A 57,197-nucleotide genomic window follows, 5' to 3' on the forward strand; every position below is an offset into this window, starting at 1 on the left:
GCGCCTTTGGCATGGCGCGCCTGCGAGGCAAGGGCCATGCCCCGGTCAACGAGCCCGAACATGAATTGCTCGGCGACAGCCGGCCGATCCGCGAGTTGCGCAAACTATTGTCGAAGCTTGCGCCCACGGAGTCGCCGGTACTGATTCGCGGCGACAGCGGTACGGGTAAAGAACTGGTCGCCAAGACCCTGCATCGGCAATCCCAGCGCCATGCCAAGCCGTTTGTAGCGATCAACTGCGGGGCGATCCCCGAACACCTGATTCAGTCTGAGCTGTTCGGCCATGAAAAAGGCGCGTTTACCGGCGCCCATCAGCGTAAGGTCGGGCGGATCGAGGCGGCGAACGGCGGCACGCTGTTCCTCGATGAAATCGGCGATTTGCCGATGGAACTGCAAGCCAACCTGCTGCGCTTTCTCCAGGAAAAACAGATTGAACGGGTCGGCGGCAGCCAGCCCATCCCCGTGGATGTGCGTGTGCTGGCAGCGACCCACGTTGACTTGGAAGCGGCGGTGGCCAAGGGCACGTTTCGCGAAGACCTGTATTACCGCCTGAATGTGCTGCAAGTGGTCACCGCGCCCCTGCGCGAACGCCACGGTGATGTGGCGATGTTGGCCAATCACTTTTCACGCTTCTACAGCCAGGAAACCGGCCGGCGCCCGCGCAGTTTCAGCGAGGGCGCCCTGGTCGCCATGGGGCAACACCCGTGGCCGGGCAATGTACGTGAACTGGCCAACCGCGTACGGCGTGGCCTGGTGCTGGCTGAAGGGCGGCAGATCGAAGCCGTTGATCTGGGCCTGGAAGGCGAACAGGCAATTTCTTCGCCGATGGCTACACTGGAAGATTACAAGCACCGCGCCGAACGCCAGGCGCTGTGCGATGTGCTCAACCGGCACAGTGACAACCTGAGCGTCGCGGCCCGTGTGTTGGGCGTTTCCCGGCCGACGTTCTACCGGTTGCTGCACAAACACCAGATCCGCTAGGGCGGGTAAACCGAAAAGCCCCGCAACGACCCTTATCGTTGCGGGGCTTTTCCTTTGTCAAAGGTCCCCTTGCGCAGCCAAGGAACACCGGCTGGGACGCTCCGTGTCCCGATGCCGCTAGAAGTAATACGGGAATTTCAAGCTGAAGGTGAAGTCCGGCGCATCATCCGTCATGCCGATCGCCAGGTTCGGCACGATCGTCAGGTTATCCGATGCCGCAATGGTCATGCCCACGTTGAAGTAGCCCGCATTGGCGTCGCTGGAGACCACCGATTGCCAGTCGCCGCCGTCCTGCTTGACTTTGCTCTTGCGCTGTACCAGATCGGACACCGAGAACGACATACTCATCTTTTCGTTCAGGGCGAAGGCTACGCCGACACCGAACTGGAAGCTGTCCCCCAGGTGAATCTTGCCGGGTATTTTCTGGTTGACGTTGGGGCTGATATCGCTGAACGAGTCTTCGAAGTTATGGGTATAGGACAGCGATCCGAACAGCACCGCCGGGTCGAACGTCTTGACCAGGGATATCCCCGGCGTGATCGACCACACACCGTTGCCCGTAGGCAGGCTTTCCGGCACGGCAAGGTTGTCGTTGCCGGGCTGCTCGATCAGCTTGATGCCATAGGGATCCTCGCCGGTAGGGGCCTTGACCCGCAACGACACTACGGCATCCGGTAGGCTGACGCTCTCGTCGAGGAACTTGTAGGCAATGCCGAAGTTGACGTCGCCGATGGTCGGATTGCGAGTGACCGAACCTTCCGAGGTGACGTTGGAGCTGCCGCCGGCACCACCGGACTGGTAAGTCGATTCGCGGTACACCACTGGCACGTTCACATCGAATTGCCAGCGGTTGTCCACGTTGTAACGCCCGGTCATGTCCAAGGTCCAACTGTCCGACTTGATCCGGTCCAGGTTGATGTTGCCCAGGAAGATCGAATCGAGCGCCAGGAAACCATTGAGGGACAACTGGCGAGCATCGTAGCGGGCATAAGTAATGCCGGTTTCGAAGCTGAACTTGCCATTGCCGAAAAAGCCGCTGGCCTCGTTGTACAAGTTGCTCACACTTTGTGCGGGCGCCGAGTCGTCCTTCAGGCTTTGCCCGTAGGAACTGCCGCCACCTGCGCCGCCCGACGCCGTCGCTGCACCGGCCCCCGGTGTATTGCCGGCCACTGTGGTGCCGCCTTTGCGCAGATCGGCGGGAGATTTGACCAGGCGTTTAGGGGCAGGCGTTGCGGGTTGGTCTTCTACCTGCCGTACCCGTTGCTCCAGTACCGCCAGTGCTTTTTGCTGCACTTCATAGCGTTGTTTAAGTTCCAGCAGCTCCTGTTTCAGGGTTTCGATATCTGCCTCCGGTGCGGCATACAGCACGGATGCCGGCAGGAGCGTACTCAAACAAACCACGGCACGTAACGATAACGATCGATGCATGAAATAGCCGTCCCTTTTTTTAATGCGTAAGTGTCGTGGCTCAGCGTAGTTCAATAACCGGCGGGACGGAGGCCTTTAAGTTGATCCAAGTTAAGGTTTTGCGTGATGTTGTTCAAACCGTTGTTTCCCAGCACTACATTGAGGTTGGTCAAGTTGCTCACGAAGTTGCTGTTGCCTTGAATGACAGTGCCTTGCAGCACGTTGCCGCCGCCGATTTGCTGCACGACATTGCCCTGGTTGTTATTGGCCAGTAGCGCCATTTGCAGCCCGCCGTTCTTGGCGGTTACGGTGACCTGGCCAGCAGCGGTGCTACCGGTGATCGACTGGCCTGCCACCAGGGCCTGCCCTGACTGTACGTAGTTGGCGGGGGCCAAGCCGTTTTTGGTGACGTTGATGTCGACACCGTTGGTGGCCGTGTTGCCGTCACCCGCGGCCCGCACCGTCTGGACCACGCCCTGGCCTGTACCGAGCCCTGCGCCGCCGACCACCGTGCCAGTGCCTTGAGGTTGCTTGACCACTCCGGAACCATCGTTGCCGGTAATCTGTACGTAAAACTGCGGGGTGACAGTGGACGAGTTGACTTGCATGTTGGCGGTGCCGGTGACCGTTGCACCGGCAGCATTGGTCCAGGTACTGCTCATCACAATGCCAAAGCTGATAATCCGCCCCGGCATCACATAGCGGCCGCGCAGCTCGGCCATTTCCGAATCCTTGAGTTCGATCGGCTTGAACGCCGACGAGGCATACACAGGTGCTGAGGCTGCCAGGCACATGACTGTCAGCCAACGGAGAGTGTTCATCGTCTGCTCCTTCTTGCGCTTCTAGAAGAAGTCGCTCGAGATAAAACCGAAATCCATCAATTCGCTGTCGCGTACCGGGCTGAACTCGTTCAACTGTTTCTTGGCGGTCAGCGGCGTGGGCGGGTCGAGCAGGGCATTGGCTTTGTCGTAGCCTTCACCCAGTACGGCGAAGACGATGCCGTTCCAGCCTTTGATGAAATCGTCTTTGGCATAACGCTTGTGACCCAGCACGGGGTCGCCGATGTACACCCAGTCCTTATCGGCGCGCTGCAACACCACGAAATGTTTGTAGCCGCGAATGTCCAGCAGCACTACAACGGGCACTTTCACGGTAATCAGCACTTCTGGAGTGATCCGATAGCCCCTGGCACGCATGTGGATGCTTTCCAGGTAGCGCTTCATGTCGAGCATGGAGAAGCCCTGGGTACGCACCAGATCCTGGTCGGCGTTGAGCAGCATGCCCTTGATGACGTGGTCTTCGTCCACGTCCATCCAATAGGCTTGGCGCAGGATGGTGGCGAGTGCGGCGGCACCGCAGCTGAAGTCGGTTTTCTGTTCCACCAGGTTGGCGAATTTGCGCTCGCGAATGCTTTCGACCTTTTTGTAGATCAACCCACCGCCGGGCATGACCACGGCCAATTGTCCTGCCCAGGTTGGGCCGGTGAGTGCTAGCAGCAGGCAGAAGGCGACGAGGCGCATGATCGTATGACCTGTTGGACACTGGAAATAAAAAGGGCCTTGTTGCCAAGGCCCGATCTGGATCAGAAGCGAGTGGTGGATTGGACCACAACGTTGTTCTGACCTTGGTTGTTGCTGCCCGACAGAACGTTAGAGTTCGACACCCCAGAGCTGTAGTTCATCGAGTTGTTCACGCTGGCGTTGTTGACAACAGGTTTGGTGCTCCAGCTGTGGCCGCTGCTGATATTGAGGGTCAGGTTGCTGCTAACTTCCTGCACACCATTGACGGTTGCGAGGCCGCCAGAGCCATCTTTGTTCGATTGAACGACAGTGCTGTTGCTGGCTTGGTTGGACGTGCCCGCTGCGGCGTTCAACTGAATGATGCCCGAAGCGTTGTTACCGCTATCGTTGAGGGACGCATTGTTTTTGGTACCGCTGTTGATCACCAGGTTACCGGTGTTCGATTGTGCAGAGTTCACAGCGGCGAACACGAAGTCTGCATCGGCAGACTGGACGACTACATCGTTTTTGCCTTGGTTGTTGTCACCGCTGAGAACGTTGCCGTTGGCTACGCCACTGCTGTGGTTGTAGGAACTGTTGGCCGATGCGTTATTTTGGGTTTTGTCGTTGATCACCACGTTGCCATGGTTGCTTTGACCGTCATTGGCGGCCGCCGCAGCGACGGTTGGCGGTTTTGGGTGGTGGTAGGGTTGACCCGCTTGAGCAGCAACAGCCATGAGCGCAGCGAGAGCGAAAGCCAGTGGTTTGAGAGCCATTGTAGGTTTCATGGTGTATCTCCTTGCTTCTATTGGTTGGTTAAGTGTTGGTGCCTTTCTAACTAGCGACTCAGCTTCATCAGTTGAGTCGTACATTCAGGGTGTTAGCCACTCGGTTCCCCACCCCGGCGCTCTGGTTGACCTGTACCACTCCACGGCTGCCGGTGAAGGCCTGGTCGCTGGTAACGACCTGGCGGCTGCCAGTGATAGGGGTCGCCCCTGAGTCGGTTGCAAGCGCAACGGTCTGTTGCGACATGACACTGTCGTCGATGCTTTGCGGACCAGCGCTGACGCTGATTTGCACGGCATTGATCATCTGGTTCTGGGCTCCGGCCGACTGATTGACGCTCAGTACACCGTTGCCTTGGCTGAAAGAGCTGCCCTGAATCGCCGCTTTGGCATTCAGGGAGCGGTCGACGGCCACACCGTTGATTTTTTGCGTGACCGAGAGATTCGCCTGGGCGTTGTGGCCCACTGTGATGGCGACGTTATTGCTCAGTTGCTGCTGGTCGCCGGCCGCCTGGTTGAGCAGTACGATCCCATTGCCCTGGCTGCCCGAGTTATCAATGGTTGCGGTGTTGTCGGCCATTGCCGTGGAGCATCCCAGTACGAGCACAAGCATCCAGGAACGATTCATTTCATTGCCCCCCCGACCATGCCGCTGATGTTGTTCAGTGGTTGCAGGCCGCTGGACACCGCGCTGTTGACCGTACCGGCGATACCGCCGCCACTGTGACCAGGCGCTGCGCCGGCACCCAGGCCGATACCGCCGCCGTTGTTGTTCAGGCCGGCGATGTCGCCGGTCGGCATGATGCTGCGCGTGAGCCTGGCGCCACTGCTGATGCCCGCGAAGTCGTTGTCGCTGAGCTCGCTGTTGGTGGCGCGATAGACCTGTGCCGATGGATTGGTATTGGCGGTAGTGGGGTAGGGGTCGACACCGCGAGAACGGCCGATGGCGTAAGGTTGCACCTGGCGTTCAATCACGATCACACCGTCACCTGCAGCGAGCACTGGAGCGCTCACGCTGGCACCGAGTACGCAGCTGATCAGCAGAAGGCTCAATAAGCCCGAAGTGTGAGTGACCACGGCAGCATTCCTTTTTTCTGCGCGCTGACCCTAAACAGCGCTGTGAGGAATAGAGCAGAACGCGTGCCGATTTTTAATATTGTTTATTATTCAATGGGTTATGAATATTGGCGGGCAAAGTAGTGGCTGCGTTGTTTCATGGTTGAAACACCATTGCCCAGGTGCGCACTGACCCGAACCCAGCAAAAACGCTTCACCTGGTTGTATCAGTGCTGTAACACCGAACATGACAAAACGATGAAGTCGCTCAGCATGGGCAGTCCAGGGACGGGAGGTGTTTCAAAAATGGACACCGCAGGCCCAAGCGAGCCTGCCTGTGCAAACGCAGGGTTCAGCCTTTGGGGGCTTTACGCGGGATGGCGTTGAGGACGGGATTGCCGTCCTGGTTCTGGGTCAGGTAGACCGGCAGTACCTTGGGCAGGGAAGGGATGAGGCTATTGACTTCACTGGTGTTGTAGATGCCACCGATGCGGATTGCCCCGGTGTTGGCATCCGCCAGCATGACCGGCTTGTTGAGGTAGCGATTGATCAGGGGCAGGGCATCGGCCAGGGCCAGGTTGTCGAGCACCAGCTTGCCCTGGCGCCAGGCCAGGGCGGAGTCGTTGGGGTTCATCGAACTGATTCGAGGGGTGGCATCGCCCTGCTGGTAGCTGGCCTGCATGCCTGGCGTCAGTGGCACGCTGCCATGCGCCTTGTCGCTGGAAATCTGCACCGAGCCTTCGAGCAGCATCACCCGTACCTGGTCGTCATATTTCCAGACATTGAATTGCGTGCCGGTGACTCGCACCTGGCCCTCGCCGGCCCGCACGATAAAAGGATGGGCGCGGTCATGGCTGACCTTGAAAAACGCCTCGCCTTTTTTCAGCGTGACCTGGCGCTGGTCCTTGTAGTGGCTGTAGACCAGTTCGGTGCCGAGGTTGAGTTCCACCTGGCTGCCATCGCCCAATGTGACCTGGCGTAAGCCGTTGGTGGCCTCGAAGCGCTCATAGGAGCTGGGCAGCCAACCCGCTTCCCAGCCGGTAAAGGCTACCAGGGGCAGGGCCGCGAGGCTGATCGCTGCGGCAACGGCATAGGTGCGCAGCCGGCTGCGTGGTTTGAGCGGCATCCCCGCCGAGGCCGCCTCATTGCGTGGCAAATGATCGGCCACGTCCCAGATTTCCAGCATCGCTGCGTATTCGAACGCATGCAGCGGATGAGCGTCGTGCCACTGCTGAAAGGCCTGCCGTTCGCCCGACGTGCAATCACTCGCATGCATACGCATGCACCAATGCGCGGCAGCGTCGGTGATGGCGTCATATTCGGCTTCTGAAAGGGACTTTTCGCTCATTAACTCATCCTGATTTCCCGCATTCTAACCTCCACAGCCGGATAGCGAGAACAGCCATGATGGCAATTGCACTTCAATTGGAATTTATTCTCGTTTGAAAGCCGAGAAAACTGGGGGTATGAGTCCGTCACTCCTACCATCCCTGTGTTGCGAGGCACCGGAACGGCCATGGCTGATCAACCTTAACGCCCGGCAGATGGGGCTGTTGTGGCGAGCAGGCTTGTTGTGGTGAGCGAGCTTGTTGTGGCGAGCGGGCTTGCCCCGCGTTGGGCTGCGCAGCAGCCCCAACACCAGGCACCGCGGTGTGTCAGTTAAAAACACATCGCCTGTAATGGGGCCGCTTCGCGCCCCAACGCGGGGCAAGCCCGCTCGCCACAACAAGCTCGCTCGCCACAGGGCATATGGCGATAGATAACTGAAGCGCCCGTTGACAGCAGCCACAGGGGGCGTTGTTTAATCAACGGTCTGGATTCTTGTTGTCTCTTCCAATTACAAAATCGGAGCTACAGATGTCTGCCCAGTCCCCGATAGTTGACAGTCCTTCAGTGTTCATTGGTTTCAATGACCTGGTGGGGTTGCTGCATGCCATCTTCGTGAAGCACGGCACCTCGCCTGAGGTTGCCTCGATCCTGGCGCGCAATTGCGCCAGCGCCGAGCGCGACGGCGCGCACAGTCACGGAATCTTCCGCATTCCCGGCTACCTGAGCACGCTGGCCAGCGGTTGGGTCGATGGCAAAGCCACGCCCGTGGTCACGGATGTCGCCTCCGGCTTCGTGCGGGTGGACGCCTGCAACGGCTTCGCCCAGCCGGCCCTTGAAGCGGCCCGTGCACTGCTGGTGGACAAGGCCCGCAGCGCCGGCATTGCGCTGCTGGCCATCCATAACTCCCATCACTTCGCGGCACTGTGGCCGGACGTCGAGCCCTTTGCCGAGGAAGGGTTGGTGGCGTTGAGCGTGGTCAACAGCATGACCTGCGTGGTGCCCCATGGCGCCGATCGGCCACTGTTCGGCACCAATCCCATCGCCTTTGCCGCCCCCCGTGCCGATGGCTTGCCCATCGTGTTCGACCTGGCCACCAGTGCTATCGCCCATGGCGACGTACAGATTGCCGCGCGCAAGGGCGAGCGATTGCCGCCGGGCATGGGCGTCGATAGCCTCGGTCAGCCGACCCAGGACCCCAAGGCCATATTGGAAGGCGGCGCGCTGTTGCCCTTCGGCGGGCACAAGGGCTCGGCGTTGTCGATGATGGTCGAATTGCTGGCCGCCGCCCTGACCGGGGGCAACTTCTCCTTCGAGTTCAACTGGGCCGATCACCCAGGCGCGCGTACCCCCTGGACCGGGCAATTGCTGATTGTCATCGACCCGAGCAAAACAGCTGGGCAAAGCTTTGCCGAGCGCAGCCAGGAACTGGTGCGGCAGATGCATGCGGTGGGGTTGCGTCGTTTACCGGGGGATCGACGTCATCGCACGCGGGCGAAGTCGCAACAGCAGGGGATTGAACTGCAAGCGCAGGACCTGGCGCAGTTGCAGGCGCTGCTCGAAGACTGAAAGGGGCGGCGCCATGGGCGCAGCCCCTGGCGCATCAGTTACGGCGGCCGAGCAACAGGCCGACGACCAGGCCGAAGCCCGCCGAGATAGCCACGGTCTGCCATGGGTGGCCACCGATGTAGGTCTCGGTGGCATCGACCACCGGCTTACTGCGCTCGCGCACGTTGGACACCGAGTCCAGCGCTTGCTTGAGTTTGATGGCGACCTGCTCGCGCAGGGTTTCACCTTCTTCGCCCACCAGCGAGGCGCTGCTCTTGAGCAGTTTGTCCGATTCTTCGATCAGCGCCGTGAGTTCGCTGAAGGCTTGATCCTTGATTTGATCTTCAACAGCTTGGGCAGCGGTTTTGCGGGCCATTGTGTGACTCCTTGCAGGTAAATGTGACAGTGAACAATGGAGTGCCGGGCGATGGCAAAAGTTGCAGTTTTTTTGCCAGGCACGGGTTCTGGGCAAAATCTGAATCAGGAAATTTCCACCTACAGTGTAAGATGTCACCTATTTGTGCAGCAGGTAATTCAACATGAGCTTCAATCTCGCCAACAAGACCCTCGCCGAACGCGCCGAGCTGGAAGATGAAAAGTCCCGTCTCTACGACCTGTGGCAAAGTAACCTGGGCAAGGCCAAGGGCGAAGCCGCCCGGTTGTTCGGCGAACGTGCCAAGCGCAAGGGCAAGTGGGCTGAATGGGTACGCGCGGAACTTGACGGCATGTCGCCGCCGGAGTTCTCGAACATGGTGCGCAGTGAAGTCAACAAGCTGATGGCGGCCAAGTAAAACTGGCGCTGATCGCTTCGCGCACCTTGAGCAGCAGCGGGTCTAACTGGGCCTGTGTACGCCAGCCCAGTTCCACCGGGTAGCGGGGCAGCGCCAGCGGGCAGGGCAGTACGCAAAGCCCGGTGAGGCCGGCGATGGCCTCGGCCGCATGCCCGGGAATGGTTGCCACTGCCTGGCTGCCCTTGAGCAGGAATGGCAGTGCGGCAAAATGGCTGGTCGAGGCGCACACCTGGCGGCTCAACCCCTGTGCCGCCAGCCCCTCATCGGTGATCCCGATAAACCCGCCCGACGACACCAGGATGTGCTCACGCGCCACGAACTCCGCCAGGCTGATGCCGTGCTGGCCCGGCGCCAGGCTGTGGGCGTCCACCAGGCAGCGATAATCACCTTCCCCCAGTACTAGCCGGCTCAGCCTGCGTTCGGCAAACCCGCCGGCGGTGATCGCCAGGTCCAGGGTGCGATCGAGCAGGGCGCCGGCGACGATCTGGCTGTGGGTCTGACGGAAGATCACCCTGAGTTTCGGCAGACGCTGTGCGATGACGTCCATCAGCCGACGGCCATAGGCGATCTCGAAGTCGTCGGACAGTCCCACCACGATCGATCGCCCTTGATAGTTCGGGTTATCCGGATGGGTCATCGCCAGGCTTTGTCGGCAACGGTCCAGTGCCTCACTGATCACCGGCTTGAGTTGATTGGCGCGCAAGGTCGGCGCCAGGCCCCGGCCGGTACGCACGAACAACTGATCACCATACAGTTCGCGCAAGCGGCGCAACCCCGCGCTGATGGCCGATTGCGTCACACCCAGGCGCAACGCCGCGCGGCTGGCGCTGGACTCATCGTGCAGGGCTTCGAAGGTTTTCAGCAGGTTCAGGTCGACCTGGGCGATATTCATTTGGCTCATATCATTTAGCACTGAAGTGGGCTTTATTCATGATCGAGCCTGGCCCGAGAATGGGCAACCCCCCACTACTTGGAATGATCGTGATGCCTGTTTCTATTGTGGCTGCATTGCAAATCGGTGCCTTGCCGGGCGGCAAGGCCGAGACCCTCGCGCAAATCCTGGCTTATGAAGACGAAATCCTGCGCAGCGGCGCGCAACTGGTGGTGATGCCGGAGGCGCTCCTGGGCGGTTACCCCAAAGGTGAAGGTTTTGGCACGCAACTGGGTTATCGCCTGCCCGAGGGGCGCGAAGCCTTTGCGCGTTATTTCGCCAATGCCATCGATGTGCCGGGCACCGAGACCGAGGCGCTGGCGGGGTTGTCGGCCCGTACCGGCGCGAGCCTGGTCCTGGGTGTGATCGAGCGCAGTGGCAGCACCCTGTATTGCACCGTGCTGTATTTCGAACCGTCTGGCGGTCTGGTGGCCAAGCACCGCAAGCTGATGCCCACTGGTACCGAACGATTGATCTGGGGCAAGGGCGATGGCTCCACCTTGCCGGTGATCGACACGGCGGTAGGGCGGGTCGGCGGCGCGGTGTGCTGGGAAAACATGATGCCGCTGCTGCGTACGGCGATGTACGCCAAGGGCGTGCAAGTGTGGTGCGCGCCGACGGTGGACGAGCGTGAGATGTGGCAGGTGAGCATGCGTCATGTGGCGCACGAAGGGCGTTGCTTTGTGGTCAGTGCGTGCCAGGTGCAGGCTTCGCCTCAGGCGCTGGGCATCGAGGTTGCCAACTGGCCTTCAGAGCGCCCGTTGATCGCAGGTGGCAGCGTGATTATCGGCCCCATGGGCGACATCCTGGCTGGGCCGTTGCTGGGGGAGGCGGGGCTGCTGACCGCGCAGATCGACACTGACGATTTGGTGCGCGCGCGGTATGACTACGACGTGGTAGGGCATTACGCCCGGCCGGATGTTTTCGAGCTGGTGGTGGATGAGCGCGCCAAGCCAGGCGTGCGCTTTATCACCGACTGAAGCCTGATGCCCGTCAGCTAAGGCTTTTTTGTAGGAGCGAGGGGGACGCCTGGTTCTTGCTCGCGAAAAACTCACAGGCGCCGCGTTCATTCAGGAAGCACGCGTTATCGTTGACGTTTTTCGCGAGCAAGAACCAGGCGTCCCCCTCGCTCCTACAGAAGGGCGAGCCCCGTCCCACCTTTGGCCCTCAGCGTTTGGGCGATTGGGTTTTCAGCCATTCCTCGCGGGTCATTTCCCAGATATGCCGTGGGAAAGTACCTTCCACAAACTCAGCTTCATCCGTACGGATCAAACGCATGCCCGTACGCTCGGAAATACGCCGCGAGCCCAGGTTGGGTGCCGCCTTGGGCACCCGCAGCAGCGGGCGCTTGAGCACGCCGAACCAATAGTCGGTCACCGCCGCGCTGGCCTCGGACATCAGTCCTTGCCCTTGCCATTGCGGCCCTAGCCAGAACCCCCGGTTGTTATCCTGCTCGTCCATCAAGCTGATGTTGCCGATCAATTGTTCAGGCGCGCTTTTCAGGCGTAGCGACCAGTGCCATTCCTCGCCACGGGCCATGGCGGGGAGGGCGTTCTGTTCCAGATAGGTGCGCGCGCCGTCGGCCGGGTAGGGCCAGGGCACCAGGGCGTTGAGGTAACGCACGACCTCCCAATGCGGGAATTGCTGCTGGATCCCTTCGGCATCGTCCAGGGTCAGTGGGCACAGGATCAGGCGTTCGGTGAAGAGTGTCGGTTGCATGGTGTCATTACCAGGTCGCGGTATTCGGCAGGTCCAGGGTGCCACGGTCCACAAAACGCATGGTGCCGAACAGCCCGCCCGCTAACTTGCCGCGCAGTACATAGGGCAGGTTGTTCAAGCTCTGGGTCTGGCTCAGGCCCAGGGTCTGGCGCAATACGGAAAACGCTGAAACGCTGACCGGCACCATCAGCACCGTCTCGGAAAAACGTGGGATGGATCCGCGTTGATCACTCACCCCCGACGCCAGCGGCCGGCCATTGACCTCCAGGTCCAAGGCCACGCCGTTGTAGTCGATCGGAGTTTCATTGGGGTTCTGTACCCGCAGTTTCACGGCGAAGCGTACTTCCAGGTCCTGGCTTTGCAGGGGTTCGATGCCCACCACATTGATCGTCACCGGGTCGCGGTTGGGGAACAGGGCGCAGGCGCTCAGGGTGAGCAGCAGTAGCGATAGAACCATGAGCTTGCGCATACAAAGGTGCTCCTAGTGCGTGACGTCCGGGTCCTGCATTACTTTGAGGGTTGAGGACTCCGGATCAAATTCATCTTCTTCCAGCTCTATGAACGCTTCGGGCAGGAAAATGTTCAGCAGGATTGCACAGAACGCGCCCACGGTGATCGGCGATTCAAAGATGTTGTGCAGTGCCTTGGGCAGGTCACGCAACACTTCCGGGACCGCCGCGACGCCCAGGCCCATGCCCAGCGAGATCGCCACGATCAACACATTGCGCCGGTGCAGCCCGGCTTCGGCGAGGATCTTGATGCCGGCCACCGCGACGGTGCCGAACATGATCAGCGTCGCGCCACCGAGAACGGGTTTAGGCATCAGTTGCAGCACCGCGCCGATCATCGGGAACAGCCCCAGCAGCACCAGCAGGCCGGCGATGAAATACGCCACATAACGGCTGGCCACGCCGGTGAGCTGGATCACGCCGTTGTTCTGGGCGAAGGTCACCATCGGCAGGCTGTTGAAAGTGGCCGCCATCGCCGAGTTGAGGCCGTCGGCCAACAGACCGGACTTGATACGCTTGATATACAGCGGGCCCTTGACCGGCTGCTGGGAGATCATCGAGTTGGCTGTCAGGTCGCCAGCGGCTTCCAGGGGCGAAATCAGGAAGATCACCGCCACCGGGATAAACGCCACCCAGTCGAATGAGAAACCGTACTTGAACGGCACCGGCACGCTGATCAGCGGCACCTGGGGCAGGGCTGCCAAGTCGACGCGGCCCAGCCACCAGGCCACCACGAAGCCCAGGGTCAGGCCGATCACGATCGAGCCCAGGCGCAGGAACGGATTATTGAAGCGGTTGAGTACCACGATGGTCAGCAGCACCAGCGCCGCCAAGCCCATGTTGCTTGCCGCGCCCAGGTCGCTGGCGCCAAAACCACCCGCCATGTCGGTGACTGCCACCTTGATCAGTGACAGGCCCATCAAGGTAATGATGGTGCCGGTCACCACCGGGGTGATCAGCTTGCGCAGCTTGCCGATGAACTGGCTGAGCACCACTTCAATAAATGCTGCGAAAAAACAGATGCCAAAGATCGTCGAGAGGATCTCATCGGTGCCGCCGCCCCGCGCCTTGACCATGAACCCTGCACTGAGGATCACGCTGATAAAGGAAAAGCTGGTGCCCTGCAGGCACAGCAGCCCTGAACCGATCGGGCCAAACTTGCGCGCCTGCACAAAGGTGCCCAGGCCCGAGACGAACAACGCCATGCTGACCAGGTACGGCACTTCGCTTTCCAGGCCCAGCACACCGCCGACGATCAGGGTGGGGGTGATGATGCCGACAAAACTGGCCAGTACATGCTGCAACGCGGCAAAGATCGCGGCGGTGAAGTGCGGGCGGTCTTCCAGGCCGTAGATCAGGTCGGATTTATAGCGCGGGCGGGGGGCTTGAGCGTCAGACAAAATACAGGCTCGGGTCGAAAAGGGAGGCGCAGGATGCCAGAAACAGCCGGTTGTCAGAAGTGTGAAAAAATATTTCGGATTTTTTCAATTAATTTCTCAACCCTGCCGATAGCCTGGATAGGCCCACACTCCAATTAGAACGGTGGCGCCAAAGGTCCAGGCTGCGCGTTGACGCCCACGGATCGTGTCGCGGCAAGGATGCTCGCCCACACTACTTCTCGAGAGTACCCCTATGTCCCTTCGTAATTTGAACATTGCCCCCCGTGCTTTTCTCGGTTTTGCGTTCATTGCGCTACTTGTCATTATTCTCGGGGTGTTCGCGGTCAACCGCATGACGACCATCCGCCAGGCATCGTTGGACATGTCGGCCAACCAACTGCCCAGTGTGAAGTACCTTGGCAATCTGACCGAGAACGTGTTGCGCCTGCGCATCTTGTCCTTCCGGATTCTGATCAACCGCGAACCCGCCGCCCTGGAAGAGGCCAAGACACGTGTGGGCGTGCTGGTGGACAAGGTCAAGGTGGCTCAGAAGGCTTACGCGTTAACGCCCGCCGGTCCGGAGGAGGCGGCCCTGTATAAAACCTTCGCCACGACCCTCGACAACTACCTTACTGCCCAGGCCGAGATGTTGTCGTTGTCCCAGCAGAACAAAGTCGAGGAAATGCGCACGCTCATCAACACCCGCATCAAGGACGGCACGGACCAGATGGGTGAGCAGTTGAACAAGCTGATCGCAATCAATAGCGCCGGCGCCGACCAGGCCGCCCGTAACGCCGAAGGTAGCTATCAGCAAGCCGTCAGCGGGATCGTGATCGTGTCGGTGGTGGCTGCGTTGATGACGGTGCTGCTGGCCTGGTTGCTGACTCGCAGCATTGTTACGCCGCTGCGCAAGGCCGTGGAAGTGGCTGAGACCATCGCCGGCGGCAACCTGACCAAAGTCATTGAAGACGCTGGCAAGGACGAGCCGGCACGCCTGATCAGTGCCCTGTCGCGCATGCAAGCCAACCTGCGCCAGACCATCCAGCATATTGCCGGCTCGGCCACGCAGTTGGCGTCCGCCGCCGAAGAACTGAGCGCCGTGACCGAGGAAGCCTCCAAAGGCTTGCAACAACAGAACAACGAAATCGACCAGGCGGCCACCGCCGTCAACGAAATGACCGCTGCGGTCGAGGAAGTGGCGCGCAATGCGGTGTCCACCTCCGAGGCTTCCAACCAGTCCAACCAGGCCGCACGCGAAGGCCGCGACCGGGTGGTGGAAACCGTCGGCGCGATCCAGACCATGACCCAGGACGTACAAAACACCGCAGCGATGATCGAAGGCCTGGCGACCCAGGGCCGTGACATCGGCAAGGTACTGGATGTGATCCGCGCCATCGCCGAGCAGACCAACCTGCTGGCGCTCAACGCGGCGATCGAGGCAGCCCGTGCCGGTGAAGCCGGGCGTGGTTTCGCGGTGGTGGCCGACGAGGTGCGGGCCCTGGCCCATCGCACCGCGCAGTCGACCCAGGAGATCGAGAAAATGGTCGCCGGCATCCAGAACGGCACCGGCGAAGCCGTGCAATCCATGCAGCAAAGCAACCAGCGCACCCAGGACACCTTGGAAATGGCCCGGGCTGCCGGTGTGGCGCTGGAGCAGATCACCCAATCCTTCAGCCTGATCAACGAACGCAACCTGGTGATCGCCAGCGCCTCGGAAGAACAGGCCCAGGTGTCTCGCGAAGTGGACCGCAACCTGGTGAACATCCGCGACCTGGCGACTCAGTCGGCGGCGGGGGCCAACCAGACCAGCGCGGCCAGCCATGAGCTGTCGCGCCTGGCGGTGGATTTGAATGGGATGGTCGCCAGGTTCGTTATCTGACCCACTTTGCAATGCCATCCAAATGTGGGAGGGAGCCTGCTCCCGATGGCGGCGGGGCAGTCAACTCATCTACTGACTGATCCGCCACCCTTCATGCCAGTCAGTTAAGGCGAAACACTTTAACTGTGGCGAGCGGGCTTGCCCTAATGCCGTTCAGTTAAGGCTTTTTTGTAGGAGCGAGCTTGCTCGCGAAGAACTCACAGGCGCCGCGTTCACTCAGGAAACACGCGTTATCGTTGACGTTTTTCGCGAGCAAGAACTAGGCGTCCCCCTCGCTCCTACAGAAGGCGATGTACGCTTAACTGAACGGCATTAGGGCTTGCCCCGCGTTGGGCTGCGCAGCAGCCCCAAAACACAGCCCCGGAGCGGCCTGGCACACTGCAGCGTTGTTATTGGGGCTGCTTCGCAGCCCAACGCGGGGCAAGCCCGCTCGCCACAGGGGCGGCGCTGCCTCCTACGATTGCTTCCAGGCCCCTGGGTTCACCAGGTTTTTCGGCTTCTGGCCCGCCAGCGCCGCCAACAGATTATCCACCGCACACTGGGCCATCGCTTCGCGCGTCTCATGGGTCGCAGAGCCGATATGCGGCGTTGCCACTACGTTGTTCAAGCGCAGCAACGGCGAGTCGTGAGGCAGCGGTTCGCGCTCGAACACATCCAGCCCCGCCGCGCGAATCGTGCGCTGCTGCAAGGCCTCGACCAGCGCGGCTTCATCCACCACCTTGCCGCGGGAGATATTGATAAAGATCGTCTCCGGGCCCATCAGTGCGAATTCCTGGGCGCCGATCAACCGCTCCGTTTCTGCGGTGAGCGGCAGTGTCAGGCAGACGAAGTCCGCTTGTCGCAGCAAGTCGTCCAGGCTGCGGTACTGCGCGCCGAACCGTTCTTCCACCAAGGGCTTGGGCGAGTGGCTGTGGTAGATCACCGGCATGCCAAAGCCGAAATGCCCGCGCTGGGCCAGGGCTTCGCCAATGCGGCCCATACCGATGATGCCCAGGGTCTTGCCATGCACATCGCTGCCGAAGTGCGCCGGGCCGATGTTTTTGTTCCATTGGCCGGCACGCACCATGTCGGCCAACTCGACCACGCGCCGAGCGGTCGCCAGGATCAGGGCGAACCCAGTGTCGGCGGTGGTTTCGGTGAGCACGTCGGGCGTGTTGCTGAGCAGGACGCCGCGCTGGGTCAGGTAATCGATATCGTAGTTGTCGACCCCCACTGAGACACTGGCCACCGCCTCCAGGTGGGGCGCCAGGTCCAGCAGCTTGGCATCCAGGCGCAGGCTCGCACCGAGCAAACCGTGGGCGCCGGGGAGGGCATCGCGCAGTTTGGCCAGGCCGCTGTCATCCAGCGCCTCGATCAAGGTGACCTCGGCCTGCTCATGCAGGCGGGCCATCAGCGGGGCAGAGAGTTTCTTGTACAGCACGATGGATTTTTTCATCAGGTCTTGGCCTTCAATTCGAGGGTATGCAAAGGCGCGCGCACGCGGTCGCTGGCGCCAGGCTTGAGGAAAATCGTCAGCACCACCGAGAGCATCAACGCGCCGCTCATCAGCAGGTATGACGCGCCGGGCGAGCCGGTGCTGCTATTGAGGTAACCCACCAGGTACGAACCGCCGAACGAACCGAGCGCGCCCATGCTGTTGATCAGGGCCATGGCGCCACCGGCGACGTTGGCGGGCAGGATTTCCGGGACGATGGCGAAGAACGGGCCATAGGGCGCATACATGCACGCACCGGCGATGACCAGCAGGGTGTAGGACCACCAGAAGTGTTCGGCACCCAGCACGTAGGACGCGTAGAAGGCGATCGAGGCGATCAGCAACGGTGGCCACACAAAGCGTTTACGTTTTTGCAGTTTGTCCGAGCCCCAGGACACCGCCAGCATGCCGATCACCGCCGCTAGGTAAGGCAGGGCTGACAGCCAGCCGGCCTCGACCATGTCCATTTTCAAACCCGCCTTGAGGATCGACGGCAGCCACAGCACAAAGCCATACACGCCGATGCTCCAGCAGAAGAACTGCAGCGCGAGGATGATCACCTTGGGTGAGCGGAACGCCTCGGCGTAATTCTTCACGGCCTTGATGCCCACCTGTTCGGCGGCCAACGCAATTTCCAGGTCTTTTTTATGCTGTTCGCTCAGCCACTGGGCGTCTGCAGGCCTTTCATCCGCCAGTTTCCACCAGATAAACGCCCACAGCACCGCCGGCAAGCCTTCGATGATGAACATCCAGCGCCAGCTGAAATGCTGCACCAGGTAACCCGACACCACCGACATCCACAGCATGGTCACCGGGTTGCCGAGGATCAGGAAGGTGTTGGCCCGCGAACGTTCGGCACGGGTGAACCAGTGGCACAGGTACACCAGCATGGCGGGCATCACCGCCGCTTCGACCACGCCGAGCATGAAGCGGATCGCGATCAGCATATAGGCGTTGGACACCACGCCGGTCAGGGTGGCCAGGCCGCCCCAGAGGATCAGGCTGACAAAGATCAGTTTCTTGACGCTGCGCTTCTGCGCATAGATCGCCCCCGGCACCTGGAAGAAAAAGTAACCGAGGAAAAACAGTGCCCCCAGCAACGACGACATGCCGGGGGTGATCATCAGGTCCTCGGCCATCCCGGAGGCGGCGGCGAAACCGTAGTTGGCGCGGTCCAGGTACGCCAGGCTATAGGTGATAAAGACGATGGGCATGATGTACCACCAACGGCGGGTGGCGAGTTTCACGGTTTCCATGGGGTTGCTCCTGAGCTTGTTGTAGTTGTGGCAACAGGTAGTCGGTCAAGCGACGGATCGGGTGGGTAACGCTTCGCGCCTGGGCAGGCCTTCCATGTCGCCGCGACTTTGTACTGCGCGGCTGCCGATCCAATTGCCGCGCTGCACGGCCTCGGGGAAGCTGAGGTTTTCCAGCAGGGCACTGATCATGCCGACGGCAAAACCATCACCGGCCCCTACGGTGTCGACCACCTTGTCGACGCTGACGGCGGCGACAAAACCCTGGTCCATCTGGGTGCGGTAGTAGGCGCCGTCCGGGCCGAGCTTGATGGCCACGGCTTCGGCACCCTGGTCCAGGTAGAACGCGGCGATATCGGCCGGGTCCTCGAAACCGGTGAGCAGGCGACCTTCGCTCAAGCCCGGCAGGACCCAGTCCGCCAACCCGGCGAGGGCGTTGATTTCGCGGATCATCTGCGCCTGGCTGGCCCACAGCGAGGGGCGCAGGTTGGGGTCGAACGACACGCTGCGGCCGGCGGTGCGCATCTGCGTCATCAGTTCAAAGGACAGCTCGCGGGTGGCGTCGGACAAGGCCGGCGGAATACCGGTGGCATGCAGGTGCCGTGCTTGCAGCAGTACGGGGTTGATGGCGGCGATCGACAAATGGCTGGCCGCCGAGCCCTTGCGGAAGTATTCGACTTGAGGGTCGGCGCCAGCCTCTTCACGGGACTTGAGTTGAAAACCGGTGGGGTGCAGCGGGTCGACCGCCACATGGCGGCAATCCAACCCCTCCTGTTTCAACGTGTCGACCACAAAACGCCCGAGGGAGTCATTGCCCACCCGGCTCAGCCAGGCAACGTTGAACCCCAGGCGCGACAGGCCGATGGCGACATTGCTGTCGGCCCCGGCGATGCGTTTGTGGAAGTGGCCAACCTGGGCCAGCTCGCCGGTCTGTTCGGCGACAAACATCGCCATGGTTTCACCAAACGACAGGATATCGATCTCAGACATGGGCGTTCTCCGCATGGGGTTGGCCAAGCAGGGCGAGGGTGGCGACCTGCCGGGCGGTGACGTCGAGCAGGTCTTCGCCTTGCAGCGGGAATTCCACGGCACGGGTAATACCTTGAGTCATATGCTTGAGCAGTTGTTCCCACAGATGCAGGTCGGTGGCGCCGGGCGGCAGGGCGACCAACTTGCCGTCCGGGCGACGGGCCACGGCCTTGCAGTGCAGGTAATCCACATGCCGGCCCAGCAGGCGCGCGGCGGTGAGGGCGGATTGGTCCTGCCAGTGCCAGTTGCCGATATCGAAGGTCATCTTGATCGGCAGGCCCAGGCGCTCCACTTCAGTGAAGAAGCGCTGCATCGGCTCGATGCGCCCGCCGTGCAGGGTCTGGTCGTTTTCCACCAGCAGGTGGACCGGATGGCGGTTGAGCAGGGCGTGCAGGCTTTCCAGGTCGTTGGTGTCGGTGAAATAACCCAGGGAGACTTTGAGCCAGCGCGCGCCAAAGGCCTGGGCACGGTCCAGGGTGGCGCTCAGCTCGGCATTCGGTTGGGCGCGGCCGGCGACCCACAGCTCAAGGGGCGATGAGAACACCGATTCGAGGCCCTGCTCGGCGGCGGCCCGGGCCAGTTCGACGGGTTGTTCGCGGGTCAGCAGCTCCTCACGCCACTCGATACGCTGGGCGCCGGCAGCCGCCAACAGCTCGACAAAACTCAGTTGGCCCTGCTGGCGTACGAGGTCGGCGCCGTAGCTGGAAAGGCTGATGGAAACGGGGTATTTATGCATTGTTGTGTCCCTCTGAAACCGGTTTCATTTTTTCTGAAAAAAACACTTTCCTGTCGGAGCGAACTTGCTCGCGAAAAACCTGAGCGCGCCGCGTTAAACCAGGATCGCTGCGTTATCGTTGGCGTTTTTCGCGAGCAAGCTCGCTCCTACAAGGGGTTGTGGAGCCTCGGAGAATCAGTTGGGGCAGGAAGTCCAGGGTGCGTGTCGGCTCGGTATCGCCGCGCAAGCGCTTGAGCAAGCAGTCGAACGCACTGGCGCCAATCGCCTGGGTCGGCTGGGCGAGGGCCGTGATGCCATTGCCCACCAGTGGGTACCAGTCCAGGTCATCCAGAGCGATCAGGCCGACGTCTTCAAACAGGTGGCAACCCAATGCCTTGAGCGCTTGGGTGCAAGCGAGCGCGGCGATGCCGTTGGCGCAGAACAACGCCTTGGGGCCGGCCTTGGCTAGAAAGGTGTGCAAGTGCTTTTGCAGCGCGCCATCCAGCTCCAATACCGCGCCGGTCAACGCCGGGCGCCGGGCAATCTCGGCCTTGAAACTCTCCAGGCGTTCCAACCGCGAACTGGTGCCGTCGGTGGCTTCGCTCACCAGCAACACATCGCGATAGCCCTGCTGCTCGAGGTGTTCCACCGCCATGCGTACCGCCGCCGGGTTGTCCAGGCCCACCAGGTCGATGTGCAGCGGTTCGACCTTGCGGTCCACCAGCACCAGGGGCATTTCCCGTTGCAGTTCCAGCAGTTGGTCAAGGTGATGGCCAAGGGTGTTCACGATCAGCCCTTCGATGTTGTACGAACGCAGCGCCGCCAGGTGCTGGCGCTCCTGCTCGTCATCACGGTCGGTATTGCACACCACCAGGCTGTAGCCGTGCTGGCGGCAGGCGGTCTCGACGCCGTGCATCACGGCAATGGAATAGGGGTTGCGGATATCGGCCACCAGCATGCCGATCAGGCGCGTGCGGCCGCGCTTCAAGCCACGGGCCATCTGGTTGGGGCGGTAGCCGAGTTCATTGATGGCGTGCTCGATGCGCAGGGCAATGGCATCGGAGAGCAGGGCGCGGTCGTCGCCGATGAAGCGTGACACGCTGGCCTTTGAGACCCCTGCGTGCAGGGCGACGTCGAGCATGGTCACGCGGCTGCGTTGAGCGGCGGAAAAAGAGGTCACGGTCGCGGGCCTTTCTTATTGGGGGTGGGTCATGGTTGATTTGAAACCGGTTTCAGGAAACACCAGATTCGGGTGAATGGTCAAGCGTCAACTACAGGGATGGGACCGGTCTGGCCGACAAACGGTAGGGGGACCTGTGAGTTCTGACAGTATTCAGGGCTTGTGAAGTGGCGCTTAATTTGAGCGTGCAAGAGGTAGTGATACCGCCATAACACGTGTTTTTTCTAAACGATGCATCGGTTCGCTGGCTGAATAAGGAGAGTCGCATGACGCTTTCATCCAACCGTTTCCCCCCCTCCAGCCGCAGCGCAACGGCGCAAGTTTCAGAGCTAAAAAAGGCTGTTGTGGTCAAGGCCTTTGAAGATGACCCTGACGGGCTGATTCCCACTAAATATCTTTATGACCCCATTGAAGTCCAATTGACCCAGATCTGGGCCTTTCCCGCTGATACCGGGGAAGTCGATTACGTTCATTTCTCGATCAAGCCTCATACACCCGAGTCTCCGTATCCGCTTCCTCCGATCCCTCTGCCGGGCCCATTGACTCAGGAAAAAGACTTCCCCGTATCGCTGTTTATTAAGGGCAATTGGTTGAATATCAGTGGGTCTTACGACATTAGTTATTACATTGATGGGCCCGGCGGGATAGAACACAGCCCTTACACCACGACATTCACCATTGATCGGATAGCTCCAGGGGGTAACCAACCCCTGGGGCCTGGTGAGTTTGTTGATCCGGACGTCCGCACCTATGGAATTACCGAAGAGTATTTGAGCGATCCAGATCACCTGACGGTGGATTTTAAAATTCCTTCATATCTGGATCGAAAAGCCTTCGATGCCGTTCTGATTTTTTTATTGAACGATGAATCGGCCAATCCTTATGAGGCGGCTTATGAGCACACGTTCCCTTCTGCGGTATCCGATTTGGTTGTGCCTATTCCGGGGGATAAATTCCGTACGTTGTTGAACGGTCCCCGGATCGTACGGTATACCCTACGGGACCGAGCAGGTAACCAACGCGTCGATGCCTCCGGGCCCACCCCTGTTTATATCAACCTCAAACCATCGCCCAGTGGCCTGAAGCCGCCGCGGGTGCTTGCCTTTGATTTCGACGGTTTGATTGATCGCAAGGATGCGCGGGCAGGCGTAACGGTGCGATTCGAGGCGTATTTTGATTGGGATCCTACTGATGAGGTTGTGACTCTTTGGAATGGTATCCCTCTGTCAAGAGAACCGGTTGAGGGATTTCCGAAAATCGTCTCAATCAGTTGGCCGGTATTGATCCAGAAAGGCTACGTGCAGACCAGAATGCCAGTGCAGTATGAGATTTACCGTGCTGGCAAGCCCGATGGAGTTCTATCGCCAATACAACATGTGGATTGCGACTTTCGCGTGGCCGGGCAAGATCATGACCAGGCACCCGCTGAATATAACCGACACCTTGAACGAGTCGAGATCCGCGGGCAGGGGAGCAATACGCCGAATCACTTGGATATCCGGGATGCCGATCAACCTGTCACGGCTTCGGTTCTTCTATTTGATGATCCGCATGCAGGCGAGCAAATGTTCCTTTACTGGGGGGATAGAGAGGACCCCATTGCTTCTTATACGGTACAGCCCACGGATTTCGCTGGCAGGCGGGTGACTTTTTCGCCTATCGCCTGGTCGGTGGTTGAGCAGACGCCAAACAATCCGGCGTTCCCTGTGCGTTATCGCACCAGCAATGGTGTGAATGAACAACTGGCCCCTGATCAGGCAGTAAATATCAATGTGACAGCACCGGTAAACTTTCCTCAAGCTGAGTTTGTTCACGTTAACTCATTTGGTTGGCTCAACTGTCAGACCGTCCCGCCGCTCTGGGACGGTGTGCATGTTCGTGTTTTTAAACATGCGGCCATTGAGATCAATGATGAAATACGCATGCATTGGCAGGGTACGTCGGGTTTTGCAGGCAGCGGTCCTATTAAAGAAACCGAAGGATTGTTCTCACAGTCGTGGAATGGGGATGATGAGCGCCTCGGTTACCACGACTTTGTAGTGGATTACCGTCCTTACGTTGAGCCGATCAAGAACCCCACGGGAGAGGGGGCGGGCGCTTACGCCGAGTTCACGGTATGGCGCCTTGGTATGCGTGTGGGGACTTCACGCATTCGTTACGTGAAGATCGACCGATTGTTTGCCCATACACCACCGATTTATTGTGGGCCGAATGGTAATGGTCCGGAATCTGATCATTGATAGTAAGTGGTCAGTTATAAAGTTGCATAAAAGTTAATTAATCATCTTCCGCTGTGCTTGATCGGAGAGGGACTCTGTGCCGCCTGCTGTTTAATAAAAAGTTGTCAGCAGTCCATTCACCGCAAGCTATTAACATAGGCAAGGAGAGACTGAAATGACCGTTAAAAGTGTTAAGCAAGTGATAGTAAGTGGTTGGGAGAATCCTAATCTGGAAGCACCGAATTTTCCCCAGGCGCTAGAGGATGGTAAAGGTTTGGTCTGGCGTCCTTTTCTGGATCGTGATGGCGGCCTTGTTCTGGAATGCCCCATTTGGCGGTTTCCCGACGATGGGGATGAAATGCAAGTTGAATTCAGCCCTGCCGGGGTTTCATCCTGGACACCATTGGACCCGATTTTTTTTCCAACCGAGCCTTCTGGTCCGCATGTTGAGGTCACGGTTTCAGTCAATCTATTAGGCCATGGTGAGTTTGATCTCAGGTTCAAGGTAAAACCTGGATCAGGTGGGGATTATTCAGACTTTTCCAAAGCTCAACGAGTGAAGATCGATCTGTATGGTCCCTATAAGTCCCCAGGTAAAAGTGAGGCGCCTGCTAGGGGCGTTTATCCTGCCTCATTGCCTCAAGGCGCAGATATCACCCAAGAAACATTGGACTTGAATCCCAGTGGATTCGAGTTAGGGATTCCTTCCTATGGGGATTGGGACGTAGGGGATATGGTGTCGGACGTCTGGTTCACATCGGAATTGCCTCCGGATGACTCGCCCTCGCTGGGCAGTTTTCCAATGCCTTCGGGGGGAGCGGATTTCAATTTGCCCATTACGTTCTTCGACACTGCTGTAGATGGGATTTTCTTCTGGTTTTATCGACTGCGAGATGCGGCCGGCAATTACAGTGAAATCTCGAAAGTTCCCACTGGGCGTCGTTTGAGACGCAGTGCGAATCTGGTACTGGCACCTCTGAAGGTGGTCAGTCCTGCGGGTAGCACGCTGATCGATATCGACGCTTGGACGGCGGGGGTCCAGTTGGCGATTCCCCTTTATGCATGGGATCCTGGCGACCAATACATTCTGAAATGGGGAAGCCAGGAAACCACGCCCGCGCCGTTGAACGGTGTTTTCGATTTTGTATTCACCGCGCCTCCTCAACTGATCATTGATGAGTATGGCTCGCAGGAAGGTCCTATAGAGACAGCTCTGAGCTACATCATTCTGAGGACGGGTTCAAAAAACCGTCCGGATGATGAAACATTGGTGGATGTCGACCTGAGCAAAGCGGGTCCAGTGACTCCCCTGCCGGGTGATCCGAGTCCTGACCTGGATCAGGTCACCATACAGGGGCCTGCATCTTTCCCTCCTAGAGAGAACTATCTGAATTCCGCTGACATCGATCACGTAGATGACATTCTGGCGGTCTTCGATCTTTGGAGCGTTACTCCAGCACCGGCCGAAGGTGATGTCATTACGTTGTATTGGGGAAGCCGGCTGAACATAGCAGGTACTCATACTATTGCTTTTGGCGAGGGCGCAGGTGCTCCAATCACTATCGTGGTCGACAAGGCAGCGATTGCCGCAGCGGGTAATGGTCCAGCGATCGATGTTTTTTATGGGGTGCGCAATCCCGCATCGACGAACAGCAATTTCTCAGAAAGTACGCCCGTTGAAGTCGACGATGCGATCACTCACACACTGGATGCGGCTGAGTTCCTCAATACCCTGCCTTGGACCGGCGACCCACGGGGAAGGATTAGCTGTGCATCTCTGCGACCAACAAGCGACCCGGAATACCTTGAAGTGAAAATTCCTCCAAACGCTGAATTTTTTGCGGATCAAGTAGTGGTAACGATCGAGTATGTGGCCTCAACGGGGCTTGCGGGTGACCAACCTATCGAGCCAACACGGGGTACTAGCTCGGTGACGCTGGATCCAACCACCGCAGCCAACGGCTTCATCTTCCACCTGCAACCCTTCGACCCTCACCTTAAAGTAGCCGGCGCGAAGCCGCCCTATAACTCGCTCTGGTTGCAATATTCTCTGGACGTGAGCGGAACGCCTGCTAGGTCAGTACCAGCAGTCATTCCTGCGAGGATGGTGACCGCCAACAACTACTGCGACGGTAGTAGTGACTCTGCTCCATAGCGCTGTACGCAAGGCATCGAGGGATAACCTTCTTCGGTGCCTTTTCTAATAAGTCGGCTGAATGGCGTCCTCTTGTTATCTTCAGATTTATCCTACTTACCGTTACGCCCTCCAACTATAACCTCGCGGCCTCTACAGGTCTGGCTCCACTCCATCGGAACGAGCCATGCCATTTGGTCAGGCATATTGTCAGAGCGAGTGTTACAGCATGTTCATCAAACATATTTTCAAACTTTCACCTTTAAGTGCGGCAGTCAAAGTGTCGTCGTTCGGATTACTTCTGGGTGTTGCGGCGCAGGCTCATTCAGAACAGGGAGTGGTAGCGCCTGGTGAGTCGAAGGTCATTGAATCCGGTGAAACCGTAAAAAACTGGGCGCTGCAGAATGGCTCCAGCCTGACCGTCAATGGGGCAACCACAGCGGCTATTCGGAGCCTGGGTGCGCAGCTCACTGTGAACAGTGGGAGTACTATCGAGCGTATCGTTGCTCAGGAAGGTTCCACGGTTGCTATCCAGAATTCCACGGTCATGTCCACGGCGCCAGGCGCCTCGGCAATGGAACTTACCAATGGTACTGCAACCATTTCCGGCAGCCATTTGGAGAGCGCCCAATCCGTTGGTTTAGTGCTGAACCGGTACAGTTCTACACCTGGCGGTTCTACCGCCCATGTTAGTAACAGCACAATAAAGGGCGCTCAGGCGGGTGCCTCAGCCACTCAATTGAGCGAACTGCATTTTTTTGACTCGCTGGTACAAGGGACGGCTGTCGGCAGTACCGGTGTCCTGTTGATCGGCGGTTCGGCCTCTGCTCAGAACAGCATGCTAGTGGGTGAGCGCAATGGTGTACGTTTCACCCGTGCGGCAGGTATTACCGATGACGGCACATTGGTACTCGATCAGTCGACCGTTGAGGGCAAGACGGGGGCGGCCATTTTGGTCGCCGGCCAGACCGGGCGCACTCCCACAGCCACCATCGAAGTGAGTAACGGCTCGCAGTTGATCGGCGGCAACGGTAACCTGCTGGAAGTGACCGGTGGCGCAACTGCCAACATGAATGTCAACAACAGCCATTTGAACGGCAATGTGTTCGTCGAGGCCGGTAGCAGTGCCAATCTGAGCTTGCAAAACCACTCATCGTTGACCGGCAGCTTGTTGAATGTCGATAGCCTTGCCATAGGTGATGGTTCGTTCTGGAACCTGACGGGTAACAGCCTGGTGGGTGCGCTTGATCTCGCGGGCGGTACGGTGAAGTTTGGCGAAACGGATGCGTTTTATCAGTTGGACCTGGAGACACTGAGTGGTAACGGTACATTCGTCATGGGCGCTGATTTTGCCCAGGGCCTGAATGATTTTCTGAATATATCTGGCGATGCAACCGGTCAGCACAGTTTGTTGGTGGCGAGCAGCGGCCTGGAGCCTGTGTCGCCCGGTGACGTACATATCGTGCACACCGGCGGCGGCGATGCCGAGTTTTCGCTGGTGGGCGGCGCGGTGGATGTCGGTGCATGGTCCTATGGGCTGAAGCAGGATGGTAACGATTGGTTCCTCGACCCCAGCGCACGGACTATCAGCCCAGGTACTCGCTCGGTGCTGGCGTTGTTTAACACCGCGCCGACCGTATGGTATGGCGAGATGACTTCGTTGCGCAGCCGCATGGGCGAGTTACGCCACCATGACGCTGAAGGTGGTGGCTGGATTCGTAGCTACGGCAACAAGTACTCGGTGTCGGGCGCTAATGGCGTGGGTTATAAGCAGAGCCAACGCGGTTTCTCTCTCGGCGCCGATGCACCCCTGAGTGAAGACAGCCAATGGCTGGTTGGGGTCATGGCAGGGCATAGCAACTCCGATCTGGACCTGAGCCGTGGTACTTCCGGCACGGTGAAAAGCTACTACGTGGGCGGCTATGCCACTTGGATGGATGCAGACAGCGGCTACTACTTCGACGGTGTTATCAAAGCCAACCGCTTTGAGAATGAGTCCAAGGTCGGCCTCAGCGATGGTGCCAAGGCTAAGGGTAAATACGGCACCAACGGCATTGGTGCTTCGGTAGAAGTGGGTCGCAACATCAAGCTGGAGAATGATTTCTTTGTCGAACCGTTTGCTCAGGCATCCACTATTGTGGTCAAGGGCAAGAACTATGGGTTGGACAATGGCCTGCAAGCCAAAGGCCAGAACACCCATTCGGCACTCGGTAAGCTGGGGGTAACGGTAGGTCGCGATTTTATAATGGATGACGGCAGCATCGTTCAGCCTTACCTGCGTACAGCGGTAGCGCATGAGTTTGCGAAAGACAATAAAGCATCGGTCAACGGCCATGTGTTCAACAATGACGTCTCAGGTTCTCGTGCTGAGTTCGGTGCTGGTGTAGCGGTCTCACTGTCGAAAAACCTGCAGCTGCATGCTGACTTCGAGCACAGCAAAGGTAAACATGTCGATCAACCATGGGGTGCTAACGTGGGTGTGCGTTATAGCTGGTAACTCATACGTATGTATCCAAAAAGGAAGCTTCGGCTTCCTTTTTGGTATGTGCAGTTTAACGACCTTCGGGCGTCAGCCCAGGCTGAACAGCGCAGAGATGGTAGAGACTGGGTTGCCGTCGTCACGGGTTTGGATATCGCTGAGTCCACCCGTGGCGTGGGTATTTGAAGGGTCAATGGCCCTGAATTCGACTAATCCGGAGAAACCGTATCGCAGTACAGGCTCTAAAAGGTCATCAGTGCTATAGGTAAACCGAATGTCCGGATGGTCCTCCAGTCGATAGATGCCTATGCCATAAGTTGAAGGTAGCGACAACTGCAACTTGTGGGTCACGCCGTTGCTATCGACTCTACTGCCGGTGATCGTCCATTTTCCTGCCGTGCAGGTGATTGAAAATATATTGGCGGTGAAATCTTCGCCGTCGATAATGCCTTTAAAATACTGGGCGGCCAGATGCAGTTTTGGTGGACGGTGACGGTGGATGGCGGTCATGAGCGTTTCTCCTTGGGGGCTGGGAGCGTGTCGAGTGCCTGGCGATTACGTCTCCACCTGGACTGCCACATCAACGCGCAACGTGTTGGGTTATCGACTTCACACAAATACTTTCAATCAAGTCGGCAGTGCCTTCAGGCGAGCTTGAAGGACACGCTGTCTAGTCTCAAAAAGGTAATTCCCACCATCAGTACACGCAGTTGGTGCGTACCGGCTGGAACTTGGAAGTTACGTTGATAGGGCTGGAACGTTTCCGGCCCTCTTAATTCAATATCCAGCAAGATAACGCCGGTATTGGCCACGTCGTACAACCGGGCCGCGCCGTCCCCGCTTGTGGGGTTCGCGGCCATCAGGTTAAAACTGTAGGTTTTGCCGGGCTCTACTGCTATGTCCTGATAGATCAAGCCCCCCAGGTTCGCACTGCAGACACCGGCGGTGAAGTTGACGCTTGACGCTGGCCCAGGCCTTTCTACGGTCCAATCAGCGTTATTTTGGATGAAATCGCCATTTCTGATCAGCTCCGGTCGAACTGGAGTGGTGGTGTCCACGAGCAGTTCAATCTCGTCGACACAAACCTCGCCTGTCGTGCCCGTGACGGTGACGGTAGCGGAGGTTGTACCGGCGGGAGGGGAATAGTTGAACTCTCGTTTGGTCCACAGATGAAAAGCATCGAGCTCAATACGATCGGCTGTACCCGAGGGCTCAGAGGTGATCACCACCGCGCCAGCACCCTTGAAGATCACTTGACTCCACATGCGCAGTAAGTAACTGGCACCAGGGTTGATATTGACCTGCTGGGAGGCCTGACCGGTAAGTGCTCTACAGTATTGTCGGGAGTAATCGACAGTGCCTGTTGTATTCCAGTGCATTGCGTATTGACTGAAATTACCGTTGAGGAGGAGGTTGCTGGTTGAGGCCGTTCGCCTTGGCATTATTTTTTCTCCCGCCGGAAAGTGGTTGCAGCCGGTGATTTTCAGTTGCACATCAGCGCTTCTACGGCACGCAGTGCGGCTGCATACGTGAGGCTATTCGGCGCCATATTGACGTTGCACACAACTGTCAGAACTAACAGGTCAGGGAGCCACTCGTCGGATAGAAGAGCGATTGAGCCTCAACCAAACAGGCCCGCGGCGATATTGATCGAGAAGCCCAGGATCGCCGTGTTGAACAGGAACCCGATCAACGATTGCCCCAGCACCACTTTGCGCATGGCGCGGGTCGCCACCCCCACGTCCGCCGTTTGCACGGCCACGCCGATGGTGAAGGAGAAATACAGGAAGTCCCAGTAGTTGGGGGTGCGCAGGTCTTCGGCAAAGCGCAGTGCCGGCTCCTTGCCTTCCCAGGTGTAATACAGGCGCGCGTAATGCACGCTGAAAATCACCCCGATCAGCAGCCATGAGCCGATCACGGTCAGCCCGGTAAAGCCGTAGTGCAGCAGGCGCGCGGTGGTCGGCAGGTCTTTGCTGCCCACCAGTTCGAAGGTGATGGTCGCCAAACTCGCAATGGCGGCGATGCACACGATGAACAGCACCAGGCCGGCGTTTTCGTCTTCGATCTCGGCGATGCGTTTGACGTCCGGGGCCTTGGCGCGGATGGTCAGCCACAGCATCAGCACCAGGTAGGTCCAGACCCCGGTGTTCCAGCCAATGAGGATCTTGCTGACGACGCTGTCGGCCGGCACCAGGATGCCAGCGGCAAGGCCCAGGGCGGCGGCAGCGGAGAGGCGAGGGTGGGTGCGGGCGAGGAAGGGCATGGGGGCTCACAAATGGCTATTTGTGAGCACCTTAGCGCATTTTTTGTGGCGAGCGGGCTTGTCCCGCGTTGGGCTGCGAAGCAGCCCCAAAACATAACCCCGGACCTGCCTGGCACACTGCAGCGCTCTTATTGGGGCTGCTGCGCAGCCCAACGCGGGACAAGCCCGCTCGCGACAGTTACCGTGTCCCCCAAAAAGCCTTAGCTCTTTTTGCGCACCAGCTTCATGACCACCACAAAGAACACCGGCACAAACACCACCGCCAGTGTCGCCGTGATCATCCCGCCAATCACCCCCGTACCAATCGCCTGCTGGCTGGCGGAACTGGCGCCGGTGGCAATGGCCAATGGCACCACGCCGAGGATGAACGCCAGCGACGTCATGATGATCGGGCGCAGGCGCAAGCGCGCGGCCTTCAGGGTGGCGCTCATCAGGTCTTCGCCCTGGTCGTACAGGTCCTTGGCGAACTCGATGATCAGGATCGCGTTTTTCGCCGACAGGCCGATGATGGTGATCAAGCCGACCTTGAAGAACACATCGTTGGGCATGCCGCGCAAGGAAACGGCCACGACCGCGCCGAGTACGCCGAGCGGCACCACCAGCAATACCGACGTGGGGATCGACCAGCTTTCATACAGCGCTGCCAGGCACAGGAACACGATCAGCAGTGACAGACCCAATAGCAACGGCGCCTGGGAGCCGGACAAGCGTTCCTGCAGTGACAACCCGGTCCACTCCTGGCCCAGCCCCGCCGGCAACTGGCTGACCAGGCGCTGGATTTCTTCCATCGCCTCGCCGGTGCTGTGCCCCGGTGCCGCTTCGCCGCTGATGGCGATGGCCGGGTAGCCGTTGTAGCGCGTCAACTGCGCCGGGCCCTGGGTCCATTTGGCTTCGACAAAGGCCGACAGCGGCACCATCTTGCCGGCTTTGTTGCGCACATTGATCTTCATCAAATCCGCCACTTGGCTGCGCTGGTCGCCTTCGGCCTGCACCACCACGCGTTGCATGCGGCCCTGGTTGGGGAAGTCGTTGACGTAGGCCGAGCCGATGGCCGACGACAACACGCTGCCCACATCGGCAAAGGCCACGCCCAATGCGTTGGCCTGCTTGCGGTCCACCTCCAGTTGTACCTGCGGGGCTTCGGCCAGGGCGGTTTCGCGCACGTTGGCCAGGATCGGGCTTTTGCCGGCGGCGTTGAGCAATTCGGTACGTGCCGCCATCAACGCCGCATGACCAACACCGCCGCGGTCCTGCAAGCGGAACTCGAAACCACTGGAGGTGCCCAGGCCGTCCACGGGGGGCGGCAGGATCGCATAGGCAATCGCGTCCTTGAGCTCGCTGAAGGCCATGTTGGCGCGGTCGGCAATCGACGCGGCGGAATCGTCGCTGCTGCGTTGCGACCAATCCTTTAGCGTCGTAAACGCCAGCGCCGCGTTCTGCCCCGAGCCGGAGAAACTGAAACCCATGATCATGGTGGTATCACCCACGCCGGGTTCCCCGGCGTTGTGCGCTTCGATCTGCTCGGCCACCTGCACCGTGCGGTTCTTGCTCGCACCAGGCGGCAACTGGATATCGGTGATGGTGTAGCCCTGGTCTTCCACGGGCAGGAACGAGGAGGGCAGGCGGCTGAACATCCACCCCAGGCCCACCAGCAGCACCAGGTAAATCAACAGGTAACGGCCGCTGCGCTTGAGGGCATAGGCCACCCAGCCTTCGTAGCGATTGGTGAGGCTTTCAAAACGCTGGTTGAACCAGCCGAAGAAGCCGCCCTTGGCGTGGTGATCACCCTTGGCGATCGGTTTGAGCAGCGTTGCGCACAAGGCTGGGGTCAAGGTCAGGGCGAGGAACGCCGAGAACAGGATCGAGGTGGCCATCGACAGCGAGAACTGCTGGTAAATCACCCCCACCGACCCCGGCATGAATGCCATCGGCAGGAATACCGCGACCAGCACCAGGGTGATGCCGATGATGGCGCCGGTGATCTGGCCCATGGCTTTCTTGGTCGCGTCTTTGGGCGACAGGCCCTCGGTGGCCATGATCCGCTCGACGTTCTCCACCACGACGATCGCATCGTCCACCAGGATGCCGATGGCCAGCACCATGCCGAACATGGTCAACACGTTGATCGAGAAGCCCAGCAACAGCATGGTGGCGAAGGTGCCCATCAGCGCGATCGGCACCACCAGCGTCGGGATCAGCGTGTAGCGCACGTTCTGCAGGAACAGGAACATCACCGCGAATACCAGCGCCATGGCTTCGAGCAGGGTGTAGACCACCTTGGTGATCGAGACCTTGACGAACGGCGAGGTGTCGTACGGAATCTTGTATTCCACATTGGCCGGGAAGTAACGCGACAGCTCGTCCATCTTCGCCCGCACCAGGGTCGCGGTACTCAGGGCGTTGGCGCCTGGCGACAGTTGCACGCTGACGGCGGTCGAGGGCTTGCCGTTCAGGCGTGTGGAGAACTGGTATTCCTGGCTGCCCACTTCCACACGCGCCACATCGCCGATGCGCACGGTGGACCCGTCCGGGTTGGCCTTGAGCACAATGTCGGTGAACTCCGCGGGCGTGGACAGCTGGCCCTTGACCAGGATCGCCGCCGTGATCTCCTGGGTATTGGTGCCCGGCAAATCACCGATGCTGCCGGCGGAAACCTGTGCGTTCTGTGCGCTGATCGCGGCATTCACGTCGGCCGGCGTGAGGTTGAAGCCGATCAGCTTCTGTGGGTCGATCCAGATGCGCATGGCGCGTTCGGCACCATACAACTGGGCCTTGCCCACCCCGTCCAGGCGCTTGAGCTCGTTCATCACGTTGCGCGCCAGGTAATCGCTGAGCGCCACGTCGTCGAGCTTGCCGTCGTTGGAGGTGAGCGTGACCAGCAGCAGGAAGCCGGCAGACACTTTCTCCACCCGCAAACCTTGCTGGGTCACGGCTTGGGGCAGGCGCGGCTCCACCGCCTTGAGGCGGTTCTGCACATCGACCTGGGCCATTTCCGGGTTGGTGCCCGGCTGGAAGGTCGCGGTAATGGTTGCCGAACCCAGGCTGCTCTGGGATTCGAAATACAGCAGGTGATCGGCACCGTTGAGCTCCTGCTCGATCAGGCTGACCACACTTTCATCCAGGGTCTGGGCCGAAGCGCCCGGGTACACCGCGTAGATTTCCACTTTCGGTGGTGCGACGTCGGGGTACTGGGCCACCGGCAACTGCGGGATGGCCAGCGCACCGGCCAGCAGGATGAACATGGCCACCACCCAGGCGAACACCGGGCGGTCAATAAAAAACTGCGGCATGGCGGGTTATTCCTTTACGAGCGGGCTGTCGTCCACTTCAACTTTTTCACCGGGCCGCGCGTGTTGCAGGCCCTCGACGACGATACGGTCGCCGGCCTTGAGGCCGCTGCTGACGATCCAGCGGTCTTCGATGACCGCGCCCAGTTCCACCGGTTGCAGGCTCACGGTTTGTTCGGCGTCCAGCAACAGCACCATGGGGATACCGGCGCTATCACGGGTGATGGCGCGTTGCGGCACGCTGATGCCTTGTTTGTCGACGGCCTGTTCCAGGCGCACGCGCACGAAGCTGCCGGGCAACAGGTCGAGGTCGGGGTTGGGGAACTCGCTGCGCAGGATGATTTGACCGGTGCCCGGGTCGACGCTGATTTCGGCGAACAGCAACTTGCCTGGCAGCGGATACAGGCTGCCGTCGTCCTGGATCAACGTGGCCTTGGCCTGGTCCTGGCCGACTTGCTTCAAGCTGCCCGCGCGGAAGGCGCGGCGCAGGTCGTTCAGCTCGCGGGTGGACTGGGTCAGGTCGGCGTGAATCGGGTCCAGTTGCTGGATAAGCGCCAGTGGCGTGGCCTCGTTCTGGCCGACCAGCGCACCCTCGGTTACCAGTGCGCGGCCGATGCGCCCGGAAATCGGCGCGGTCACGGTGGCATAGCCCAGGTTCAGCCTGGCGCGCTCGACGGCGGCCTTGTTGGCGGCGACTTCGGCGTTGGTCTGGCGCACGGCGGCGCGGGCGTTGTCGTAGTCCTGGCCGCTGATGGCATTGCCTTCCACCAACTGGCTGTAGCGCTGCTCCTGTAGGCGCGCCTGGAACGCATTGGCCTCGGCTTTGCTCAGGTTGGCCTGGGCACTGTCCAGGTCGGCCTTGAACGGTGCTGGGTCGATGCGAAACAGCACGTCGCCCTGTTTGACGTCATGGCCTTCCTTGAACACCTGTTGCATCACCACCCCGGCGACCCGCGCACGCACTTCGGCAATGCGCGGCGCGGCGATACGCCCGCTCAATTCGCTGGTGATGGACAGGGGCTTGGCTGCAAGGGTTTCGATCCTCACTTTGACCGGGGGCGTTGCCGGTGCCTCACCGGCCGACTTGTCACAGGCGCTGAGTGCCAGCGTCAGGGCCAACAGGCAAAACGGCGCAAACAGATTCTTCGACATGCTCTTATCCCAATATTGACTGGCACATCCTAAGGTCACCTGCGCCGTGGTGCTGTGAAGCTGTGTAGGTCGTCTGTGAAGAAATGTAAGGTGCAGCCCGCAGGGCACCGGGGGCGTATATCCTTGCACAACCTTGCTTACAATGAGGATCAAATGTGGGAGGGGGCTTGCCCCCGATCGCGGTGAATCAGTCAACGACTCTGTATCTGAAGCACCGCCATAGCAGGCAAGCCTGCTCCCACATGGGATTTGTGAACGACACATCACTGTATTTCTGGAAACATCATGCCCAACATCCTCCTGGTCGAAGACGACGCCGCTCTCTCCGAGCTGATTGCCAGCTACCTGGAACGCAACGGTTACCACGTCAGTGTGCTCAGCCGGGGCGATCATGTGCGCGAACGCGCGCGCCTCAACCCGCCCGACCTGGTGATCCTCGACCTGATGCTGCCCGGTCTCGACGGCTTGCAAGTGTGCCGCTTACTGCGCGCCGACTCGGCGGGCCTGCCGATCCTGATGCTGACCGCCCGTGATGACAGCCATGACCAGGTGCTGGGCCTGGAAATGGGCGCCGATGACTATGTGACCAAACCCTGCGAACCGCGCGTGTTGCTAGCCCGTGTCCGCACATTGCTGCGCCGCAGCAGTCTGTCGGAGCCCCAGGTGGCCAACGACCAGATCGTCATGGGCAACCTATGCATCGACCTGTCGGAACGCACCGTGAGTTGGCGTGAGCAGGCGGTGGAGTTGTCCAGCGGTGAATACAACCTGTTGGTGGTGCTGGCACGGCATGCCGGCGAGGTGCTCAGCCGCGACCAGATCCTGCAACGCCTGCGCGGCATCGAGTTCAATGGCACCGACCGCTCGGTGGACGTGGCGATTTCCAAGCTGCGCCGCAAATTCGACGACCATGCTGGCGAGGCGCGCAAGATCAAGACCGTGTGGGGCAAGGGCTACCTGTTCAGTCGTTCCGAGTGGGAATGCTGATCCATGTTTCGTGTGCTGCTACGCCTCTACCTGATCACCATCGTCACCTTCAGCGCGGCGATCTACCTGATTCCCAAGCTGGTGGTCCAGGTCTTCGAACACCGTTACCTGGCCTACAACGTCGAGCAGTCCCGGGGCATGCAAACCCTGATCGTCAAACAGTACCAGCGGGCGCCAGTGGAGCGCTGGTCCCAGGTCACCGAGCAACTGGGCCGCGATTTCGCACCGCTGAAAGTCGAACTGCTGCTGCGCCAGGACGCGCGCTACACCCCTGAAGAAGAGGCGCTGCTGGCACAAGGCAAACCGGTGATTCACCTGGGCGAGTGGGGCTGGATGGAAGAAATCAGTTCGCCGATCAATGCGCAGTTCGCGGTCAAGCTGACCGTGCCGCCGGACCCGCTGGACATGAACCTGCTGTACTGGTCGATGAACGTGCTGATCGGCGCCGCGTTACTGGCCTGCCTGTTGGTGTGGCTGCGCCCCCATTGGCGCGACCTGGAGCGCCTCAAAAGCACCGCAGCGCAATTGGGCAAGGGCAACCTGGGTGCACGCACGCATATCCCACCCAGCTCCAATATCGGCAGCCTGGCGGCGGTGTTCGACACCATGGCCGACGATATCGAGCACCTGCTGAACCAGCAGCGAGACTTGCTCAACGCCGTGTCCCACGAGCTGCGCACGCCGTTGACGCGCCTGGACTTCGGCCTGGCCCTGGCGCTGTCCGAAGACTTGCCGCAGGCCAGCCGTGAGCGCCTGCAAAGCCTGGTGGCCCATATTCGTGAGCTGGATGAGCTGGTGTTGGAATTGCTTTCCTACAGTCGCCTGCAAAACCCCGCGCAACTGCCGGAGCGGGTCGACGTGGTGCTCGACGAGTTTATCGACAGCGTATTGGGCAGCGTCGATGACGAACTGGAAAACCCCGAGATTGTCATCGACGTAGTCCTCGACTGCAGCGTCGAGCGCTTCAGTCTTGACCCGCGCTTGACCGCGCGTGCCCTGCAAAACCTGTTGCGCAACGCGACGCGCTACTGTGACAAGCGCATCCAGTTAGGCGTCAAGGTCTGCCCCAAGGGCTGTGAAATCTGGGTCGATGACGACGGTATCGGCATCCCGCTGGATCAGCGCGAACGCATCTTCGAACCGTTCTATCGCCTTGACCGCAGCCGCGACCGCGCCACCGGTGGCTTCGGCCTGGGCCTGGCGATCAGCCGGCGCGCCCTCGAAGCCCAGGGCGGCACCTTGACCGCCCAGGCTTCGCCGCTGGGCGGCGCCCGGTTTCGTGTGTGGTTGCCCAGTCAGGCCGATTAGAAAGTTGGCCGGGAAGGGCGCACACTGTGCCCCCGTTTTACCCGAGGAGAGATTGGCAATGACTGGTGTCCACACGTCTGCTCAGCAGGGTTTCTCGTCCCAGGCCGTCACTTATGCCCAGGGCCGCCCGAATTATCCCCGGCAACTCACCGGTTGGCTCAGCGACACGCTGCAGATCAATGCGCACTCTACGGTGATCGACCTGGGGGCGGGCACTGGCAAATTCACGCGCTTGCTCAACACCCTGGCACCGACGCTGATCGCCGTCGAGCCGGTGGACGCCATGGCCGCGCAGTTGCATAAACTGCTGCCCGACGTACGCCTGGTCAACGGCACAGCTGAATCCATCCCCCTGCCAAGCGCGACGGCCGATGCGGTGGTGTGTGCCCAGGCTTTCCATTGGTTTTCCACCGAGGCCGCGCTGGCGGAAATCCACCGTGTGCTTAAACCCGACGGGCGCCTGGGGTTGGTGTGGAATGTGCGCGATGAATCGGTGGATTGGGTGGCCGCCATCACTGCGATCATCACGCCATACGAAGGCGACACCCCGCGCTTTCACACCGGGCGTTGGCGCGAAGCGTTCACCGGCGAGTACTTTTCCGATCCTCAGGTGACGTGTTTCCCCTACAACCATGTCGGCAGCCCGCAGGAAGTGATCATGGACCGCTTCCTCTCCGTGAGCTTTATCGCTGCCTTGCCCGCTGCTGAAAAAGCCCTGGTAACCGAACAATTGCGCACCCTGATCGCGACCCACCCGGCGCTGAAGGGCCGCGACACCGTGGCATTCCCCTATCAGACCCAAGCCTACGTCAGCCACAAACTGACCAAAAAGGCATAAAGTCAGATCACATTGATATAAGTCGTTATAAGAAAAATCGCTATCCTGCGGCCAGAAATTTATAAGGCCGCAGGTAGCAGTGATGGAAGTGGGTAATTTTGGTTTTGTGATTGCTGGCCTGATCGTTGGTTTTATCGTTGGCATGACCGGTGTCGGCGGGGGCTCCTTGATGACACCGATCCTGTTGTGGTTCGGTATCAACCCGGCCACCGCGGTGGGCACCGACCTGCTGTACGCCGCCATCACCAAGTCCGGTGGGGTGCTGGTGCACAGCCAGAACAAGAACATCGACTGGTCCATCACCGGGTGGCTGACCCTGGGCAGCGTGCCCGCCGTGTTGCTGACCCTGTGGTTCCTCGCCAGCCTGCACACCGACCCCAGCGCCATGAACGCTGTGATCAAGCAGGCTCTCGGCGTGGTGCTGCTGCTGACGGCCCTGGCGATCCTGTTCAAGCAACGGCTGTTGGCCTTCGCCCAACGCCATGCCGGCGATGATTACCATATGCACCCGCGTAACCTGAACACGCTGACGGTGGTGACGGGGGCCGTGCTGGGCACCATGGTCGCCCTGACCTCCATCGGCGCTGGCGCCCTCGGTACGGTGGCGCTGTTTATCCTGTACCCGTTCCTCGCCACGCGGCGCCTGGTGGGGACCGAAATCGCCCACGCCGTGCCCCTGACCCTGGTGGCGGGCCTGGGCCACGCCGGCATGGGCAATATGGACTGGCACCTGTTGGGTTTCTTGCTGATGGGGTCGCTGCCGGGGATCTACCTCGGCAGCCACATGACCGGCAAAGTGCCGGACGCGGTATTGCGCCCGTGCCTGGCGATCATGTTGATGAGCATTGGCTACAAACTGGCCTTTTGAGGTGTACGCCGTTGTGGCGAGCGGGCTGTCGCGGCGAGCGGGCTTGCTGTGGCGAGTGGGCTTGCCCTAATGCCGTTCAGTTAAGGCTTTTTTGTAGGAGCGAGCTTGCTCGCGAAGAACTCACAGGCGCCGCGTTCACTCAGGAAACACGCGTTATCGTTGACGTTTTTCGCGAGCAAGCTCGCTCCTACAGAAGGCGATGTACGCTTAACTGAACGGCATTAGGGCTTGCCCCGCGTTGGGCTGCGAAGCAGCCCCAGAGCCAGCCGCTGAGGAGTGCCTGATACTCCGCATTCCGATTGATTGGGGCTGCTTCGCAGCCCAACGCGGGGCAAGCCCGCTCGCCACAACAAGTCCGCTTGCCACAGTCGCCCGCCCGCCATGAAAAATGGTGAAGCCCCATGGTTGATAAGAGGGGGCAGTTTCAAACTTTCGCCGGGCCATTGCCGATTTGCCACACAAACGGCGGCTCGGTGCCATTGATCACCCAATCCCCTACAATTCGCGCCTTGTAGATCACCGGGTTGTGTGACGACACGGTCCGCGCATTGCGCCAATGCCGGTCGAGGGCTTTGCCCTGGCGCACATCCGAGGCCCCCAGCGCGTTGAACAACTCACTGGTGGCACGCTGGATCAACTCCGACACCACCACCTGCGCGGTGGCCGACTCGATTTCGGCGGCCACATTGGCCTCGCGCTCGGCAACATCATCCCCGGCGAACCGTGCCAGGTACGCCCGTTGCGCCGGCACTGCGGCTTTCAACGCAGTGGCTTGAGCGGCATATACCAGCGCCGCGACTTCGCCCACCACTTGCTGAATCTGCGCATCCTGGCTGACATGGGGGGCATTGCCATGGCTGTAGATGCGCTTGCGGTTGCGCACCTGCTGCGCCACATCGTTAAGCGCCGCGCGGCCGATCCCGGCCAGGCTGGCCAGCAGCACGAGCTGGTAAAACGCGGTCTGGTATTTGAAGCGGGTAGCAAAATCGATCACGTTTTCCGCTTCGACCACCGCGTCAGTAAAGCGCGAGGTGCCGCTGCCGGTGGTGCGTTGGCCGAAGCCGTCCCAGTCATCGCTGTGGGCCACGCCAGGCTGGCGCGCGCGGGTGGCGGCGATCACATCGCCACCGGTGTCACTGCGCTGGGCATAGACATCGATCCAGTCGGCGAAAATGCTGCCAGTGCTGTAGAACTTCTCGCCGTTGAGCTTCCACTGGTCGCCATCCGGGGTGACCTGGGTGACCACATCACCGATGGCCACGTTGCCGATTTCGGTCCAGGCGCAGCCAACGATATCGCCGTCGACAAAGCGCTTGAACCACAGGTCGCGACCGGCACTGGGCGGCGCATTCAAGCGGTCTTCGGCAAAGGCGAAGTGCCCGCGCAGGGCCTGGGGCACATTGGAGTCGGCGGCGGCCAGCTCGATCAGCAGTTCAAACAATTGCGGCAGGGACGCGCCACCGCCACCGTATTCCACGGGCACTCGCACTGCGCCAAAGCCGGCGTCCTTCAGCCACTGGATTGGCTCATAGGGCAGGGCGCGGGTTTGCTCGCGCTGCACCGCGCCTTCGGCGATGCGCTGGAAGATCGGCCGGAAGCGTGCGGCCAGGGTGGGGTAGTCGACGCCAATGGACAGCGGGTTGATGACGTGTTGTTCGGTCATGGGAAAGGCTCCGGGGCAGTGATCGATGCCAGGAGTGATTGCACACTCCGTGCCGGGTGCCGGAGCCCCTGTTTACGGGGGACTTGCCGCGTTCGCTGTTGCTCCAGCAACAGCAAACCGACAAATCGTCGCAAACCCTGACATCGGCATTCACCGCCGCTGGGTGCCGCAGGTTTGCCGCAGCACCCATGGCATGGGCGTTTGCCGCTGGCTGGCACGCTTGCTGCTCAAGCCCTGGGTACATCCCTGTGTGCGAGGTATCGTCAGATGAGTCAACAAGCCGTGAAATTTGCCTATTGGGTGCCCAACGTCAGTGGTGGGCTGGTGGTCAGCAAAATCGAGCAACGCACCCATTGGGGCATCGACTACAACCGCAAACTGGCGCAATTGGCCGAAGAGGCCGGCTTCGAATATGGCCTGACGCAGATTCGCTTTACCGCCGGCTACGGCGCGGAGAACCAGCATGAATCCGTGGCGTTCAGCCATGCCCTGCTGGCAGCGACCACCAAGCTCAAGGTGATTGCGGCGATTTTGCCCGGCCCCTGGCAACCGGCGCTGGCGGCCAAGCAATTGGCGACCATCGATCAACTGACCAATGGCCGTATCGCGGTGAACATCGTCAGTGGCTGGTTCAAGGGCGAGTTCCAGGCCATCGGCGAACATTGGTTGGAACACGACGAGCGCTACCGCCGCTCCGAAGAATTCATCCGTGCCTTGAAAGGCATCTGGAGCCAGGACGACTTCACCTTCAAGGGCGACTTCTATCGCTTCAACAACTACACCCTCAAGCCCAAGCCCCTGGGCCAACCGGAAGTGTTCCAGGGCGGCAGCTCGCGGGCGGCGCGGGATATGGCGGCGCGGGTGTCCGACTGGTACTTCACCAACGGCAACACCCCGGAAGGCATCAAGGCCCAGGTCGACGATATCCGCGCCAAGGCCGCCGCCAACAACCATTCGGTGAAAGTCGGCGTCAACGCCTTCGTGATCGCCCGCGATACCGAGGAAGAAGCCCGCGCCGTGCTCGCGGAAATCATCGACAAGGCCGACCCCGAGGCGGTCAACGCCTTTGGTGATGCGGCCAAACAAGCGGGCAAGGCTTCGCCGGAAGGCGAGGGCAACTGGGCCAAGTCCAGCTTCGAAGACCTGGTGCAATACAACGACGGCTTCAAGACCAACCTGATCGGCACCCCGCAGCAGATTGCCGAGCGCATCGTCGCGCTCAAGGCGGTGGGCGTCGACCTGGTGCTGGCCGGCTTCCTGCACTTCCAGGAAGAAGTGGAGTACTTCGGCAAGCGCGTATTGCCGCTGGTGCGCGAGCTGGAAGCCAAGGCCGGGATCAAGCAGGTGGCCTGAGCGTTTACCGCGTAAACACGAGCACCGCCGCGCGCAATTTGTTGTTGCCGAAGCGGCACATGCGTTCGAAATCGCCATGGCTGACCGGCAAATGCTGGCAGTCCAGGGGCTGGCGGTGCTGGCTGTGGTCCACGTCCGGGTCGTGCAGGTAGACGAAGTCATCGTCGCAGTCGGTGACCATCACCCAGTGGGGCGACTTGGAGCGCGTGAGGCGGTAGCTGCTGATCAACACCAGCGGCTGCCCGCCCTCGCGTAATACCCGAGGCAAGTCCAGCGTGCCGCCGAGTACCTGCTCGACGTCGCTGCTGGCCAATTCTTCCTCGAAGGCTTCGTGCACCACGCGCATCACGTCCTTTTTATGTTGATCGCGCACGCCATCGAGAAACAGCGGCCCGCTGACATTCACCTGCATGCGCACCCGAAAACCGCGACGCCAGGCGGCCAGCGCCAGGCCCTGGGGGCTGCAGCCGCCATGGCCGGCGGTCATGAACACGGTGGTCGCTTCCCGCCAGATTTGCAGCTCTTCGCGGCGCAACGCCACGCGCGCAGGCACCAGCGCGCCCATGGCCATCAACAGGCACGCGGCGCCACAGGTGAAATCGGTGGTTTGCGGGTAATACGGCACGCTCTGCGGACGCGCGTCGTGGTGCTGGACGATGCGCTTCTCCAGGCGCAAGGCGGGGGCATGGTCTTCGTAGTAATCGTTGATCAGGGCAAAGCGTCGGTAGCCCGTGCGTTCATACAGGGCGAGGGCGCCGGGGTTGTCGGTGCGCACTTCCAGGCGCAGGTAGGCGCAGTCGTGCTCTACGGCACAGGCCTCGGCGCGGGCCAGCAGTTGTTTGCCCAGGCCCAGGCCGCGTGCGTGCGCGGCGATGGCGATGGAGTACAAACGTGCCAGCGAGGTGCCGCGATGGAACAGCAGCAGCGCATAGCCCAGTAATTGCCCGTCCTGTTCGGCCACCAGCAGTTGGCCGTGGGCGCGGCTGATCATCCACTGGAAACTGCGCGGTGACAGCCGATCGGTGGTGAAACAATGCTGTTCCAGTACGACTAATGCCGGCACATCGCCGGGGGTTGCAACGCGAAAGAAAAGAGCCATATGACCGCCGTAAAAGTTGCGTAACGAAACGGGACTTCTCTAAAAGATCGTGCTTAATAGAAAAGGTCGAGTTCTCTAAAGCGGATCAAATATTATGTCAGCGGTACAAGGTCATTGGCGTGAAGTATCCGAGCAAACTGTCGCGGCGACAATAACTTCCAAAGGTTATTTTTCTGTTTTGCCCAGAGGCGCAAGTCAAGTCGTGATCATTGTCGAGCGCAAGGAAGATTGGGCCTCTTATTTCCCCAGCGAAGACATCGTCACCGCCCAGGAATACCTGGAACACACCCGGGAAAACGAGACGGGCAAGCGCGTGCAGGTAATCAACCTGTGCCGCAGCTACAAGTACCTGGGCCACGGCTACTACTGCTCGCTGCTGGCCGAGGCGCGCGGTCACAAGGTAATTCCGTCGGTGCGTACCATCAGTGAACTGACCCGAAAGTCATTGTATGGCCTGGCGTTGGATGACCTGGATAAAACCCTCGATAAAGCCTTGAGTCATCATCTCTACAGTAATACCGAAGGCTTTACCCTGACCCTTTACTTTGGTCGAACCAATATAGAACCGTTGCAGGAATTGGCCCGTCAATTGTTTGAGGCCTTTCCGTGCCCAATCCTCTTAGTTGAATTCAGAAAGAATAACGGCTGGCACATAGAGGGGGTCAAGTCCGGTGTATTGCACAAGTTGCGCGATGACCAGGAAGATCAATTCGCCCACGCCCTCGACAACTTCAGTCGCAAGATCTGGCGCCAGCCACGCTCACGACGCATGGCCCGCTATGACCTGGCGATTCTTCACGATCCCCAGGAGCAATTGCCGCCGTCCAACGCCCGCGCCCTGGACAATTTCGTGCGGGTCGGCAAGGGGCTGGGTATCGATGTGGAGCTGATCGAGCGCAAAGACTACGCGCGCCTGGCCGAATACGACGCTTTGCTGATCCGTGAGACCACCAGTGTCGACAACCATACCTACCGCTTTGCCAAGAAAGCCGAAAGCGAAGGGTTAGTGGTGATGGATGACCCAGCGTCGATCCTGCGCTGTACGAACAAGGTCTACCTCACCGATTTGCTCAATAGCCATCAACTGGGCATGCCGGCCACCGAAATTCTGTACAAGGAGCGACCGGAGGACTTCGAACGGGTGGGCGAGCGCCTCGGCTTCCCCCTGGTGCTGAAAATCCCCGATGGGTGTTTCTCCCGAGGCGTGATCAAGGTGGAAAGCCAGGAAGCCTTGCTCAAGGCCACCGCCGAACTGTTCGAACATTCGGTCCTGCTGCTGGCCCAGGAGTTTTTCTATACCGAGTACGACTGGCGTATTGGCGTGCTCAACCGCAAGCCGATTTTTGCCTGCCAGTACTTTATGTCCAAGGGCCATTGGCAGATCTACAACCACAAGGCCATCGGCCAGGACATCAACGGCGAATGCCGTACCCTGGCGGTCCATGAGGCGCCCAAGGCGGTGGTGGAACTGGCGGTGAAGACCGCCAACCTGATCGGCGACGGCCTCTACGGCGTAGACCTCAAGCAGTCCGGCGACAAGGTGGTGGTGATCGAAGTCAACGACAACCCCAACCTGGACGCGGGTATCGAAGATGCCTACTTGCAGGACGACCTGTACAGCCTGGTGCTGGAAGAGTTTGTGCGGCGCCTGGAGTTGAAGCGTCAGGGCCAGGCCTGGTGAGTCGGGATGATCCAGCGCTTTGAACTGACCGATGGAAAACTGCGCCGCGGGGACAATGACGATGCCCCGATCCTGCTGTTCAACAACCCTGACCTGGTCGAGCGTGAATGGCTGCGCGACCACCACAAGCTGGATGAACATGCCCTGGCCTCGGCGCTCGATCCCGACGAAGTGTCACGTATCGAATTCCACCCCGACAACCTGTTCCTGATCTGGAAGCGCCCGGAAAACTACTCCGGTGGCGGCAACCTGGTGTTCGAAGTGTCATCCTGCGGCTTGTTGTTTTCGCCTGGCCGCCTGCTGGTGATCGCCCCCGACGAAACCCCGCTGACCGGCCTGGGCAAGCGCCGGCCGCTGCATACGCCGCTCGACGTGTTGCTTGACCTGCTGCTGAACAACATCCACCACTACCTCGGCCACCTCAAGGTGATCAAGCTGGTCGCGCGGGAGTTGCAGCAACAGTTCAACGCGTCCATGAGCAACCATCACCTGATGCAGATGTTCAACCTCAGTGAAAGCCTGATCTATTACATCAACGCGCTGCACAGCAACGGCGCGGTGCTCTCGCGCCTGCGCAACCATGCCGGGAAGGAACAGTTCAGCAGCGAGATTCTGGGTTTGATCGACGACCTGATCATCGAGAACCACCAATGCTACAAACAGGCCGAGATCTATTCCAACGTGTTTTCCGGGTTGATCGACGCGCGCGGCAACCTGATGAACAACAGCATGAACAACCTACTGCGCAAGCTGACCCTGATCAACGTGGTGTTCCTGCCGCTTAACCTGATCGCCAGCATTGGCGGCATGTCGGAGTTCAGCATGATGACGGCGGGGACGCCGTGGTGGGTGTCATACCCGTTGTTTTTGGCGGCGATGGGGTTGGGGGCCGGGTTGATGGTGATGGGGTTGAAGCGCATAGCGGGTGCGGCGATGTGAAGGGGGACGCTGATTCGATGGGCTTATCCGTGGTTGCGCCCTTACGGTGGACACGAGCCGGAGGCGGGCTTGAATCCGTGGGCCACGGATTCAAGCCGTCTCCGGCCAGCGCGGTTTAACGGGGGCCGAAGCAGAGCAACTGCCGTTCACGCTGTTACTGATTGCGCGTCACCCGCCAGATGGTATTGGCCAAGTCGTCCGCAATGATCAGGGCGCCTTTCGGGTCGACCGTGACGCCTACCGGGCGTCCACGGGTCTTGCCGTCGTCGCCGCGGAAGCCGGTGGCGAAGTCGATGGGCTGGCCGGCTGGCTTGCCATGGCTGAACGGCACGAAGATGACTTTGTAGCCCACCGGGTTGTCGCGGTTCCAACTGCCGTGTTCGCCCACAAATACACCCTCGGCGAATTGTTCACCCATGGCTGGGATGGAAAAGTCGACGCCCAGTGCCGCTACGTGGGAGCCGAGGCTGTAATCGGGCTTGATCGCGGCGGCCACCTTGGCCGGGTTTTGCGGTTGTGCACGCGGGTCGACGTTTTGCCCCCAGTAGCTGTAGGGCCAGCCGTAGAAGGCACCTTCGCGCACCGAGGTCAGGTAGTCGGGCACCAGGTCGGGGCCGAGTTCATCGCGTTCGTTGACCACTGTCCACAGTTGCCCGGAGTCGGGTTGGATCGTCAGGGCCGTCGGGTTGCGCAAGCCGGTGGCGTAGGGTCTGTGCGCGCCGGTGGTGGCATCGACCTGCCAGACCATTGCGCGGTCGATCTCCACTTCCATGCCGCGTTCAGTGATGTTGCTGTTGGAGCCGATGCCCACATACAGGTGGCGCCCATCGTCACTCACGGCCAGGGATTTGGTCCAGTGGTGGTTGATCTGCGCCGGCAGGTCGGTGACTTTGACCGGGGCGCCGCTGGCTTTGGTCTGGCCGTCGGTGTAGTCGAAGCGCACCAGCGCGTCCTGGTTGGCGACGTAGAGTTTACCGTCGGCAAAGGCCAGGCCGTAGGGGGCGTTGAGGTTGTCGGCGAACACGGTTTTCAGTTCATAGGTGCCGTCGCCGTCCGCATCGCGCAGCAGGGTAATGCGGTTGCCGCTCTTGACCTTGGTATTGCCCTGGGCCTTGATCACGCTGGCGATTACATCCTTGGGCTTGAGCTTGGCCGCGCTGCCGCCACGACCTTCGGCAACGAGGATGTCGCCATTGGGCAATACCAGGGTCTGGCGCGGGATGGCCAGGTCGGTGGCGATGGCGGTGACGCTGTAGCCGTCGGGCACCTTGGGCTTCTCGTTGCCCCAGGGCGTGGGTTCGGCAATCTTCATGCTGGGCAGCAGGCTGCTTTGCTGCTCCGGCAGTTTTGGGTCGGGGCCACGGGCCTGGGTGTTGTCGCCTTCGCCGCCGCAGGCACTGAGCAGCAGCGCGGCGCTTAACAGGGTGAGTGTATTGGACGCTTTCATTGGGCAGCTCCCGAGCGCAGGTTAGTCAGGCCGACCCAGGTCGCAACCACGCTCAGCACTGTCACGACCACCGACAGCACCAGGCCGGTCGGCATCATGGCGTAGGCGTCCTTGGCATGCTGGAAAGCGTTGACCAGCCCGAGTACCCAGGTCGCCAACAGCAACAGGCAATACACGGCGGGTCGGCCGACCTTGTGTTCGGCGCGCAGCAGGTTGACCAAGGCGAACAACAGGGCGAATCCACAGAACACCAACGCGCCGGCAATCAGCCAGGAGGCGAAATTGGCCCATTGAATCTGGTAGGTCTGGCCGTAGGCAATGTCACTGATCAGGGCACCGAGAAACAGCGGCACGGTACCCGCCAGCAAGGTGGCATGCAGCGGTCCGGGTGTGTGGCGATAGGCGGGGAGGGTAGTCATGTGGGAACGGCTCCTTGTAAACCAACGCCCCTGGGCGGGGCAGCGCATAGGAAATGAACGCGGTGCCTGTCAGAAAGTTCAGGGTAATTCGTGTCTAAATATGATGATTCAGCCGGAAAGCTGGCATGCTTCATGGCCTCACAAAAGGAGCCGTGCCATGCCCACCCTGCATCTGCTGTGCGGCAAGATTGCCGCCGGCAAATCTACCCTCGCCAAAGAACTGGTCGCCGAACACGCAGCGATCCTGCTCAGTGAAGACACTTGGCTGGCGCAGCTCTACCCTGGGGAGGTTCTCTCGGTGGCCGATTACCTGCGCTGTGCCCAACGCATTCGTGGCGTATTGACGCCGCTGGTGGTTGACCTGTTGAAGTCAGGGCTCAATGTCGTGCTGGATTTTCCGGCCAACACCCTGGCCAATCGAGAGTGGCTGCGTGGCCTGGCGCAGGTGGCACAGGTGCCGCATTGCCTGCATTACCTTGAGTTGGACGACGACACCTGCCGCGCTCGCCTGCACGCACGCAACGCGCGAGGCGAACATGATTTTGCGGCGACCGATGCCGAGTTTGACCTGATCACGCGGCACTTCAGCGTGCCGCGGGTGGAGGAGGGGTTGGTGATCGAGGTGCATCGCCCTTGAGTTCAGGTCTCTTGTGGCGAGCGGGCTTGCCCCGCGTTGGGCTGCGTAGCAGCCCCAAAACCAGCCTCTACAGAGTGTGTCTGATACACCGCGTTCTTCTTGACTGGGGCTGCTGCGCAGCCCAACGCGGGGCAAGCCCTAATGCCGTTCAGTTAAGGTTTTTTTGTAGGAGCGAGGGGGACGCCTAGTTCTTGCTCGCGAAGAACTCACAGACGCCGCGTTCATTCAGGAAACACGCGTTATCGTTGACGTTTTTCGCGAGCAAGAACTAGGCGTCCCCCTCGCTCCTACAGAAGGCGATGTCCGCTTAACTGAACGGCATTAGGGCAAGCCCGCTCGCCACAGGGAGATTGGTCGGGGGATGAGCACATCAAGGCGTCGTCCCCACCCAACGTCCGCGGCGCCCTAGGACTTGAACCGGCCCACCAGCCCATTCAACTCTGCCGACAAGCCGGCCAACCGCCCCGAGTCATCCTGCGCAGAATTGGCCAGGCTCTCCACCAGCCGTGCCTCGTCGTAGATCTGCTGGATATGCCGGTTGATCTCTTCGGCCACGCTGTGCTGTTCCTCGGCGGCGGCCGATATCTGCAGGTTCTGGTCGCGAATCTCGTTGACCGACAACTGGATGCCTTCAAAACTGTCCCGCGCGCTTTCGATGGACGACACACTGGCGCGGGACAGGTCCAGGCAACTGCTCATCTTCTGCGTCACTTCCTCGGTCTTGCTGCCGAGGGTACCGAGCAGTTGTTCGATCTCGCCGGTGGAGTCGGAAGTGCGCTTGGCCAGCGCCCGCACTTCGTCCGCCACCACCGCAAAGCCGCGGCCTTGATCACCCGCCCGGGCGGCTTCGATGGCCGCGTTGAGCGCCAGCAGGTTGGTCTGTTCGGCAATCGCACGGATAGTGCCAATGATCTGGTTGATGCTGCGGCTGCCGGCCTCCAGCTCGACCATGGCTTCGGACGACTCGGTCAAGCGGCGGCCGAGCCGGTTGACGTTGTCCGTGGTCATTTCGATCTGCTGCTTGCCCTCGGCCACGCGGCGATGGCCGTTCTCTGCGGACTCCGCTGCGCCGCTGCACGACCGCGCCACTTCATTGGCGGTGGCCACCATTTCATTGAATGCCGTGGACACCAGTTCGACCGCTTCCCGCTGGCGCCCGGCGGCTTCGTTCATGTTGTGCGCCACTTCGCTGTTGACCCGTGAAGCGTCCTGCAAGTTGGTCGACGCCGCGCCAATATGCTGGATCAGCTGGCGGATCGCAGCAAGGAACTTGTTGAACCAACCGGCCAGTTCAGCGGTTTCATCCTTGCCCTGCACCCGCAGTTCGTGGCGCAGGTCTCCTTCGCCCTGGGCGATGGATTGCAAGCCGGTGCTGACCTGACCGATCGGCTTGACCATCACCTTGGAGAACGCCGCGGCGATCAGGCCAAAGATCAGGACCAGCACCGCCACGATGATTGTGGTCAGGTAGGTCATGCGCGTGGCGGCGGCCATCACTTCGTTGTATTCGATCAACCCCACATAACGCCAGCCCAGGCCGGGGGAGGTCCAGATATTGGCCATGTAGCGCACGCCATCGATCACCACTTCGGTCGATCCCTGGGCGGTCTCGGCCAAATGTGCGTACGGCGCGCCAAGGTCCTTGAGCGGCTTGAAACTGTGCTTGGCATCGCGAGGGTCAACCAGGACCACGCCGTCTTCGATCAGCATCACATAGCCGCTTTCGCCCAGCTTGATACTCTTGACCAGCTCGGTGAGGTTCTTCAGCGACACACTCACCACGAATACGCCCTTGGCCTTGCCGGCGTTATCCAGTAGCGCCCGCGCGGTGCCGACCAGCGCGACGTCATCCTTGTCGTAATAGTAAGCCGGGGTGCGCACGGTCTTGCCGGGGCTGGCCATCGCCGCCTTGTACCAGGGGCGCGTGCGCGGGTCGTACTTGGCCAGTTGCGGGTCGTCGGGCCATTTGACGTAAGTGCCGTCTTCCAGGCCGATGGACAGGATCGCCGCAGAAGGATGGGTCGCGCCAAAACGCGCGAACCGTTCGATCACCTGCTGGGCCTGCGCCGGCATGGGCTGGCTGGCGGCGTTGTCGGGTCGATAATCCTTGAGGGTGTTCACGGACGTGTATACAGGATCTGCCGCCATTTGATCGACGTTCTGCAGCGTACCCTCGAAGAATTGCCGGATATTGCCATCGATCTGGCGTATCTCACGGGTACTGCCATCGATGAACTGATCGACTGCCTGGGTTCGCGTATTCATCACGGAGATCACCGCGACCAGGCTAACCGGGATAAACGCGACAGATACAAACGCAAGGACCAGCTTATTCTTTATTTTCATCGAGACGACCATCAGCGGAGAGGGCGGCCAAATCGCCGAGACACTGCGATTTGCTTTCACCGATGTTTCGGCTCGCTTGGGTTAAAGCTTTAGGGTTTTTTGTACACAATACAATTCGAGATTGTTCTGTATCCAATTGGCAGGCGATGCGCCGAACAACGCTGCGCATCACCTGGAATATCCACGCATAAGGGACCGCTTCAGTCCGCGATGGCGTTCAACGCAGCCAGCGCCTCGTCCGGCACAGCCCATTCGCCCACCGCAAGGTTTTCATGCAAATGGGCCACCGAGGAGGTGCCCGGAATCAACAGGATATTGGGCGAGCGCCGCAACAACCACGCCAGCGCCAATTGCTTCGGTGTTACGCCCAGCCCCTGCGCAACGCTGGATAAGGTCGAAGACTGAACCGGAGTAAATCCACCCAGCGGGAAGAACGGCACATAGGCAATGCCTTCCTCAGCCAGGGTGTCGATCAAGGCGTTGTCGTGTTGATGGGCGATGTTGTACAGGTTCTGCACGCAAACGAACTTGACGATGCGGCGTGCCTCGGCCACTTGGGTCGGCGTGACATTGCTGATGCCAATATGGCGTATCAACCCCTGGTGTTGCAGTTCAGCGAGGGTGTCCAACGCGGCGGCGTTCGAGCCTTCGCACGGGCCCATTGTGGAATGCATCGAACGGAAGTTGACCACGTCCAGCACCTCCAGCCCCAGGTTGCGCAAGTTGTCATGCACCGCCTGCGTCAGTTCTTCCGGGGTGGACGCCGCCAGCCATCCACCTTCAGCGTCACGACGGGCGCCGATCTTGGTGACTATCGTGAGGTCGTCCCGATAGGGATGCAGGGCCTCGTGAATCAGTTGGTTGGTGATATGCGGCCCATAAAAATCGCTGGTATCGATATGGTTGACGCCGCAGGCGACCGCCTCACGCAGCACGGCCAACGCGGCGTCGCGGTCCTTGGGAGGGCCAAATACGCCAGGGCCTGCCAATTGCATCGCGCCGTAACCCATGCGGTTGACCTCGCGGTCGCCCAGTATGAATGTCTTGCTGTTTTTCAAACCTGTCATCGGGGACGCCCTTGCTTCAGCGGAGTAAGGCTCTAATATGAAGGATCCTTCAGATATTGGAATTCGCATTCCGTGAGCACCCTCAAAGCGTCCTTGAAGCCAAGAAAAACAGCGGTTCAGGCGCGCTCAGCCGCGACTGTCGAGGCCTTGCACACGGCAACCCTTCAGGTTTTGACCCAGCAGGGCCTGATCCGCTGCACAACCACCCGAGTGGCCGAGCGTGCCGGCATGTCGGTGGGCAGCCTCTACCAGTACTACCCGAATCGCGACGCGCTGCTCGCCGCCGTGCTGGCAAAACACCTGGAGTGGGTGGCCGAGGCGGTGGAGCAGGCATGCGCTCGCCATCGGCAGGTGCCGGTGGCTGAGATGGCCGCCGGCCTGGTCACGGCATTGGTGGCCGCCAAGTTACGCGACCAGGGCGTGTCCAAGGCGTTGTATGCCATCGCGGGCGAGCGGGGTGGTGCGGAGCTGGTCGCCCGCATCAATACGCGCATGGTGGCGGCCATCGCCGCGATGCTGGAGACCGCCCCCGATGCGCATTTCCAAGACCCGATCCTGACCGCCGGGATTTCGCTCAGCGCGATCGTCGGCCCGGTCAGGACGTTGCTCGAAGGCAATGCCTCGCCTACGTTTGAAGCCGGTCTTGAACAGCAGACCACGCTGCTGTTGCGGGCTTATCTGCAAGCTCATGGGCGGCCCGCTGCACTTAAGGCGTAGGGCAAGCGTGAACGTGATTACGCACGGTCAGTCCGTTTGCAGCGGGGCGGCCGCGGCCAGGATTTCCGCTGTCTCGATCACCCTGGCGTAGTCCATCGCTAGATTGCTCAGCGACAATGCATGCACGTCCTCCGCCGGCCACAGGCGCCCGGCCAAGTCGGTTTGATCGAACGTGTAGCAGGCGTCCGCCGCCACGATTACCTCGAAGCAGAGGTTGCCGCCGGATCGCGCCGTGGCTTCAACCGAGTTGTTGGTGATCACCCCAACGATCACCAACTGCTTGATCGAGCGCACATGCAGCCAACGCTCCAGGCCCGTGGCGGTGAACGCATCCGGGACGTTCTTTTCCAGTACCTGCTCATGCGCCAACGGGCACAAGGCCGGCTGGAATTCACAGCCAGGCTGACCCGGCCAAAAGACCGAGTCGGGAGAGCGAGACATATGTCGGACATGAACAATGGGCCGCTGGGATCGCCGCCACGCGTTGAGCAGGTGCTGCATCTGCAACTCGGCGTGCGGGTTGTTGCGTCGCCCAAGCCTGGGATGGTTCATGCCCTGCTGCATGTCGATGATCAACAAGGCGGCGTTTGTCGCTAACGGTTCCATGGCAGCTCCTTTGACTGGCGAGAAGCGCAACATATCAGTCGATACATGGGCCATGGCAGGGATTTATTCGAAGCCCGCAGCATTTCCCATTACACTGCGGCGCAAAATTTCAGCAAGGATGCTTTGGATGCGTGTGTTATTGAGCGGTGCGTTCCTTTCCATGACCCTCACGGCTCCTGTGATGGCCGAGCCGCGCTCGTTCTCGGTCAATGACCCCAGCGGTCAATACCTGGTGGAGGTGTTGTTTCCAGAGGTGCCGCAAGACCTCCGCCAGCCGGCCCGCGCCCTGGTTACCGTGCGTGACCGGGCCACCCTCCAAACCCTGCAACAGCTGCAAACCCCTGCCGCCAATGTGCCGCTGGATCGCAATGGCAAGACAGACAGCGACCATCTGGTGGGGGCGTATGGCGTGTTGTATTTCGCCGATATCAACGCCGACGGCCGCCAGGACCTGGCTATCCGCAATGGCGAGGACGCCGAGGAGAGCCTGCAGTACCACTACGATGTGTACCTGCAAGACCCGCACAAGCCCCAATGGGTGCTGAACCGGCCATTGACGGAGCTGGCGAACGAAACCTTCGGCGGCATGTTTTCGGTGGACAAGGACGGCATCATCCATTCGCAAACCGACCGTGGCTGCTGCTGGACGCGCTCCAGCCGCCTGCAAATGCGCGAGGGTGAGTTGGTGCGACTGGATGCCTATACCCAGGAACAAGTGCCGCCCACCGAATACGGTGAAAACTCCAGCATGCCCAGCGGCTACATGCTGCGCACCACCGGTGTATTGAAGGACGGCAAGTGGCAGGAAACACCGCGCCTGGAAGGCCCCGTCAACGAAGATCCGCAGTATCTGGCCGGCACCCTCGACGGCAAGATCCCGGTGGCGCTCTGGTACCAGCAACAGGGCGCCGTGTTGATCGGTGAGCTGCGCTACACCAAGAGTGGCAGCGGCAAGCCGATCAAGTTGGTTGGCGACCAAAGCGACTATGACGACAAGCCTTTCGTCTACCTGCACGAATATACCGATGATGGTCATCAGACCGGCATTTGGCGGATCACCCGGGAAACCGTCGAGCCCTATCACTACAGCGGCACCTGGGTCAGTTCCGCCAAGGGGCAGCCGCGTGAACTGGCCATCCAGTTGCGCCCGGAAGACCGTGAACCCGAGTACGAAAAACTCAGTGACGTCGCCCGTGACCAGCGCAGCGGCCACTACCAGATGCGCGATGACTTCCTGGGCCGCGACGGTGATCTGGACCTGGAGATCCTGCCCGAGCGTGATGCCCAGGGCCGGGAGCTTGCACGATTGACCCTGACACTCAACGCCGCTGGAACCTCAAAAACCATCGCCAGCGCGCATCACACGGTTGCGATGGAAACCGAAAACCTGATTATCGTGCCGGAACCCCTGGCGTCTCGGCGCGTTGGCCCGTACCACATCCAACTGGTGAAAAACTTCGCGGTGATCGAACACAACTCGGCGCCGGACAGCCAGGATTACTTCACCGGGATGTACCGCAAGCAGCCTTGACCCGCGCGTCTTCCACCTTTTGAGGCTCAGTGACACCCAATGCCACTACACATTCGCCTGGCGCGACTGGATGACGCGCCGTTATTGCCCGCCATCGAGCATTCTGCCGCCCAAGCCTTTCAACTGATCGATGGCTTGGGCTGGCTGGCCAGCGCAGGCACCTTGACCGTCGAGCGTCATCGGCAGTGGATCGCGCTGTCGACCTGTTGGGTGGCGGTCGATGCCAACGATCAACCTCAAGGATTTCTGTGCGCAGAACGCCAGGGCGACGACCTGCATATCCATGAGGTGTCGGTCGCTCGGTCGCTGCACGGCCAGGGCTGGGGGCGCAAGCTGGTGGAGGCGGCGATGGACGCTGCGCGCTCACAGGCACTGCGCGCAGTGACCCTGACGACGTTCAGGCAGGTGCCGTGGAATGCACCGTTCTACCGCCGCCTGGGGTTTGAGCTGCAAGCCGAGGCGTCATTGGATCAGCGCTTGGCCGGGATGTTGGCAGACGAGTATGCACACGGCTTTGAGCCCGGCAGCCGCTGCGCCATGGTGTGGCGGGTGGCCAGAGCTTGACCACCCGACGACCTTTCAGCCCGGCCCCCGACTTTGCTGGATGCGGTGGGTCGCCTGTCAGCGATTGAAACGTTCAACCAATGCATATTGGGTGGACGCGGTGCGGGTCAGCTCCTTGCTCAGGTCGGTGGATTGATGCGCCTGGACCGAGGTCTGGTCGGCCAGTGTGGCAATGGTTGTGATGTTGCGGCTGATCTCCTCGGCCACGGCGCTCTGTTCCTCGGTGGCGGCGGCGATCTGGGTGGTCATGTCGGTGATGTGGGACACCGCTTCGCTGATGCCCACCAATGCCTGGTCGGCCTCAAGCACCCAAGCCACGCCTTCCTGGGCCTGGCGATGGCCGTTCTCCATGCTTTGCACGGCATTGTTGGACGACGCCTGGAGCTTGGTGATCAGCCCGTGGATCTGGGTGGTGGATTGCGAGGTGCGTTGTGCCAGCTGTCGGACTTCGTCGGCGACCACGGCAAATCCGCGCCCCATCTCGCCGGCACGGGCCGCTTCGATGGCCGCGTTGAGGGCCAGCAGGTTGGTCTGGTCGGCGATGCCTTTGATCACATCGACGACGGTGCCGATTTCATCGCTGTCCCTGGCCAGCTGCGCCACGGTGACACCCGTTTCGCCGACCACCGCGGAAAGCCGCTCGATGGCTTCGCGGGTATCCCGCGCCACCTCACGGCCGCGCCCGGTCAGCAAGTTGGCTTGCTGGGTGGCATCGGCGGTGCGCTGCACATGGCTGGCGACTTCCTGGGTGGTCGCGGCCATCTGGTTGACGGCGGCCGAGACCTGCTCGGTTTCGACGCGCTGGCGGTCCAGGCCGGTGGAGCTGGCCGTGGCCAGTCGGTCGGATTGCCCGGCCAGCGCACTGAGTTGCTCGGCGCTGTCCTGCAAACGGGTCAGGCAAGTCTTCAGGCGCGCGTTCTGGCTGAGGAACGCGGTTTCCAGGCGTGCCTGGGGACCGGCTTCATCGCTGTACATCTGTGCGATCAAGGCATCGGAGGTGGATGGCTCGACGCCGACCAGCAAGCGCAGGGTCGCGCGCTGGCGCCACTGTGAGCAGAGCAGCGCCACCGGAACCGCGACGCCCACCGCCACGGCAATGGCCAGCGGCGCGCTGAGGAACAGCCCACCCACCGCGCCGGCAAGGCCGGTGGCGATATACGGCACGCAGCTCATCAAGGCCGGCGCCCAGGTGTCCAGGGCGGCCACGGCGGCTTTACCCTGGCTCAGACGCCGATACAGCGCCTGGGCACGCCGGATCTCATCGGCGGTCGGCTTGACCCTGACCGACTCGAAACCCACCACGCGGTTGCCCTCGAAAATCGGCGTGACATAGGCGTTGACCCAATAATGATCGCCGTTTTTCGAGCGATTCTTGACGATGCCCATCCACGGCAGCCCCTGCTTGAGCGCACGCCACATATGGGCAAACACGGCGGGAGGCACGTCGGGATGGCGCACGATATTCTGCGGCGCCCCGATCAGGTCGGCGCGTTCAAAACCGCTGATATCGACAAAAGCATCGTTGCAGTAAGTGATCATCCCATCCACATCGGTGGCGGAAATGAGCTTCTGCGAAGGCGCGAGGGAAATCTCGCGTTGTGTCACTGGCTGGTTATTGCGCATTCGACTACTCCCTGAATTGCTAGCAGGTCATCGGCAACCGTACAGATAAGTTGATGGTATTTCGTCTGACAAGTGCTCTGGCGTGGCTTTATACCGGCGTCGATAGCGAATCAGCCTTGCCTGTCGGCGGCCGAATGGCGAAAGCACAAGACTTAAAACGCAAATCCCGGATAATGGCGGCCAATTTGAAGTTCGCTATTTTGGTAATCCCGCATGGAAATTAAGGTCAACTTTCTCGACAACCTTCGACTTGAAGCCAAGTTCGATGACTTCACGGTGATCGCCGATCAACCGATTCGCTATAAAGGCGACGGGTCGGCGCCGGGGCCATTCGATTACTTCCTGGCCTCGTCAGCGTTGTGTGCGGCGTATTTTGTGAAGCTGTACTGCCAGACGCGCAATATCCCCACGGAAAATATCCGCCTGTCGCAGAACAACATCGTTGATCCGGAAAACCGCTACAACCAGATCTTCAAGATCCAGGTCGAGCTGCCTGCGGACATTTCCGAG

The 57,197-nt window shown here is 60.3% G+C and carries 51 protein-coding genes (2 of these 51 only partly in view); 20 read left to right on the plus strand and 31 right to left on the minus strand.

Annotated elements, in window-relative coordinates:
• On the plus strand, positions 1-980 hold the 3' portion of the coding sequence (locus P2T68_RS16220; RefSeq protein WP_024075832.1) for a sigma-54 dependent transcriptional regulator. 346 nt of this gene lie to the left of the window's left edge; the window shows 980 of its 1,326 coding nt (coding positions 347-1,326); the start codon falls outside the window, past its left edge; the stop codon is at positions 978-980.
• A gap of 117 nt (positions 981-1,097) precedes the next feature.
• Here P2T68_RS16220 and P2T68_RS16225 read toward each other — a convergent pair whose 3' ends face one another.
• The 7 genes from P2T68_RS16225 to P2T68_RS16255 all read right to left on the minus strand — a co-directional run bounded on the left by P2T68_RS16225 (position 1,098) and on the right by P2T68_RS16255 (position 7,075).
• Positions 1,098-2,408, minus strand: coding sequence for a transporter (locus P2T68_RS16225; protein ID WP_024075831.1), 1,311 nt, complete (start codon positions 2,406-2,408; stop codon positions 1,098-1,100).
• Between the two features lie 50 nt (positions 2,409-2,458).
• A complete protein-coding gene (locus P2T68_RS16230) occupies positions 2,459-3,208 on the minus strand; it encodes a hypothetical protein (RefSeq protein ID WP_024075830.1) in 750 nt (249 codons plus the stop codon).
• 21 nt (positions 3,209-3,229) lie between these two features.
• Complete coding sequence (locus P2T68_RS16235) at positions 3,230-3,907, minus strand: C39 family peptidase (protein ID WP_024075829.1); 678 nt, start codon at positions 3,905-3,907, stop codon at positions 3,230-3,232.
• Positions 3,908-3,969: 62 nt separating this feature from the next.
• Positions 3,970-4,674: a hypothetical protein gene (locus P2T68_RS16240; protein ID WP_024075828.1), complete on the minus strand. Its 705-nt coding sequence runs from the start codon at positions 4,672-4,674 to the stop codon at positions 3,970-3,972.
• A gap of 67 nt (positions 4,675-4,741) precedes the next feature.
• Positions 4,742-5,299, minus strand: coding sequence for a hypothetical protein (locus P2T68_RS16245; RefSeq protein WP_024075827.1), 558 nt, complete (start codon positions 5,297-5,299; stop codon positions 4,742-4,744).
• Positions 5,296-5,748 carry a hypothetical protein gene (locus P2T68_RS16250; protein WP_024075826.1) on the minus strand — a complete coding sequence of 151 codons (453 nt, stop codon included), beginning with the start codon at positions 5,746-5,748 and terminating at the stop codon, positions 5,296-5,298. The genes P2T68_RS16245 and P2T68_RS16250 overlap by 4 nt, the downstream gene beginning before the upstream one ends.
• Before the next feature lie 331 nt (positions 5,749-6,079).
• Complete coding sequence (locus tag P2T68_RS16255; RefSeq protein WP_102625361.1) at positions 6,080-7,075, minus strand: FecR family protein; 996 nt, start codon at positions 7,073-7,075, stop codon at positions 6,080-6,082.
• Positions 7,076-7,584: 509 nt separating this feature from the next.
• On the opposite strand from P2T68_RS16255, the gene P2T68_RS16260 reads away from it, so the two are divergent.
• Complete coding sequence (locus tag P2T68_RS16260; protein WP_024075824.1) at positions 7,585-8,622, plus strand: Ldh family oxidoreductase; 1,038 nt, start codon at positions 7,585-7,587, stop codon at positions 8,620-8,622.
• A 34-nt stretch (positions 8,623-8,656) separates the two neighbouring features.
• Here P2T68_RS16260 and P2T68_RS16265 read toward each other — a convergent pair whose 3' ends face one another.
• Complete coding sequence (locus tag P2T68_RS16265) at positions 8,657-8,977, minus strand: DUF883 family protein (RefSeq protein ID WP_016979401.1); 321 nt, start codon at positions 8,975-8,977, stop codon at positions 8,657-8,659.
• A 163-nt stretch (positions 8,978-9,140) separates the two neighbouring features.
• Here P2T68_RS16265 and P2T68_RS16270 point away from each other — a divergent pair, with 163 nt between their 5' ends.
• Positions 9,141-9,392 carry a hypothetical protein gene (locus P2T68_RS16270; RefSeq protein WP_024075823.1) on the plus strand — a complete coding sequence of 84 codons (252 nt, stop codon included), beginning with the start codon at positions 9,141-9,143 and terminating at the stop codon, positions 9,390-9,392.
• On the opposite strand, the gene P2T68_RS16275 is transcribed toward P2T68_RS16270, so the two are convergent.
• The gene (locus P2T68_RS16275; RefSeq protein WP_102624564.1) at positions 9,367-10,284 is read right to left on the minus strand and encodes a LysR substrate-binding domain-containing protein; all 918 of its coding nucleotides are present in this window, start codon (positions 10,282-10,284) and stop codon (positions 9,367-9,369) included. The two genes, P2T68_RS16270 and P2T68_RS16275, sit on opposite strands and share 26 nt — an antisense overlap.
• A 92-nt stretch (positions 10,285-10,376) precedes the next feature.
• Here P2T68_RS16275 and P2T68_RS16280 point away from each other — a divergent pair, with 92 nt between their 5' ends.
• Complete coding sequence (locus P2T68_RS16280; protein ID WP_024075821.1) at positions 10,377-11,303, plus strand: carbon-nitrogen hydrolase family protein; 927 nt, start codon at positions 10,377-10,379, stop codon at positions 11,301-11,303.
• 187 nt (positions 11,304-11,490) lie between these two features.
• Here P2T68_RS16280 and P2T68_RS16285 read toward each other — a convergent pair whose 3' ends face one another.
• From P2T68_RS16285 to P2T68_RS16295, 3 genes are read right to left on the minus strand one after another with little or no spacing between them, the layout of a single operon-like run.
• Complete coding sequence (locus P2T68_RS16285; protein WP_193689417.1) at positions 11,491-12,042, minus strand: GNAT family N-acetyltransferase; 552 nt, start codon at positions 12,040-12,042, stop codon at positions 11,491-11,493.
• Positions 12,043-12,049: 7 nt separating this feature from the next.
• Complete coding sequence (locus tag P2T68_RS16290; RefSeq protein WP_024075819.1) at positions 12,050-12,511, minus strand: LEA type 2 family protein; 462 nt, start codon at positions 12,509-12,511, stop codon at positions 12,050-12,052.
• Positions 12,512-12,523: 12 nt separating this feature from the next.
• A complete protein-coding gene (locus tag P2T68_RS16295; RefSeq protein WP_102624562.1) occupies positions 12,524-13,951 on the minus strand; it encodes a nucleobase:cation symporter-2 family protein in 1,428 nt (475 codons plus the stop codon).
• Between the two features lie 232 nt (positions 13,952-14,183).
• Between P2T68_RS16295 and P2T68_RS16300 the strand changes: the two genes are divergently transcribed.
• A complete protein-coding gene (locus P2T68_RS16300; protein WP_277379591.1) occupies positions 14,184-15,809 on the plus strand; it encodes a methyl-accepting chemotaxis protein in 1,626 nt (541 codons plus the stop codon).
• 454 nt (positions 15,810-16,263) lie between these two features.
• Here the strand turns inward: P2T68_RS16300 and P2T68_RS16305 are convergent, their stop codons facing one another.
• The 5 genes from P2T68_RS16305 to P2T68_RS16325 form a co-directional block, all read right to left on the minus strand.
• Positions 16,264-17,244 (minus strand): D-glycerate dehydrogenase, encoded by a 981-nt coding sequence (locus tag P2T68_RS16305; RefSeq protein WP_277379592.1) that lies wholly within the window; start codon positions 17,242-17,244, stop codon positions 16,264-16,266.
• Positions 17,244-18,539, minus strand: a complete 1,296-nt coding sequence (locus P2T68_RS16310) for an MFS transporter (protein WP_069075849.1) — start codon at positions 18,537-18,539, stop codon at positions 17,244-17,246. The genes P2T68_RS16305 and P2T68_RS16310 overlap by 1 nt, the downstream gene beginning before the upstream one ends.
• Before the next feature lie 45 nt (positions 18,540-18,584).
• A complete protein-coding gene (locus P2T68_RS16315; RefSeq protein ID WP_277379593.1) occupies positions 18,585-19,526 on the minus strand; it encodes a sugar kinase in 942 nt (313 codons plus the stop codon).
• Entirely contained in the window at positions 19,519-20,301 is a 783-nt protein-coding gene (locus P2T68_RS16320) for a TIM barrel protein (protein WP_069075848.1), read from the minus strand. The genes P2T68_RS16315 and P2T68_RS16320 overlap by 8 nt, the downstream gene beginning before the upstream one ends.
• A 112-nt stretch (positions 20,302-20,413) precedes the next feature.
• Positions 20,414-21,460: a LacI family DNA-binding transcriptional regulator gene (locus tag P2T68_RS16325; protein ID WP_277379594.1), complete on the minus strand. Its 1,047-nt coding sequence runs from the start codon at positions 21,458-21,460 to the stop codon at positions 20,414-20,416.
• 266 nt (positions 21,461-21,726) lie between these two features.
• Here P2T68_RS16325 and P2T68_RS16330 point away from each other — a divergent pair, with 266 nt between their 5' ends.
• The 3 genes from P2T68_RS16330 (at position 21,727) to P2T68_RS16340 (ending at position 28,310) form a co-directional block, all read left to right on the plus strand.
• Complete coding sequence (locus P2T68_RS16330; RefSeq protein ID WP_277379595.1) at positions 21,727-23,700, plus strand: hypothetical protein; 1,974 nt, start codon at positions 21,727-21,729, stop codon at positions 23,698-23,700.
• A 154-nt stretch (positions 23,701-23,854) separates the two neighbouring features.
• Positions 23,855-25,834, plus strand: coding sequence for a hypothetical protein (locus tag P2T68_RS16335; protein WP_069075846.1), 1,980 nt, complete (start codon positions 23,855-23,857; stop codon positions 25,832-25,834).
• Positions 25,835-26,042: 208 nt separating this feature from the next.
• Positions 26,043-28,310 (plus strand): autotransporter outer membrane beta-barrel domain-containing protein, encoded by a 2,268-nt coding sequence (locus P2T68_RS16340; RefSeq protein WP_168232921.1) that lies wholly within the window; start codon positions 26,043-26,045, stop codon positions 28,308-28,310.
• Positions 28,311-28,382: 72 nt separating this feature from the next.
• Here P2T68_RS16340 and P2T68_RS16345 read toward each other — a convergent pair whose 3' ends face one another.
• From P2T68_RS16345 to P2T68_RS16365, 5 genes are all read right to left on the minus strand, one after another.
• A complete protein-coding gene (locus P2T68_RS16345; protein ID WP_024075808.1) occupies positions 28,383-28,802 on the minus strand; it encodes a hypothetical protein in 420 nt (139 codons plus the stop codon).
• A 134-nt stretch (positions 28,803-28,936) separates the two neighbouring features.
• On the minus strand, positions 28,937-29,785 hold the full coding sequence (locus tag P2T68_RS16350; RefSeq protein WP_143036940.1) for a hypothetical protein: 849 nt from the start codon (positions 29,783-29,785) through the stop codon (positions 28,937-28,939).
• A 128-nt stretch (positions 29,786-29,913) separates the two neighbouring features.
• Entirely contained in the window at positions 29,914-30,555 is a 642-nt protein-coding gene (locus P2T68_RS16355) for a DUF1345 domain-containing protein (protein WP_024075806.1), read from the minus strand.
• Between the two features lie 200 nt (positions 30,556-30,755).
• The gene (locus tag P2T68_RS16360; RefSeq protein WP_277379596.1) at positions 30,756-33,845 is read right to left on the minus strand and encodes an efflux RND transporter permease subunit; all 3,090 of its coding nucleotides are present in this window, start codon (positions 33,843-33,845) and stop codon (positions 30,756-30,758) included.
• Positions 33,846-33,851: 6 nt separating this feature from the next.
• Positions 33,852-35,387, minus strand: a complete 1,536-nt coding sequence (locus tag P2T68_RS16365; RefSeq protein ID WP_342307777.1) for an efflux RND transporter periplasmic adaptor subunit — start codon at positions 35,385-35,387, stop codon at positions 33,852-33,854.
• Here P2T68_RS16365 and P2T68_RS16370 point away from each other — a divergent pair.
• From P2T68_RS16370 to P2T68_RS16385, 4 genes are all read left to right on the plus strand, one after another.
• The gene (locus P2T68_RS16370; protein ID WP_024075804.1) at positions 35,280-35,981 is read left to right on the plus strand and encodes a response regulator transcription factor; all 702 of its coding nucleotides are present in this window, start codon (positions 35,280-35,282) and stop codon (positions 35,979-35,981) included. The two genes, P2T68_RS16365 and P2T68_RS16370, sit on opposite strands and share 108 nt — an antisense overlap.
• Positions 35,982-35,984: 3 nt before the next feature.
• Positions 35,985-37,289: an ATP-binding protein gene (locus P2T68_RS16375; RefSeq protein WP_024075803.1), complete on the plus strand. Its 1,305-nt coding sequence runs from the start codon at positions 35,985-35,987 to the stop codon at positions 37,287-37,289.
• A 58-nt stretch (positions 37,290-37,347) separates the two neighbouring features.
• A complete protein-coding gene (locus P2T68_RS16380) occupies positions 37,348-38,127 on the plus strand; it encodes a class I SAM-dependent methyltransferase (RefSeq protein ID WP_024075802.1) in 780 nt (259 codons plus the stop codon).
• A gap of 82 nt (positions 38,128-38,209) precedes the next feature.
• The gene (locus P2T68_RS16385) at positions 38,210-38,995 is read left to right on the plus strand and encodes a sulfite exporter TauE/SafE family protein (RefSeq protein WP_277379597.1); all 786 of its coding nucleotides are present in this window, start codon (positions 38,210-38,212) and stop codon (positions 38,993-38,995) included.
• Between the two features lie 424 nt (positions 38,996-39,419).
• Here the strand turns inward: P2T68_RS16385 and P2T68_RS16390 are convergent, their stop codons facing one another.
• Positions 39,420-40,658 (minus strand): acyl-CoA dehydrogenase family protein, encoded by a 1,239-nt coding sequence (locus P2T68_RS16390; protein WP_024075800.1) that lies wholly within the window; start codon positions 40,656-40,658, stop codon positions 39,420-39,422.
• Positions 40,659-40,925: 267 nt separating this feature from the next.
• Between P2T68_RS16390 and sfnG the strand changes: the two genes are divergently transcribed.
• Complete coding sequence (gene sfnG / locus P2T68_RS16395; RefSeq protein ID WP_024075799.1) at positions 40,926-42,011, plus strand: dimethylsulfone monooxygenase SfnG; 1,086 nt, start codon at positions 40,926-40,928, stop codon at positions 42,009-42,011.
• A 4-nt stretch (positions 42,012-42,015) separates the two neighbouring features.
• Here the strand turns inward: sfnG and P2T68_RS16400 are convergent, their stop codons facing one another.
• Positions 42,016-43,110, minus strand: a complete 1,095-nt coding sequence (locus P2T68_RS16400) for a peptidase C39 family protein (RefSeq protein WP_277379598.1) — start codon at positions 43,108-43,110, stop codon at positions 42,016-42,018.
• A 94-nt stretch (positions 43,111-43,204) separates the two neighbouring features.
• On the opposite strand from P2T68_RS16400, the gene P2T68_RS16405 reads away from it, so the two are divergent.
• Complete coding sequence (locus P2T68_RS16405; RefSeq protein ID WP_024075797.1) at positions 43,205-44,791, plus strand: RimK family protein; 1,587 nt, start codon at positions 43,205-43,207, stop codon at positions 44,789-44,791.
• 6 nt (positions 44,792-44,797) lie between these two features.
• Positions 44,798-45,730: a magnesium transporter CorA family protein gene (locus P2T68_RS16410; RefSeq protein ID WP_069075852.1), complete on the plus strand. Its 933-nt coding sequence runs from the start codon at positions 44,798-44,800 to the stop codon at positions 45,728-45,730.
• Positions 45,731-45,884: 154 nt separating this feature from the next.
• On the opposite strand, the gene P2T68_RS16415 is transcribed toward P2T68_RS16410, so the two are convergent.
• Together P2T68_RS16415 and P2T68_RS16420 are read right to left on the minus strand one after the other, a co-directional pair.
• Positions 45,885-47,177, minus strand: a complete 1,293-nt coding sequence (locus tag P2T68_RS16415) for a sorbosone dehydrogenase family protein (RefSeq protein ID WP_024075795.1) — start codon at positions 47,175-47,177, stop codon at positions 45,885-45,887.
• Entirely contained in the window at positions 47,174-47,596 is a 423-nt protein-coding gene (locus tag P2T68_RS16420; protein ID WP_024075794.1) for a DUF2231 domain-containing protein, read from the minus strand. The genes P2T68_RS16415 and P2T68_RS16420 overlap by 4 nt, the downstream gene beginning before the upstream one ends.
• A gap of 157 nt (positions 47,597-47,753) precedes the next feature.
• Between P2T68_RS16420 and P2T68_RS16425 the strand changes: the two genes are divergently transcribed.
• Positions 47,754-48,233, plus strand: a complete 480-nt coding sequence (locus P2T68_RS16425; protein WP_024075793.1) for an ATP-binding protein — start codon at positions 47,754-47,756, stop codon at positions 48,231-48,233.
• A gap of 405 nt (positions 48,234-48,638) precedes the next feature.
• Here the strand turns inward: P2T68_RS16425 and P2T68_RS16430 are convergent, their stop codons facing one another.
• From P2T68_RS16430 to P2T68_RS16440, 3 genes are read right to left on the minus strand one after another with little or no spacing between them, the layout of a single operon-like run.
• Positions 48,639-50,579 carry a methyl-accepting chemotaxis protein gene (locus tag P2T68_RS16430; RefSeq protein ID WP_277379600.1) on the minus strand — a complete coding sequence of 647 codons (1,941 nt, stop codon included), beginning with the start codon at positions 50,577-50,579 and terminating at the stop codon, positions 48,639-48,641.
• Entirely contained in the window at positions 50,563-50,751 is a 189-nt protein-coding gene (locus P2T68_RS16435) for a hypothetical protein (RefSeq protein ID WP_146015789.1), read from the minus strand. Before P2T68_RS16435 ends, P2T68_RS16430 begins: the two co-directional genes overlap by 17 nt.
• 28 nt (positions 50,752-50,779) lie before the next feature.
• Positions 50,780-51,646: an aldo/keto reductase family oxidoreductase gene (locus P2T68_RS16440; RefSeq protein ID WP_024075791.1), complete on the minus strand. Its 867-nt coding sequence runs from the start codon at positions 51,644-51,646 to the stop codon at positions 50,780-50,782.
• Positions 51,647-51,718: 72 nt separating this feature from the next.
• Between P2T68_RS16440 and P2T68_RS16445 the strand changes: the two genes are divergently transcribed.
• Positions 51,719-52,363 (plus strand): TetR/AcrR family transcriptional regulator, encoded by a 645-nt coding sequence (locus tag P2T68_RS16445; protein ID WP_168232926.1) that lies wholly within the window; start codon positions 51,719-51,721, stop codon positions 52,361-52,363.
• A 27-nt stretch (positions 52,364-52,390) separates the two neighbouring features.
• Here the strand turns inward: P2T68_RS16445 and P2T68_RS16450 are convergent, their stop codons facing one another.
• Complete coding sequence (locus P2T68_RS16450; protein ID WP_168232927.1) at positions 52,391-52,969, minus strand: cysteine hydrolase family protein; 579 nt, start codon at positions 52,967-52,969, stop codon at positions 52,391-52,393.
• Between the two features lie 127 nt (positions 52,970-53,096).
• Here P2T68_RS16450 and P2T68_RS16455 point away from each other — a divergent pair, with 127 nt between their 5' ends.
• Positions 53,097-54,500 (plus strand): hypothetical protein, encoded by a 1,404-nt coding sequence (locus P2T68_RS16455; protein ID WP_069076252.1) that lies wholly within the window; start codon positions 53,097-53,099, stop codon positions 54,498-54,500.
• 39 nt (positions 54,501-54,539) lie between these two features.
• Complete coding sequence (locus P2T68_RS16460; RefSeq protein ID WP_069076253.1) at positions 54,540-55,064, plus strand: GNAT family N-acetyltransferase; 525 nt, start codon at positions 54,540-54,542, stop codon at positions 55,062-55,064.
• Positions 55,065-55,121: 57 nt separating this feature from the next.
• Here the strand turns inward: P2T68_RS16460 and P2T68_RS16465 are convergent, their stop codons facing one another.
• Complete coding sequence (locus tag P2T68_RS16465; RefSeq protein ID WP_024075786.1) at positions 55,122-56,687, minus strand: PAS domain-containing methyl-accepting chemotaxis protein; 1,566 nt, start codon at positions 56,685-56,687, stop codon at positions 55,122-55,124.
• Positions 56,688-56,900: 213 nt separating this feature from the next.
• Between P2T68_RS16465 and P2T68_RS16470 the strand changes: the two genes are divergently transcribed.
• Positions 56,901-57,197 carry the start of an OsmC domain/YcaO domain-containing protein gene (locus P2T68_RS16470; RefSeq protein ID WP_069076254.1) on the plus strand. It continues 1,902 nt past the right edge of the window, so 297 of the gene's 2,199 nt are visible here — the first part of the coding sequence; the start codon lies at positions 56,901-56,903; its stop codon lies beyond the right edge, outside the window.

The sequence above is a fragment of the Pseudomonas sp. G11 genome (genome assembly GCF_029457515.1).
GTDB lineage: Bacteria > Pseudomonadota > Gammaproteobacteria > Pseudomonadales > Pseudomonadaceae > Aquipseudomonas > Aquipseudomonas gorinensis.

Bases quoted from the DNA above. Each gene is read 5' to 3' on its own strand.
- P2T68_RS16265 (WP_016979401.1), bottom strand. From the start codon at position 8,977: ATGGCCCGCAAAACCGCTGCCCAAGCTGTTGAAGATCAAATCAAGGAT.
- P2T68_RS16230 (WP_024075830.1), bottom strand. From the start codon at position 3,208: ATGAACACTCTCCGTTGGCTGACAGTCATGTGCCTGGCAGCCTCAGCA.
- P2T68_RS16260 (WP_024075824.1), top strand. From the start codon at position 7,585: ATGTCTGCCCAGTCCCCGATAGTTGACAGTCCTTCAGTGTTCATTGGT.
- P2T68_RS16360 (WP_277379596.1), bottom strand. From the start codon at position 33,845: ATGCCGCAGTTTTTTATTGACCGCCCGGTGTTCGCCTGGGTGGTGGCC.
- P2T68_RS16375 (WP_024075803.1), top strand. From the start codon at position 35,985: ATGTTTCGTGTGCTGCTACGCCTCTACCTGATCACCATCGTCACCTTC.
- P2T68_RS16410 (WP_069075852.1), top strand. From the start codon at position 44,798: ATGATCCAGCGCTTTGAACTGACCGATGGAAAACTGCGCCGCGGGGAC.
- P2T68_RS16415 (WP_024075795.1), bottom strand. From the start codon at position 47,177: ATGAAAGCGTCCAATACACTCACCCTGTTAAGCGCCGCGCTGCTGCTC.
- P2T68_RS16430 (WP_277379600.1), bottom strand. From the start codon at position 50,579: ATGAAAATAAAGAATAAGCTGGTCCTTGCGTTTGTATCTGTCGCGTTT.
- P2T68_RS16340 (WP_168232921.1), top strand. From the start codon at position 26,043: ATGTTCATCAAACATATTTTCAAACTTTCACCTTTAAGTGCGGCAGTC.
- P2T68_RS16330 (WP_277379595.1), top strand. From the start codon at position 21,727: ATGACGCTTTCATCCAACCGTTTCCCCCCCTCCAGCCGCAGCGCAACG.
- P2T68_RS16345 (WP_024075808.1), bottom strand. From the start codon at position 28,802: ATGACCGCCATCCACCGTCACCGTCCACCAAAACTGCATCTGGCCGCC.
- P2T68_RS16450 (WP_168232927.1), bottom strand. From the start codon at position 52,969: ATGGAACCGTTAGCGACAAACGCCGCCTTGTTGATCATCGACATGCAG.
- P2T68_RS16275 (WP_102624564.1), bottom strand. From the start codon at position 10,284: ATGAATATCGCCCAGGTCGACCTGAACCTGCTGAAAACCTTCGAAGCC.
- P2T68_RS16370 (WP_024075804.1), top strand. From the start codon at position 35,280: ATGCCCAACATCCTCCTGGTCGAAGACGACGCCGCTCTCTCCGAGCTG.
- P2T68_RS16300 (WP_277379591.1), top strand. From the start codon at position 14,184: ATGTCCCTTCGTAATTTGAACATTGCCCCCCGTGCTTTTCTCGGTTTT.
- P2T68_RS16400 (WP_277379598.1), bottom strand. From the start codon at position 43,110: ATGGCTCTTTTCTTTCGCGTTGCAACCCCCGGCGATGTGCCGGCATTA.
- P2T68_RS16315 (WP_277379593.1), bottom strand. From the start codon at position 19,526: ATGTCTGAGATCGATATCCTGTCGTTTGGTGAAACCATGGCGATGTTT.
- P2T68_RS16310 (WP_069075849.1), bottom strand. From the start codon at position 18,539: ATGGAAACCGTGAAACTCGCCACCCGCCGTTGGTGGTACATCATGCCC.
- P2T68_RS16270 (WP_024075823.1), top strand. From the start codon at position 9,141: ATGAGCTTCAATCTCGCCAACAAGACCCTCGCCGAACGCGCCGAGCTG.
- P2T68_RS16280 (WP_024075821.1), top strand. From the start codon at position 10,377: ATGCCTGTTTCTATTGTGGCTGCATTGCAAATCGGTGCCTTGCCGGGC.
- P2T68_RS16365 (WP_342307777.1), bottom strand. From the start codon at position 35,387: ATGATCGCCCCGGCTGAGCACACTGACGTGGTAACCGTTGCGTTCCAG.
- P2T68_RS16245 (WP_024075827.1), bottom strand. From the start codon at position 5,299: ATGAATCGTTCCTGGATGCTTGTGCTCGTACTGGGATGCTCCACGGCA.
- P2T68_RS16390 (WP_024075800.1), bottom strand. From the start codon at position 40,658: ATGACCGAACAACACGTCATCAACCCGCTGTCCATTGGCGTCGACTAC.
- P2T68_RS16335 (WP_069075846.1), top strand. From the start codon at position 23,855: ATGACCGTTAAAAGTGTTAAGCAAGTGATAGTAAGTGGTTGGGAGAAT.
- P2T68_RS16380 (WP_024075802.1), top strand. From the start codon at position 37,348: ATGACTGGTGTCCACACGTCTGCTCAGCAGGGTTTCTCGTCCCAGGCC.
- P2T68_RS16420 (WP_024075794.1), bottom strand. From the start codon at position 47,596: ATGACTACCCTCCCCGCCTATCGCCACACACCCGGACCGCTGCATGCC.
- sfnG (WP_024075799.1), top strand. From the start codon at position 40,926: ATGAGTCAACAAGCCGTGAAATTTGCCTATTGGGTGCCCAACGTCAGT.
- P2T68_RS16405 (WP_024075797.1), top strand. From the start codon at position 43,205: ATGTCAGCGGTACAAGGTCATTGGCGTGAAGTATCCGAGCAAACTGTC.
- P2T68_RS16465 (WP_024075786.1), bottom strand. From the start codon at position 56,687: ATGCGCAATAACCAGCCAGTGACACAACGCGAGATTTCCCTCGCGCCT.
- P2T68_RS16305 (WP_277379592.1), bottom strand. From the start codon at position 17,244: ATGAAAAAATCCATCGTGCTGTACAAGAAACTCTCTGCCCCGCTGATG.
- P2T68_RS16425 (WP_024075793.1), top strand. From the start codon at position 47,754: ATGCCCACCCTGCATCTGCTGTGCGGCAAGATTGCCGCCGGCAAATCT.
- P2T68_RS16255 (WP_102625361.1), bottom strand. From the start codon at position 7,075: ATGAGCGAAAAGTCCCTTTCAGAAGCCGAATATGACGCCATCACCGAC.
- P2T68_RS16240 (WP_024075828.1), bottom strand. From the start codon at position 4,674: ATGAAACCTACAATGGCTCTCAAACCACTGGCTTTCGCTCTCGCTGCG.
- P2T68_RS16235 (WP_024075829.1), bottom strand. From the start codon at position 3,907: ATGCGCCTCGTCGCCTTCTGCCTGCTGCTAGCACTCACCGGCCCAACC.
- P2T68_RS16460 (WP_069076253.1), top strand. From the start codon at position 54,540: ATGCCACTACACATTCGCCTGGCGCGACTGGATGACGCGCCGTTATTG.
- P2T68_RS16320 (WP_069075848.1), bottom strand. From the start codon at position 20,301: ATGCATAAATACCCCGTTTCCATCAGCCTTTCCAGCTACGGCGCCGAC.
- P2T68_RS16385 (WP_277379597.1), top strand. From the start codon at position 38,210: ATGGAAGTGGGTAATTTTGGTTTTGTGATTGCTGGCCTGATCGTTGGT.
- P2T68_RS16440 (WP_024075791.1), bottom strand. From the start codon at position 51,646: ATGACAGGTTTGAAAAACAGCAAGACATTCATACTGGGCGACCGCGAG.
- P2T68_RS16290 (WP_024075819.1), bottom strand. From the start codon at position 12,511: ATGCGCAAGCTCATGGTTCTATCGCTACTGCTGCTCACCCTGAGCGCC.
- P2T68_RS16455 (WP_069076252.1), top strand. From the start codon at position 53,097: ATGCGTGTGTTATTGAGCGGTGCGTTCCTTTCCATGACCCTCACGGCT.
- P2T68_RS16225 (WP_024075831.1), bottom strand. From the start codon at position 2,408: ATGCATCGATCGTTATCGTTACGTGCCGTGGTTTGTTTGAGTACGCTC.
- P2T68_RS16355 (WP_024075806.1), bottom strand. From the start codon at position 30,555: ATGCCCTTCCTCGCCCGCACCCACCCTCGCCTCTCCGCTGCCGCCGCC.
- P2T68_RS16285 (WP_193689417.1), bottom strand. From the start codon at position 12,042: ATGCAACCGACACTCTTCACCGAACGCCTGATCCTGTGCCCACTGACC.